Origin of the sequence: Streptomyces sp. NPDC097617, from assembly GCF_044761485.1 — a bacterium.
GTDB lineage: Bacteria > Actinomycetota > Actinomycetes > Streptomycetales > Streptomycetaceae > Streptomyces.
Map to the genome: position 1 here is coordinate 111,564 of NZ_JBIWCL010000021.1, position 54,750 is coordinate 166,313.

General features: G+C 70.5%; 58 protein-coding genes and 7 pseudogenes (2 of these 65 running past the window's edge). 32 read left to right on the forward strand and 33 right to left on the reverse strand.

Annotated features, from left to right (window positions below):
- Window positions 1-873, reverse strand: the 5' portion of a protein-coding gene (locus tag ACIQZO_RS28690) for a RimK family alpha-L-glutamate ligase (protein WP_403631492.1). It extends 12 nt beyond the left edge of the window; 873 of the gene's 885 nt are visible here — the first part of the coding sequence; the start codon lies at window positions 871-873; the stop codon falls past the left edge of the window.
- A gap of 268 nt (window positions 874-1,141) precedes the next feature.
- Between ACIQZO_RS28690 and ACIQZO_RS28695 the strand changes: the two genes are divergently transcribed.
- A complete protein-coding gene (locus ACIQZO_RS28695; RefSeq protein ID WP_403631548.1) occupies window positions 1,142-2,032 on the forward strand; it encodes an endonuclease/exonuclease/phosphatase family protein in 891 nt (296 codons plus the stop codon).
- Here the strand turns inward: ACIQZO_RS28695 and ACIQZO_RS28700 are convergent.
- The 7 genes and pseudogenes from ACIQZO_RS28700 to ACIQZO_RS28730 all read right to left on the reverse strand — a co-directional run bounded on the left by ACIQZO_RS28700 (window position 2,027) and on the right by ACIQZO_RS28730 (window position 9,075).
- Window positions 2,027-2,995 (reverse strand): NAD(P)-dependent alcohol dehydrogenase, encoded by a 969-nt coding sequence (locus ACIQZO_RS28700; protein WP_403631493.1) that lies wholly within the window; start codon window positions 2,993-2,995, stop codon window positions 2,027-2,029. The genes ACIQZO_RS28695 and ACIQZO_RS28700 overlap by 6 nt on opposite strands.
- Entirely contained in the window at window positions 2,992-3,195 is a 204-nt protein-coding gene (locus ACIQZO_RS28705; protein WP_403631549.1) for a helix-turn-helix transcriptional regulator, read from the reverse strand. The genes ACIQZO_RS28700 and ACIQZO_RS28705 overlap by 4 nt, the downstream gene beginning before the upstream one ends.
- Window positions 3,196-3,218: 23 nt before the next feature.
- On the reverse strand, window positions 3,219-3,647 hold the full coding sequence (locus ACIQZO_RS28710) for a hypothetical protein (protein ID WP_403631494.1): 429 nt from the start codon (window positions 3,645-3,647) through the stop codon (window positions 3,219-3,221).
- A 151-nt stretch (window positions 3,648-3,798) separates the two neighbouring features.
- Complete coding sequence (locus tag ACIQZO_RS28715; protein ID WP_403631495.1) at window positions 3,799-4,542, reverse strand: SOS response-associated peptidase; 744 nt, start codon at window positions 4,540-4,542, stop codon at window positions 3,799-3,801.
- Between the two features lie 37 nt (window positions 4,543-4,579).
- Window positions 4,580-6,178: pseudogene (locus tag ACIQZO_RS28720) on the reverse strand (helix-turn-helix domain-containing protein); the annotation flags it as partial.
- Window positions 6,179-6,325: 147 nt separating this feature from the next.
- Window positions 6,326-7,705, reverse strand: coding sequence for an MFS transporter (locus tag ACIQZO_RS28725; protein ID WP_403631496.1), 1,380 nt, complete (start codon window positions 7,703-7,705; stop codon window positions 6,326-6,328).
- Between the two features lie 5 nt (window positions 7,706-7,710).
- On the reverse strand, window positions 7,711-9,075 hold the full coding sequence (locus ACIQZO_RS28730; RefSeq protein ID WP_403631550.1) for an FAD-dependent oxidoreductase: 1,365 nt from the start codon (window positions 9,073-9,075) through the stop codon (window positions 7,711-7,713).
- A 596-nt stretch (window positions 9,076-9,671) separates the two neighbouring features.
- Here ACIQZO_RS28730 and ACIQZO_RS28735 point away from each other — a divergent pair.
- Together ACIQZO_RS28735 and ACIQZO_RS28740 are read left to right on the forward strand one after the other, a co-directional pair.
- On the forward strand, window positions 9,672-10,040 hold the full coding sequence (locus tag ACIQZO_RS28735) for an ArsR/SmtB family transcription factor (protein ID WP_403631497.1): 369 nt from the start codon (window positions 9,672-9,674) through the stop codon (window positions 10,038-10,040).
- Window positions 10,037-10,584, forward strand: a pseudogene (locus ACIQZO_RS28740) (GNAT family N-acetyltransferase). Before ACIQZO_RS28735 ends, ACIQZO_RS28740 begins: the two are co-directional and overlap by 4 nt.
- On the opposite strand, the gene ACIQZO_RS28745 reads toward ACIQZO_RS28740, so the two are convergent.
- From ACIQZO_RS28745 to ACIQZO_RS28755, 3 genes are read right to left on the reverse strand one after another with little or no spacing between them, the layout of a single operon-like run.
- A complete protein-coding gene (locus ACIQZO_RS28745; protein ID WP_403631498.1) occupies window positions 10,573-11,628 on the reverse strand; it encodes an ArsO family NAD(P)H-dependent flavin-containing monooxygenase in 1,056 nt (351 codons plus the stop codon). The pseudogene ACIQZO_RS28740 and the gene ACIQZO_RS28745 sit on opposite strands and share 12 nt — an antisense overlap.
- On the reverse strand, window positions 11,625-12,401 hold the full coding sequence (locus tag ACIQZO_RS28750) for an aquaporin (RefSeq protein ID WP_403631499.1): 777 nt from the start codon (window positions 12,399-12,401) through the stop codon (window positions 11,625-11,627). Before ACIQZO_RS28750 ends, ACIQZO_RS28745 begins: the two co-directional genes overlap by 4 nt.
- Before the next feature lie 48 nt (window positions 12,402-12,449).
- Entirely contained in the window at window positions 12,450-12,764 is a 315-nt protein-coding gene (locus tag ACIQZO_RS28755; RefSeq protein WP_403631500.1) for an ArsR/SmtB family transcription factor, read from the reverse strand.
- A gap of 91 nt (window positions 12,765-12,855) precedes the next feature.
- On the opposite strand from ACIQZO_RS28755, the gene ACIQZO_RS28760 reads away from it, so the two are divergent.
- A complete protein-coding gene (locus ACIQZO_RS28760; protein ID WP_109782626.1) occupies window positions 12,856-13,275 on the forward strand; it encodes an arsenate reductase ArsC in 420 nt (139 codons plus the stop codon).
- 24 nt (window positions 13,276-13,299) lie between these two features.
- Here ACIQZO_RS28760 and ACIQZO_RS28765 read toward each other — a convergent pair whose 3' ends face one another.
- The 4 genes and pseudogenes from ACIQZO_RS28765 to ACIQZO_RS28780 form a co-directional block, all read right to left on the reverse strand.
- Window positions 13,300-14,574 carry an APC family permease gene (locus tag ACIQZO_RS28765; protein WP_403631501.1) on the reverse strand — a complete coding sequence of 425 codons (1,275 nt, stop codon included), beginning with the start codon at window positions 14,572-14,574 and terminating at the stop codon, window positions 13,300-13,302.
- Between the two features lie 125 nt (window positions 14,575-14,699).
- A pseudogene (locus tag ACIQZO_RS28770) lies at window positions 14,700-15,457 on the reverse strand (TSUP family transporter).
- Window positions 15,458-15,599: 142 nt separating this feature from the next.
- Entirely contained in the window at window positions 15,600-16,370 is a 771-nt protein-coding gene (locus ACIQZO_RS28775; protein ID WP_403631502.1) for a cysteine desulfurase family protein, read from the reverse strand.
- Entirely contained in the window at window positions 16,367-17,044 is a 678-nt protein-coding gene (locus ACIQZO_RS28780; protein WP_403631503.1) for an ArsR/SmtB family transcription factor, read from the reverse strand. Before ACIQZO_RS28780 ends, ACIQZO_RS28775 begins: the two co-directional genes overlap by 4 nt.
- Before the next feature lie 86 nt (window positions 17,045-17,130).
- Here ACIQZO_RS28780 and ACIQZO_RS28785 point away from each other — a divergent pair, with 86 nt between their 5' ends.
- Both ACIQZO_RS28785 and ACIQZO_RS28790 read left to right on the forward strand, forming a co-directional pair.
- The gene (locus tag ACIQZO_RS28785) at window positions 17,131-18,501 is read left to right on the forward strand and encodes a rhodanese-like domain-containing protein (RefSeq protein WP_403631504.1); all 1,371 of its coding nucleotides are present in this window, start codon (window positions 17,131-17,133) and stop codon (window positions 18,499-18,501) included.
- Window positions 18,498-19,772, forward strand: a complete 1,275-nt coding sequence (locus ACIQZO_RS28790) for an MFS transporter (protein ID WP_403631505.1) — start codon at window positions 18,498-18,500, stop codon at window positions 19,770-19,772. The genes ACIQZO_RS28785 and ACIQZO_RS28790 overlap by 4 nt, the downstream gene beginning before the upstream one ends.
- Before the next feature lie 482 nt (window positions 19,773-20,254).
- On the opposite strand, the gene ACIQZO_RS28795 is transcribed toward ACIQZO_RS28790, so the two are convergent.
- The 3 genes from ACIQZO_RS28795 to ACIQZO_RS28805 form a co-directional block, all read right to left on the reverse strand.
- Window positions 20,255-20,659, reverse strand: coding sequence for a hypothetical protein (locus tag ACIQZO_RS28795; RefSeq protein ID WP_403631506.1), 405 nt, complete (start codon window positions 20,657-20,659; stop codon window positions 20,255-20,257).
- A gap of 74 nt (window positions 20,660-20,733) precedes the next feature.
- Window positions 20,734-21,132, reverse strand: a complete 399-nt coding sequence (locus ACIQZO_RS28800) for a roadblock/LC7 domain-containing protein (RefSeq protein WP_403631507.1) — start codon at window positions 21,130-21,132, stop codon at window positions 20,734-20,736.
- Between the two features lie 40 nt (window positions 21,133-21,172).
- The gene (locus ACIQZO_RS28805; RefSeq protein ID WP_403631508.1) at window positions 21,173-21,817 is read right to left on the reverse strand and encodes a hypothetical protein; all 645 of its coding nucleotides are present in this window, start codon (window positions 21,815-21,817) and stop codon (window positions 21,173-21,175) included.
- Between the two features lie 547 nt (window positions 21,818-22,364).
- Between ACIQZO_RS28805 and ACIQZO_RS28810 the strand changes: the two genes are divergently transcribed.
- From ACIQZO_RS28810 to ACIQZO_RS28845, 8 genes are all read left to right on the forward strand, one after another.
- Complete coding sequence (locus tag ACIQZO_RS28810; RefSeq protein ID WP_403631509.1) at window positions 22,365-22,796, forward strand: hypothetical protein; 432 nt, start codon at window positions 22,365-22,367, stop codon at window positions 22,794-22,796.
- A gap of 580 nt (window positions 22,797-23,376) precedes the next feature.
- Entirely contained in the window at window positions 23,377-23,718 is a 342-nt protein-coding gene (locus ACIQZO_RS28815; RefSeq protein ID WP_403631510.1) for an ArsR/SmtB family transcription factor, read from the forward strand.
- 68 nt (window positions 23,719-23,786) lie between these two features.
- Entirely contained in the window at window positions 23,787-25,430 is a 1,644-nt protein-coding gene (locus tag ACIQZO_RS28820; protein WP_403631551.1) for a SulP family inorganic anion transporter, read from the forward strand.
- Complete coding sequence (locus ACIQZO_RS28825; protein WP_403631511.1) at window positions 25,427-25,849, forward strand: pyridoxamine 5'-phosphate oxidase family protein; 423 nt, start codon at window positions 25,427-25,429, stop codon at window positions 25,847-25,849. Before ACIQZO_RS28820 ends, ACIQZO_RS28825 begins: the two co-directional genes overlap by 4 nt.
- A complete protein-coding gene (locus ACIQZO_RS28830) occupies window positions 25,846-26,277 on the forward strand; it encodes an ATP-binding protein (protein ID WP_403631512.1) in 432 nt (143 codons plus the stop codon). The genes ACIQZO_RS28825 and ACIQZO_RS28830 overlap by 4 nt, the downstream gene beginning before the upstream one ends.
- Before the next feature lie 18 nt (window positions 26,278-26,295).
- The gene (locus ACIQZO_RS28835) at window positions 26,296-26,721 is read left to right on the forward strand and encodes an anti-sigma factor antagonist (RefSeq protein WP_403631513.1); all 426 of its coding nucleotides are present in this window, start codon (window positions 26,296-26,298) and stop codon (window positions 26,719-26,721) included.
- Between the two features lie 5 nt (window positions 26,722-26,726).
- Window positions 26,727-26,939 carry an alkylphosphonate utilization protein gene (locus ACIQZO_RS28840; RefSeq protein ID WP_403631552.1) on the forward strand — a complete coding sequence of 71 codons (213 nt, stop codon included), beginning with the start codon at window positions 26,727-26,729 and terminating at the stop codon, window positions 26,937-26,939.
- A 178-nt stretch (window positions 26,940-27,117) separates the two neighbouring features.
- Window positions 27,118-27,459, forward strand: a complete 342-nt coding sequence (locus ACIQZO_RS28845) for an ArsR/SmtB family transcription factor (protein ID WP_403631514.1) — start codon at window positions 27,118-27,120, stop codon at window positions 27,457-27,459.
- Window positions 27,460-27,582: 123 nt separating this feature from the next.
- Here the strand turns inward: ACIQZO_RS28845 and ACIQZO_RS28850 are convergent, their stop codons facing one another.
- From ACIQZO_RS28850 to ACIQZO_RS28875, 6 genes are all read right to left on the reverse strand, one after another.
- Complete coding sequence (locus ACIQZO_RS28850; RefSeq protein ID WP_403631515.1) at window positions 27,583-27,744, reverse strand: DUF6126 family protein; 162 nt, start codon at window positions 27,742-27,744, stop codon at window positions 27,583-27,585.
- A 103-nt stretch (window positions 27,745-27,847) separates the two neighbouring features.
- Entirely contained in the window at window positions 27,848-28,033 is a 186-nt protein-coding gene (locus ACIQZO_RS28855; RefSeq protein ID WP_403631516.1) for a hypothetical protein, read from the reverse strand.
- Window positions 28,034-28,606: 573 nt separating this feature from the next.
- Window positions 28,607-29,266, reverse strand: coding sequence for a uracil-DNA glycosylase (locus tag ACIQZO_RS28860; RefSeq protein ID WP_403631517.1), 660 nt, complete (start codon window positions 29,264-29,266; stop codon window positions 28,607-28,609).
- A gap of 386 nt (window positions 29,267-29,652) precedes the next feature.
- Entirely contained in the window at window positions 29,653-30,909 is a 1,257-nt protein-coding gene (locus tag ACIQZO_RS28865; RefSeq protein ID WP_403631518.1) for an RICIN domain-containing protein, read from the reverse strand.
- Window positions 30,910-30,944: 35 nt separating this feature from the next.
- Entirely contained in the window at window positions 30,945-31,790 is an 846-nt protein-coding gene (locus tag ACIQZO_RS28870) for an alpha/beta fold hydrolase (RefSeq protein ID WP_403631519.1), read from the reverse strand.
- Window positions 31,787-32,587 carry an inositol monophosphatase family protein gene (locus tag ACIQZO_RS28875; protein ID WP_403631520.1) on the reverse strand — a complete coding sequence of 267 codons (801 nt, stop codon included), beginning with the start codon at window positions 32,585-32,587 and terminating at the stop codon, window positions 31,787-31,789. The genes ACIQZO_RS28870 and ACIQZO_RS28875 overlap by 4 nt, the downstream gene beginning before the upstream one ends.
- 140 nt (window positions 32,588-32,727) lie before the next feature.
- Here ACIQZO_RS28875 and ACIQZO_RS28880 point away from each other — a divergent pair, with 140 nt between their 5' ends.
- Complete coding sequence (locus tag ACIQZO_RS28880; RefSeq protein ID WP_403631521.1) at window positions 32,728-33,735, forward strand: Lrp/AsnC family transcriptional regulator; 1,008 nt, start codon at window positions 32,728-32,730, stop codon at window positions 33,733-33,735.
- 415 nt (window positions 33,736-34,150) lie between these two features.
- Window positions 34,151-34,342 (forward strand): hypothetical protein, encoded by a 192-nt coding sequence (locus tag ACIQZO_RS28885; RefSeq protein ID WP_403631522.1) that lies wholly within the window; start codon window positions 34,151-34,153, stop codon window positions 34,340-34,342.
- Window positions 34,343-34,722: 380 nt separating this feature from the next.
- Here the strand turns inward: ACIQZO_RS28885 and ACIQZO_RS28890 are convergent.
- A pseudogene (locus ACIQZO_RS28890) lies at window positions 34,723-35,198 on the reverse strand (cation:proton antiporter); the annotation flags it as partial.
- On the opposite strand from ACIQZO_RS28890, the gene ACIQZO_RS28895 reads away from it, so the two are divergent.
- On the forward strand, window positions 35,149-35,466 hold the full coding sequence (locus tag ACIQZO_RS28895; RefSeq protein ID WP_403631557.1) for a hypothetical protein: 318 nt from the start codon (window positions 35,149-35,151) through the stop codon (window positions 35,464-35,466). The pseudogene ACIQZO_RS28890 and the gene ACIQZO_RS28895 sit on opposite strands and share 50 nt — an antisense overlap.
- 132 nt (window positions 35,467-35,598) lie before the next feature.
- On the opposite strand, the gene ACIQZO_RS28900 is transcribed toward ACIQZO_RS28895, so the two are convergent.
- The 6 genes and pseudogenes from ACIQZO_RS28900 to ACIQZO_RS28925 form a co-directional block, all read right to left on the reverse strand.
- The gene (locus ACIQZO_RS28900) at window positions 35,599-35,862 is read right to left on the reverse strand and encodes a hypothetical protein (RefSeq protein ID WP_403631523.1); all 264 of its coding nucleotides are present in this window, start codon (window positions 35,860-35,862) and stop codon (window positions 35,599-35,601) included.
- A gap of 17 nt (window positions 35,863-35,879) precedes the next feature.
- A pseudogene (locus tag ACIQZO_RS28905) lies at window positions 35,880-36,191 on the reverse strand (Na+/H+ antiporter NhaA); the annotation flags it as partial.
- Between the two features lie 95 nt (window positions 36,192-36,286).
- Window positions 36,287-37,210, reverse strand: a pseudogene (locus ACIQZO_RS28910) (PEP/pyruvate-binding domain-containing protein); the annotation flags it as partial.
- Between the two features lie 205 nt (window positions 37,211-37,415).
- Complete coding sequence (locus tag ACIQZO_RS28915; protein ID WP_403631524.1) at window positions 37,416-37,700, reverse strand: SHOCT domain-containing protein; 285 nt, start codon at window positions 37,698-37,700, stop codon at window positions 37,416-37,418.
- Window positions 37,701-38,390: 690 nt separating this feature from the next.
- A complete protein-coding gene (locus ACIQZO_RS28920; protein ID WP_403631525.1) occupies window positions 38,391-39,233 on the reverse strand; it encodes a universal stress protein in 843 nt (280 codons plus the stop codon).
- Window positions 39,230-40,132, reverse strand: a complete 903-nt coding sequence (locus ACIQZO_RS28925; RefSeq protein ID WP_403631526.1) for a universal stress protein — start codon at window positions 40,130-40,132, stop codon at window positions 39,230-39,232. The genes ACIQZO_RS28920 and ACIQZO_RS28925 overlap by 4 nt, the downstream gene beginning before the upstream one ends.
- Window positions 40,133-40,317: 185 nt before the next feature.
- Between ACIQZO_RS28925 and ACIQZO_RS28930 the strand changes: the two genes are divergently transcribed.
- From ACIQZO_RS28930 to ACIQZO_RS28990, 13 genes and pseudogenes are all read left to right on the forward strand, one after another.
- The gene (locus ACIQZO_RS28930; RefSeq protein WP_403631527.1) at window positions 40,318-41,013 is read left to right on the forward strand and encodes a CBS domain-containing protein; all 696 of its coding nucleotides are present in this window, start codon (window positions 40,318-40,320) and stop codon (window positions 41,011-41,013) included.
- A gap of 224 nt (window positions 41,014-41,237) precedes the next feature.
- Window positions 41,238-42,863, forward strand: coding sequence for an acetate--CoA ligase (acsA, locus tag ACIQZO_RS28935; RefSeq protein ID WP_403631553.1), 1,626 nt, complete (start codon window positions 41,238-41,240; stop codon window positions 42,861-42,863).
- 169 nt (window positions 42,864-43,032) lie between these two features.
- Window positions 43,033-43,968, forward strand: coding sequence for a pyruvate dehydrogenase (acetyl-transferring) E1 component subunit alpha (gene pdhA / locus ACIQZO_RS28940; RefSeq protein ID WP_403631528.1), 936 nt, complete (start codon window positions 43,033-43,035; stop codon window positions 43,966-43,968).
- Window positions 43,965-44,969: an alpha-ketoacid dehydrogenase subunit beta gene (locus ACIQZO_RS28945; protein ID WP_403631529.1), complete on the forward strand. Its 1,005-nt coding sequence runs from the start codon at window positions 43,965-43,967 to the stop codon at window positions 44,967-44,969. Before pdhA ends, ACIQZO_RS28945 begins: the two co-directional genes overlap by 4 nt.
- A gap of 37 nt (window positions 44,970-45,006) precedes the next feature.
- Window positions 45,007-45,135, forward strand: a pseudogene (locus tag ACIQZO_RS28950) (biotin/lipoyl-containing protein); the annotation flags it as partial.
- Window positions 45,136-45,345: 210 nt separating this feature from the next.
- A complete protein-coding gene (locus ACIQZO_RS28955) occupies window positions 45,346-46,302 on the forward strand; it encodes a 2-oxo acid dehydrogenase subunit E2 (RefSeq protein ID WP_403631554.1) in 957 nt (318 codons plus the stop codon).
- Entirely contained in the window at window positions 46,299-46,550 is a 252-nt protein-coding gene (locus tag ACIQZO_RS28960; protein ID WP_403631530.1) for an acyl carrier protein, read from the forward strand. The genes ACIQZO_RS28955 and ACIQZO_RS28960 overlap by 4 nt, the downstream gene beginning before the upstream one ends.
- A 108-nt stretch (window positions 46,551-46,658) precedes the next feature.
- Window positions 46,659-47,528, forward strand: coding sequence for a universal stress protein (locus ACIQZO_RS28965; protein WP_403631531.1), 870 nt, complete (start codon window positions 46,659-46,661; stop codon window positions 47,526-47,528).
- 28 nt (window positions 47,529-47,556) lie between these two features.
- Window positions 47,557-48,243, forward strand: a complete 687-nt coding sequence (locus ACIQZO_RS28970) for a CBS domain-containing protein (RefSeq protein ID WP_403631532.1) — start codon at window positions 47,557-47,559, stop codon at window positions 48,241-48,243.
- A 241-nt stretch (window positions 48,244-48,484) separates the two neighbouring features.
- Entirely contained in the window at window positions 48,485-49,090 is a 606-nt protein-coding gene (locus ACIQZO_RS28975; RefSeq protein WP_403631533.1) for a CBS domain-containing protein, read from the forward strand.
- A 12-nt stretch (window positions 49,091-49,102) separates the two neighbouring features.
- Window positions 49,103-49,729, forward strand: coding sequence for a CBS domain-containing protein (locus ACIQZO_RS28980; protein ID WP_403631534.1), 627 nt, complete (start codon window positions 49,103-49,105; stop codon window positions 49,727-49,729).
- A 9-nt stretch (window positions 49,730-49,738) separates the two neighbouring features.
- Complete coding sequence (locus tag ACIQZO_RS28985) at window positions 49,739-50,395, forward strand: CBS domain-containing protein (protein WP_403631535.1); 657 nt, start codon at window positions 49,739-49,741, stop codon at window positions 50,393-50,395.
- Between the two features lie 77 nt (window positions 50,396-50,472).
- A complete protein-coding gene (locus ACIQZO_RS28990; RefSeq protein WP_403631536.1) occupies window positions 50,473-51,348 on the forward strand; it encodes a universal stress protein in 876 nt (291 codons plus the stop codon).
- Between the two features lie 24 nt (window positions 51,349-51,372).
- Here ACIQZO_RS28990 and ACIQZO_RS28995 read toward each other — a convergent pair whose 3' ends face one another.
- Window positions 51,373-51,792, reverse strand: a complete 420-nt coding sequence (locus ACIQZO_RS28995) for a CBS domain-containing protein (RefSeq protein ID WP_403631537.1) — start codon at window positions 51,790-51,792, stop codon at window positions 51,373-51,375.
- Window positions 51,793-52,125: 333 nt separating this feature from the next.
- Between ACIQZO_RS28995 and ACIQZO_RS29000 the strand changes: the two genes are divergently transcribed.
- Together ACIQZO_RS29000 and ACIQZO_RS29005 are read left to right on the forward strand one after the other, a co-directional pair.
- Window positions 52,126-53,001, forward strand: a complete 876-nt coding sequence (locus ACIQZO_RS29000; protein WP_403631538.1) for a universal stress protein — start codon at window positions 52,126-52,128, stop codon at window positions 52,999-53,001.
- A 27-nt stretch (window positions 53,002-53,028) separates the two neighbouring features.
- Window positions 53,029-54,018, forward strand: a complete 990-nt coding sequence (locus ACIQZO_RS29005) for an Acg family FMN-binding oxidoreductase (protein ID WP_403631539.1) — start codon at window positions 53,029-53,031, stop codon at window positions 54,016-54,018.
- 73 nt (window positions 54,019-54,091) lie between these two features.
- Here ACIQZO_RS29005 and ACIQZO_RS29010 read toward each other — a convergent pair whose 3' ends face one another.
- Window positions 54,092-54,750, reverse strand: the final stretch of a protein-coding gene (locus tag ACIQZO_RS29010; RefSeq protein WP_403631555.1) for an AAA family ATPase. The gene runs 817 nt beyond the window's last position; only the last 659 of its 1,476 coding nucleotides appear in the window; its start codon lies beyond the right edge, outside the window; its stop codon occupies window positions 54,092-54,094.

Sequence of the window (54,750 nt, forward strand, 5' to 3'; positions counted from 1 at the left end):
GGTCAGCGCGGCCGCGACCGCCTCGGCGAAGCGCTCCAGCCCCTGCGGGTTGATGCGGAGGAACAGGTTCGGCTCGATGAGTTCCAGTTCCATGAGCACCGGTTCACGGTCCTCGTCGAGTGCCAGATCCACCCGGGCGAACAGCAGGTCGCCCGGGGCGGGAACCGCGGCCAGCGCCGCCCGCGCCGTACGGAGCTCGGCCTCGGTGGGCTCGTAGGGCGCGGCGCAGGGGTGCGGCACTCTGAAGTTGTCGATCAGCCCCGCCTCCGTCAGCAGGGGCTGCTTGCGGATCGCGTGGCTGAACACCCCGCCGAAGAAGACCAGGGCGCGCTCCCCCTCCGCGACGAGCGGCAGGTACGGCTGGACCATCGTGGTGCGCCCCTGGTCCAGCAGCATCCGCGCGTGGCGCTCGGCGTCCGCCCCGCGGCCGGGCTCGTAGCGTGCGGTGTCCCGTGCGCCCGAGGAGACGGCGGGTTTGACCACCACTCCGTGCGGCCCGTCGAAGTCCTGCGCGTCGCAGCTCCCGCCCGGTTCGACGAACCGGGTCGGTACGACGGGGATTCCGCGCCCCGCGAGCTCCAGCAGGTAGCGCTTGTCGCTGTTCCAGCGCACCAGAGGAGCCGGGTTCCACAGCCGGGTGACCCGCTCCGTGGCCTCCGCCCAGGCCAGGAACTCCGCCAGCCGGTCCGCGTAGTCCCAGGTCGACCGGATGACCGCCAGGTCGTACCCGTCCCATTGGGGCCGGTCCGCGTCCCAGGCCACCGCCTGCGCCGACAGGCCCGCCGCGTTCAGCGCCGCGAGGATCAGCGGAAGGTCCGCGTCCACCTCGGCGCCTCCCTTGCTCGTCACGACCGCGACCCGTGCAGCACCCATGGGAGTCTCCCGTCCTCTCGCTCCGGACGGCCCGGTGCGGCCGCCACCCCGGACGATCACTCTTCCACACGGGCTCCGGCGGGAACCCTGCCGCCCGCTCGGGCGTCGTACGGGACGCGGGACGGCGAGCGGTCCGCGGCAGACGGGCGGGGCACCGGTGGTGGACGTGGCGGGGAGCGGTGCACGGCGCGGCGCCCGGTGGCAGTGGGGCACGGACGCGCGGGGCCGAACCGCCCGGACGCGGGGACGCGTTCTCGCGGCGCTCGCCGTGGTGACGGCCGCCCTGCTGGTGTTCCACTCTTCGGTTCCCAATGCCGTGGGCCGCCTGGGAAGTCTGCTGGAGGCCTTCCTTCCCTGGCTGGGCCTCGCGGTCCCGGTCCTGCTCGTGGCGGCGCTGGTGCGCCGCTCGGTGACCGCGCTGGTGGCCGTGCTGCTGCCCGCGGCGGCCTGGGCGGGCCTCTTCGGCGGGCTGCTGCTGCCCGCGGACCGCGGCCCCCACGACATCACGGCGGTCCAGCACAACGTGAGTGACGAGAACCCCGACCCCGCGGGCACCGCGCGCGCCCTGACGGCGTCCGCGCCGGATCTCATCGCCCTGGAGGAAGTGACCCCCTCCGCGCTGCCGGCCTACGAGGCGGCGCTGGCGCCCGCATACCCGTACCACGCGGTGGAGGGCACGGTCGGACTGTGGTCGCGGCATCCGCTCACCGGCGTCCGCCGCGTGGACATCAGGCCCGCGGGCATCGAGGAGGGCTGGAACCGCGGGCTGCGCTGCGGGGTGCGCACGCCCGGGGGCGAGATCGCGGTGTACGTGGCGCACCTGCCCTCGGTCCGCTTCCGGGCGAGCGGTTTCGGCTCGGGGCCGCGGGACGAGAGCGCGCGGCTGCTGGGCGCGGCCGTCGTCGCCGAGGAGGTGGAGCGGGTGGTCCTGCTGGGCGACCTCAACAGCACGGTGGACGACCGGGGTCTCGCACCGCTGACCTCCCGGTTGCGCGTGCCGCGGCGGGGGCTCGCGCTCAGTTGGCCCGCGGCCCTGCCGGTCGCCCGGATCGACCAGGTCCTGACCCGCTCGGCGACCGCGTCCGAGGTCCGGACGCTGCCCGCCACGGGCAGCGATCACCTGCCGGTCGCCGCCCGCATCAGGTTCGACGCCTCATAGCCGGATGGCGACCTTGCCGCGCACGTGGCCGTCCCTCAGGTAGCGGATGGCGTCGGGCACCTCGGCGAGCGGGTAGGTCCGGTCGACGGCGGGGGTCACCGAACCGACCTCGATGAGTTCGGTGAGGGCTTCCAGGTCGCGGCTGCGCACCAGGGTGCCGTGGGCGCGGAGCCGGTGGCCGACGAAGGGTGACAGCAGCATCGCGCCGAGCTGGCGCTCGTTGCCGCCGATCCAGTTGCCGCCGCCCTCGCCGCCGACGATGGCGAGGGTTCCGCGCGGGGTGAGGGCGCGGCGCAGCCGGGCGATGGGGCGGTTGCCCGCGATGTCGAGGATGACGTCGTAGCGGCGGCTGCCGTCGATCGGGTCCTCGTGCGTGTAGTCGAGGACCTCGTCGGCGCCGAGGGAGCGCACGAGGTCGGTCTTGGTGGTGCTGCACACTCCGGTGACGTGGGCCCCGTAGGCCTTGGCCACCTGCACGGCGAAGCTGCCCACGCCGCCGGAGGCGCCGAGGACGAGCACGCTCTGTCCGGCTTCGACCCGTCCGCTGTCGCGTACGGCGCCCAGGGCGGTGCAGCCGGAGACGGGCACGACTGCGGCCTGTTCGAAGCTGAGGCTGCCCGGCTTGGGTGCGAGGGCGCCCTCCTTGGCGCGGGCGTACTCGGCGAACGACCCGTAGCAGTTGCCGTACACCTCGTCCCCCGGCCGGAAGCGGGTGACGTCGGGACCGACGGCTTCCACCACCCCGGCGACGTCCATGCCGCGCACGCGCGTCCTGGGTGTGCGCAGGCCGGACACGGCTCGGACCGCGTAGGGCATGCCGGCCATGAGGTGCCAGACGCCCTGGTCGACGCCGGCGGCGTGCACCCGTACGAGGACCTCGCCGCGGCCCGGCGCCGGCCGGTCCACCTCTTCGAGCCGCAGGACCGCGGGCGGTCCGTATATGTCCTGGACGATGGCCTTCATGAGTCGTCTCCTTCGGTGGCGGTGTACTGGAACACGGTGTCGAGCGGTACCCGGAACACCCGGGCGATCTCGAACGCCTTCTCCAGGGAAGGCGAGTAGCGGCCCTGTTCGATGGCGATGACGGTCTGGCGGGTCACACCGATCCGGCGGGCGAGCTCGGCCTGGGTCAGCTCGCCGTTGGCGAAGCGCAGGGCCCGGATGCTGTTGGTGACCCGGGTGGGCCTCACCACGGGTGGAAGCCCAGCCGGTAGGAAACGATCTTCGCCGTGGAGGCGAGCAGCGCCGACAGGACGAACCCCAGGAAGATCGCGTTGGCGATCCAGAACTGGTCCGCCCCGGCCATCGCCAGGAGCATCCCGGTCACGGCTCCGATCACGACGAACGACTGTCCGATGTGGTCGCCGAACTGGTGGATCTCCCGGTCGCGCTGGTCCTTGACCTTGCCCTCCTCGGGCGAGATCAGCGACACGGCGATGTGGAGCGCGATCGAGGCGACGATCGCCGCACCGACCGTCCACAGCAGCGCGGCGGCGTACGGCTGCTCGGTCAGGGGCCCGCCCCCGGAGCGTCCGAGAACGACGGCCAGATACGCCCCGTACGACACGACCGTGACCACGATCATGATCCACGCACGTTTTTCCTCGACTGCCACTGCCACTCCCATGTAAAGAAAACCCGACATCGACAGTGTCAAGGAATCAGGACACCGTGTCAATATTTCTTTACTTCGCCATGCCGCGCTCATGCCGCGCTCAGGGTGCACGCAGGGCGCGACGGGCCGTGCCGGGAAGGACGGCGGGAGGTCAGCGCCCCGAAGCGGGGGGCGCGGCCAGGAGCTCGGGGCCGTTGTTGCGCACGTTGTTGACGGCGGTGGACACCGCGCGGACGTCCAGCCGGCCGCCCGCCGGAGCGGCGAGCAGCGCGCGCAGCCCGTCCGGGTCCTGGTGCGACGGATCGAGCCAGGCCTCGTAGTCGGCCGGGGCCAGGGCCAGCGGCATCCGGGGGTGGACGCGGCCGGCCGCGTCGGTGGCCTCGGTGGTGATGATGGTGCAGGTCGCCCACCAGGCCGCAGGATCGTCGTCGTCAGTGACGGCGGGGTCGCGCCAGAACTCGTACAGCCCGGCCATCGCCATCACCTCGCCGCCCTCGGGGCGGATGAAGTAGGGCTGCTTGTACGCCTTCACGGAGCCGGCGGCGGGGACGGGCTCCCACTCGTAGAACCCGTCGGCGGGCAGCAGGCAACGCCGCTTGGCGAAAGCGCGCCGGTAGGCGGGCTTCTCGTGCACCGTCTCCACCCGCGCATTGATCATCTTGGCGCCGCCGGACAGGCTCTTCGACCACGAGGGGACGAGTCCCCAGCGCAGGGGGCGCAGTTGCCGCTCCAGCACCCCGCTCTCCCGGTCGGCGCGCTCCAGCACCGCCCACACGGCATCGGTGGGGGCGACGTTCCAGCTCGGTTCCAGCACGTGCCCCGGATCCGGGGGCGTGGCCTCGAAGAGGCCGGACAGGTCAGCGGGACTGCGAGTGGAAGCGTAACGGCCGCACATGCCCTCCACCCTGCCAGCTGGACCGCGTTCCCGCAGGCTACGCCGCGAAGTCTGCGGGGTCGGGCTCGTCCTGGCCGTTCACGCGGTGGATCCGCAGCGCGAGTTGGAGCTCCAGTGCCCGCTCGGGACGCTGCCAGTCGCGGCCGAGCAGGCTGCCGATCCGGTCCAGGCGCTGCACGACGGTGTTCACGTGCACGTGGAGGGCCTCGGCGGCCCGGGACTGGCTGGTGCCCATGTCGAAGTAGGCCCGGAGCGTGCGGGTGAGGTCGGTGCCGCGTTTCGCGTCGTACGCGAGGACCGGGCCCAGGGTCTGCCGCACGTAGCCGCCCAGGTGTGTCCGGTCGGTCCGGTCGGTCCGGTCGCCGAGCAGCACGCCGAGGAAGCCCAGGTCGCGCAGGGCGGCTCCGGTGCCTTCGCGGCCCAGGGCGCGCAGTGCGGTCCGGCAGCGGCGGGCCTCGGCGTAGGCGCCGGCGAACTCCGCGGGGCCGGTGACCGGGTCGGCGGCGCCGACGGTGACGGGACCCGCGAGGGCCTGGCCCAGCCCCGCCGCGAGGCTCGCGGCGACCGGACCGGGACCCGTGTCGGGGCCGGGGCCGCTGCCGGGGTCTTTGACGGGGCCGGGGCCCGCACCGGGCGACCCGGCGGGGCACACGAGGACGACGTCCTCGTGGTGCAGTCCGGCCAGTCCCTTGCGCGCCTGGGCGAGGCGGGCGGCCGCGGCCAGCAGCCGGGGCCGGGGCACGGCACCGGTGTGCAGGACGAATACCGCGTGCGGGTGGCCCAGGTTCACATCGAGCCGCAGCGCCCTCGCCGACAGCCGCGCCGGGTCGGCGGCCCGGGTGAGGAGGTCGCCCAGCAGTTCACCCCGTACCCGGTCCTCCGTCTCGGCCACGGAGCGGCGCAGGAGCAGCAGCAGGGCGGTGACGAGGCTGGCGCGCTCGAAGAGGCGGCGGTCGGCGTCGCCGAGGTCGGCACGGCCGGTCAGGGCGATGCTGCCGAGCAGTTCGTGCCCGGCGAGGACCGCGCACACCCAGGTGCCGTGCGCGCAGACGGCCCGTCCGCCGGCCCGTGACGCAGCGACGGCCTCGGCGGGCGGTGGCCCGCAGTCGGTGCCCGCCCGGGCGAGTTCGGCCCCTTCGCCGTCGTGGATGAGGGTGCCGCCCTGCAGGACGGCACCGATGGCGGTGGCCACGTCGCCGACGTCGCCGCCCCGCAGCACCAGGTCGGTCAGCCGGTCGTGGGCGTCCTCGGCCCGGCGCATGGCCTCACTGTGCGCCTCGATGGTCCGCGAGGCCTCGTTGAGGTCGACGAGCGCGGTACGCGTCTCGTCCAGCAGGCGGGCGCCGTCGATGGCGATGGCGGCGTGGTCGGCCAGCGAGGACAGCAGGGCGACCTCGTCGGGAGTGAAGGTACGGGCGGTGCGGTCGGCCGCGTACAGGACGCCGATCACCCGGGTGCCCAGGCGCAGCGGTACGCCGAGGATGGCCCGCAGGCCCTCCTCCGTGACGGCGGTGTCGATCGTCGCGGTGTGCCGGAAGCGCGGGTCGTCGCGGCAGTCGCCGGTGGAGTAGGGGCGGGCGGCCTCCGCGACCAGCCCGCCGAGGCCCTCCCCCATGCCGAGGCGCACCTGCTGGAACAGGAAGCAGCCCGACGCGCCGGCGTCTCGTACGTTCACGCGGGCTGGGGCTACGGCACCCCGAGTGCCCCGGCCCCCGCCGTCGCCGATGCACCGACGGACCTGCTGCGACTCCTGGAGACCGGCCCGCTCCTCGAAGGAAGCCTGCTATGACGCCGCCTGGTCGCAGCGTCCTCGGCATCGCTCGGGCCGCGTCGGACGGCAAGTCCTTGTGGACGCTGGTTGACGAGGCAATTGCGGAGCGTGCGCAGCGTCCAGGCCTCCTACCGCCCCGCCATCCTGGTCCTGTCGCTGCTGTAGGTGGGGCGTTCCTTCGGTCTGTTTCGTGCGGGCCCCGAGGGCTGTGATGACGGCAGCAATCGACAGTACGGCGAGCAGCGCGAACAGTGCGGGGTATCCGCCGAGGGGCCCAGCCAGGACCGCGCCGGCAAAGGGGGCGAGGGCCGCTGCCGCATGGGAGGGCGCTCCCAGGAGTCCGGAGAGGCGGCCGTAGTGGGTGGTTCCCCAGCGGTCGGTGACGGCGGTGGCCTGGAGCAGAGTGAGGTTTCCCCGGACGACCCCGGCGAGGATGGATACGGCAACGAGTACGGCATAGGGGCCTGCCACGGTGGCGAGGGCTGCGGTGGTGAGGGCGCCGAGTGCGATGAGGCTGACGGTGCGGGCGGTGACGCCGAGGCGGCGGGCAAGGGTCGCGTACAGGGTGCGGCCGAGGGTCTGCCCCGCCCCTCCAAGACCCAAGGCCCACGCCGCCTGAGTGGTGGTGAAGCCGCGTTCGAGGAAGAGGGGAACGAGGCCGATGACGACGGCGTACATCGCAAAGGCGGACAGGGTGAGGGTGACGGCCAGCGTCCAGAACGCCCGGCTGCGCACGACGTGTTCGTGGCCACCGGTGATGTGCGGCGGGCTCGGAGGGGCTGCAGGCCATGGGGCTCGGAGGGCGAGGGCGTGGATCGGAACCGTTACGGCCGCGAGGATGCCGGCGAGGACTGCGTAGGTGCCGCGCCAGGACAGGTGGTCGGCGAGGAGGGCGGTGAGGGGTGCGAAGACGGTGGAGGCGAGTCCGCCGGCGAGGGTGACGATGGTGAGGGCGCGGATGTGGTCAGGGGCCCACCAGCGGGTGAGGGCGGCGAAGGCAGGCTGGTAGAAGGTCGCGGCCATCGCCGCGCCGGCCAAGAGCCATCCCGAGGTGAAGACGGCTAGGTTGGGGGCGGCGGCCACGATGAGGAGGCTGAGGGGGCCGAGGACGGATCCGGCTGTCATGACGGCGTGGGGTCCGCGGTGGTCCAGGACGCGGCCGACATGGATGCCGACGATGGCGGAGACGATGAGGGCGGCGGAGAACGCGGCGGTGGTCGCTCCCACAGGCCAGCCGGTGTTCTTCGTGATGGTGGGGTTGAGGACGGGGAAGGCGTAGTAGAGGACACCCCAGCTGGTGATCTGTGTGACACACAGGGCGGGCAGGACTACGCGTGGCCGCGACCGGACCCCCGTCCCGGTCGCGACCACGCTGGCCTTGGCGTTGGTCATGTGGGTCAGCAGCCGCCGGAGGAGGCGGGGGCGCCGATGGTGAGGGTGGTGGGGGCCGCGCAGCAGCCGCCGCCGGTCGGTTCGGTGGTGGCGGGCTGGTCGAAGAGGCCGGCGCCGCCGCAGACACCGGTCTCGGGCAGGGTCAGCTCGACGCGCTCGGCGGCTTCCTGGTCGCCGGCGAGGTGGGCGGCGATGGAGCGGACCTGCTCGTATCCGGTCATGGCGAGGAAGGTCGGGGCGCGGCCGTAGGACTTCATGCCGACCAGGTAGACGTCCTTCTCCGGGTGGGACAGCTCGTTGACGCCGTGGGGGTAGACGGTGCCGCAGGAGTGCTGGTTCGGGTCGATCAGGGGCGCCAGCTCAACCGGGGCCTGCAGGCGCTCGTCGAGGCCGAGGCGCAGCTCGTTCAGGAAGGTGAGGTCGGGGCGGAAACCGGTCAGGACGATGACCTCGTCGACCGCGTCGAGACGGCGGCCGTCCTCGCCGACGAGGACCAGGCGGCCGTCGGCGTCGCGCTCGACGGCCTCGGTGCGGAAACCGGTGACCGCTTCGGCGTACCCGTTGTCGACGGCGGCCTTGGCGGCCAGGCCGAGGGCGCCGCGGGCGGGGAGCTGGTCGGCTTCGCCGCCGCCGAAGGTGGAGCCGGAGATGCCGCGGCGCAGCACCCAGAGTGCCGTGGTACCGGCCCCTTCGTCGGTCTCGGCGAGGGCGGCGAGGTAGGCGAGGGCGGTGAAGGCGGAGGCACCCGAGCCGATCACAGCAGTACGCCTGCCCGCGTACCGGCCGCGGACGGCCGGGTCCTTGAGGTTGGGGACGCGGTAGGTGATCCGGTCGGCGGCGGCCTTCTCGCCGAGGGCGGGCAGTCCGCTGCCGCCTGCCGGGCCGGGGGCGGACCAGGTTCCGGAGGCGTCGATCACGGCACGGGCGAAGACGCGCTCATCGCGGCCGTCGGCGGTCTCGATGTGGATGAGGAAGGGCTGGGTGTCGCGGTCGGCGTCGACGATGCGGTCGCGGCCGGTGCGGGAGACGCCGGTGACGCGGGCGCCGTAGCGGACGCGGTCGCCGAGGGCGTCGGCGAGGGGCTGGAGGTAGCGCTCGGCCCAGTCCCCGCCGGTGGGGTAGGTGGCCGGGTCGGGCGTGATCCATCCGGTGGGGGCGAGGAGCTTTTCGGCGGCCGGGTCGACGACCTCGCCCCAGGTGGAGAAGAGGCGTACGTGGGCCCAGTCGCGGGTGGCGGTTCCGGCGTGCGGGCCGGCCTCCAGGACGAGGAAGTCCAGGCCTCGGTCTTCGAGGTGGGCGGCAGCCGCCAGTCCGGCGGGGCCGGCCCCGATCACGACGACGGGCAGGTCGGTGGTGGCAGGCGCGTTCACGATCGTCTCCCGGTTGTTTCGATGTCTGTCGATGGCTTGCGTGATCAGCATGGCACCTGCTTCGACAGTCGTCAACATAGACGTTCATCAAATTCTTGGGGCTGTCGGGGATCACGCGGCAATCACGGCCGTCCCGGGCGGGCAGTCCGGCCCTGCCGCCACACGCGCGCTGTTCAGGCGGGGTGTGGCGCTGGCACTCCTGGAGGCGTCGGACTGGCGGTGGGGTCGCGGCCGCGCCAACACGACGGCCCGACCCTGCCCTCGCCGACCCGGTTCAGCTCGCCGGGCCTGACGCTCGGCGGAAATCCGGACCGTTGCCCGCGCCAGGGTCCGCTCGTCGCCCACCTCGCCCGCTACGCCGCACGCCTGGATGCCGCTATCTGCGTCGGCCGGCGGGGCGTCCAGGTCACAGCCGACGCCGTAGGTTCCGAATCGAGGGGAGGACTACCGTCCCGACCTGCCCCACCTCGCCGAACCGGACCAAGGCCTCGACGCGGCCTGTCCTCGAACGACGAGCTGTTCGGCGCTTGACCGTCGCCCGGCACACAACCAAGGCACCCTTCCTGCACTAGTTCGACATGTGTCAACATAGACGTATGTCGAATGTGAAGGTGTTGCCGCTCGTGGAGCCCGAGGCCGTTGTGCCGTGCTGCCCGCCGCTGAACGAGCGTCCGATGTCGGCGGACGAAGCCGAGGCCGCGGCCAAGATGTTCAAGGCTCTGGGCGACCCCGTGCGCCTACGCCTGTTCTCCGCCGTCGCCTCCCACGAGGGCGGGGAGGCGTGCGTCTGCGACATCTCTGATGTCGGGGTCTCGCAGCCGACCGTCTCGCACCACCTGAAGAAGCTGAAGGAAGCCGGGCTGCTGTCCTCCGAGCGGCGCGGAACCTGGGTGTACTACCGGGTCGAGCCTTCCGTCATCGCCGCCATGGGCGCGCTGCTGGCCGGCGCAGCGAAGGCAGCATGACCGCAGTGAACATCCTTCCGCTACTGCCCGAGCATGCCGAGCAGATCCTGGCGATCTATCAGGCCGGCATCGACGAGGGCAACGCCACCTTCGAGACCACTGCCCCAGACTGGGCGGCGTTCGACACGGCGAAACTGGCCGAGCACCGCTTCGTCGCGCTCGACGAGGACAAGTCAGTGCTCGGCTGGGTGGCGGCGAGCGCGGTCTGCGACCGGGCGCGTACGCCGGGGTGGTCGAGCACTCCGTCTACGTCCACCCAGAGGCCCGCGGCCACGGTGTTGCCCGCAGCCTGCTGAACGCGCTGATCGCCTCCACGGAGGCGGCGGGGATCTGGACGATCCAGTCCGGGCTCTTCCCCGAGAACACCGCCAGCCTCACCCTCCACCAGCGCGCAGGCTTCCGGGTCATCGGCACCCGCGAGCGCATCGGACGCCACCACGGCGCATGGAGGGACGTCGTCCTGCTGGAGCGCCGTAGCCCCCGACGAACACCAACGCGCAAGGCTGCGCCCTCCAGCGTGGGCGCGCGGGCGTCAGGCCAGTAGGCCGCGGATGCTGCGGGCTGCTTCGCGGGCGGGTCGGCCGACACCGATGAGGGTGGCGGAGGCGGGGCCGGTCCAGTCGCCGTACCCGAGGAAGTGCAGCCTCGGGTCCGCAGCGGACTGCGTGCCGGTTGTGGCGATGTGCCCTCGTCCACCCCGCAGCCGCAGGCCGGCGAGGTGAGCGAGCGCCGGCCGGAAGCCGGTACACCAGATGACCGCCTCGGCGTCCTGCCGGCTGCCGTCGGCCCACTCGACACCGGACCTGGTGAGACGGGTGAACATCGACTTCGCCGCCAGGAGTCCCGCGTCACGGGCCGCTCGTACGGGTGGGACGGCGACGATGTCACCGAGGGAGGCCACACCACCGGTGTCGCCGCTTCCCTCGTCCAGGGCACGGCGGCGGGCGGTGGCGTGGTCGAAGAGGGCGCGGCCGTCGATGTCGTCGGCCAGGTATCGCGGGGGCCGCTGGGTCACCCACGTCACCTGGGCGTGGCCGGTGAGGCCGGCGGCGATCTGCGCGCCCGAGTTCCCTCCGCCGACCACGATCACGCGCTGCCCGGCGAACTCGTCAGGAGTTCGGTACTGGACCGTGTGGATCTGCCGGCCGGTGAAGGCGCGGCGGCCGGGGACGGCGGGCAGGAAGGGGCGGGTCCAGGTGCCGGTGGCGCTGATGACGGCGCGGGCCCGCCAGTCACCGGAATCCGTCTCGACCCGCAGGAAGGTGCTGTCGCGGTGGACGGCCGAGACCCACGCGCCGTGCTGGACGGGCAGCTCGTACCGCTTCTCGTAGTGCGCCAGGTACGACACCACGTGCGCAGCGTCGGGATGGACCTGGCCCCCCTGCACCGGCATCAGCCTGCCCGGCAGAGAGGAGTAGGCGGCAGGCGAGAACAGGCGCAGCGAGTCCCAGGTGTGCTGCCAGGCGCCGCCGGGCGCCGCCTGGGCGTCGAGGATGACGTGCTCGATGCCCAGGCGGCGCAGGTGGTATCCGGCGGCGAGCCCGGCCTGGCCGCCCCCGACGACCACCACGTCCGTGCGCTGCGTCATGCCGAGCGCCGCCTCTGCTCTGTCTTGCCACGCATGAAGATGACCGACACCAGGGCCAGGCCGGCCACGGCGCCGATGAGCTGCATGGCGATGAATCCCGGCACCGATGCCGGGGCGATGCCCGCGAAGGTGTCGGTGAAGGCGCGGCCGATCGTGACGGCCGGGTTGGCGAAGGAGGTGGAGGAGGTGAACCAGTACGCGGCGCCGATGTAGGAGGCGACCGCGACGGGCGCGAAGCGGAGCCGGTCGGTCTTGGCCAGGCCGAAGACCAGCAGGATCAGGCCGGCTGTGGCGACGACTTCGCCGAGCAGCAGGTTGCCGGCCGAGCGGTCGTGCGTGGACCACTTCACCAGCGGCTCACCGAACATCGCGTCCGCGAGGATCGCGCCCGCGATCGCCCCGGCGGTCTGGGACGGGACGTACACGGCGAGCTCGCGGGCGTTGACGCCGGCACCGCCGCGGCGGGCGGTCCACCACTCGGCCAGCGTCACGGCCGGGTTGAAGTGCGCGCCGGACACCGGCCCGAGGAGGGTGATCAGAACGCCGAGCCCGAAGACGGTGGCGGTGGAGTTGGCCAACAGCTGCAGGGCCACGTCGTCGGTGAGTTCGGTGGCCTGGATCCCGGAGCCGACCACGATCGCGACCAGGGCGGCGGTGCCGACCAGCTCGGCGGCGGCACGGGCGATCAGCGGGGTACGGGCCGAGGTCACGCCGGGTTCAGGCCGGCGCACGTCAGCAGGTATCGGGGTGCCGACGGGCTCGGTGGCGGTCACAGCTGGTTCTCCTCTGGCAGGTGAGGCAGGGCGGACGCGCCGCGAAGGCTAGGGGCAGGACCGCTTGCGGTTCGCCTCGGCAGTGGCGCGGGCGGCCTGGGCGAGGTCGGCGAACTGACCGGCGAGCGCTTCGATGACTTCCGGGCGCAGGCGGTAGTAGATGTACCTCCCGCAGGGCTCCGTCTCCACGACCCCGGCCTCGCGCAGCACCTTCATGTGGTTGGAGAGGTTCGTCTGCTTGGCACCCGTCTCCTCCATGAGGTGGGTGGTGCAGAGCGTCTCCTGGGCGAGGAGGGTCACGATCTTGAGCCTGAGCGGGTCGGCCAGAACCCGGATCAGATCAGTGTCGACTGACATCATCATGGGCTGATACTTTCACATCAGTCGAGGCTGATACCAGCCCGTACAAGCCCCTCCGTGTCCACGATGGTCGCGTCGCCCCAAGGAAGAACAGATGTCCTCCGCTCCTGCCGCCTCCGTCCTGTTCGTCTGCATCCACAACGCGGGCCGCTCCCAGATGGCCGCCGGGTTCCTGCGCCACCTCGCCGGCGACCGCGTCGAGGTCCGCTCCGCCGGCTCCGTGCCCGGCGAGCAGATCAACCCCTCCGCCGTCGCCGCCATGGCCGAGCTGGGCATCGACATCTCCGACCAGAAGCCCAAGGTCCTCACCCCCGAGGCCGCCCAAGCCTCCGACTACATCATCACCATGGGCTGCGGCGACGCCTGCCCGTACTTCCCCGGCAAGACCTACCTCGACTGGCAGCTCGAAGACCCGGCAGGCCAGGGCGTCGAGGCCGTCCGCCCCATCCGCGACGCGATCAAGGGCCTCATCGAGGGACTCATCGCCGAGATCGACGCCAAGTCGAACGCCTGAGAGTCACCTGACTGCGGGCGGCTGTCACGCCCGCCGGGCCAGTGCTCGCCGGAGCCCGAACGCGGCGGCACCGAGGCCGAGTACCGCGGCCCCGGTCAGGACGGAGGAGAGCGGCAGGGCGAAGGCGAGGACGAGGCAGCCCGCCAGGCCGACGACGGGAATCACCCGGGCCGGGCGACCCTCGGCCGGACTGAGGGTGAAGGCAGAGGCGTTGGCCACGGCGTAGTAGGCGAGCACGCCGAACGAGGAGAAGCCGATCGCCCCGCGGACGTCTCCGGTCGCGGCAACGGTGGCCACGACGGCGCCGACGAGGAGTTCGGCCCGGTGCGGGACCTTGTACTTCGGGTGGACAGCGGCCAGGGCGTGGGGCAGGTGGCGGTCACGGGCCATGGCCAGGGTGGTCCGGGAGACGCCGAGGATGAGGGCGAGCAGCGAGCCCAGGGCCGCGACCGCCGCACCGACCCGTACGACCGGGACCAGCCAGTCCGCTCCCGCCGCCCGGGCTGCCTCCGTCAGCGGCGCCTCGGCAGCCGCGAGGCCGTCAGGGCCGAGGACGAGCAGCACCGACACGGCGACGGCGGCGTACACGACGAGGGTGATGCCGAGCGCGAGCGGGACAGCCCGCGGGATGGTGCGGGCCGGATCGCGGACCTCCTCCCCCAGGGTGGCGATCCGGGCGTAGCCGGCGAACGCGAAGAACAGCAGCCCCGCCGCCTGCAGGATGCCTCCGAAGGAGGCGTCCGAGCCGACGTCCAGCCGCGCCGCGTCCACCTCACCAGAGGTCAGCGAGGTGACCACCACCGCGGCGAGGACCGCCAGAACCACAGCAACGATGACCCTGGTCAGCAGCGCCGACTTCTGCACGCCCGCGTAGTTCACCGCGGTCAGCGCCACCACCGCGGCCACCGCGACCACGTGGGCCTGACCGGGCCAGAGATAGGAGCCGACGGTCAGGGCCATGGCCGCGCACGAGGCCGTCTTGCCCACGACGAACGCCCAGCCGGCCAGGTAGCCCCAGAACTCGCCCAGTCGTTCGCGGCCGTAGACGTAGGTGCCGCCGGACGCCGGATAGAGGGCGGCCAGGCGGGCGGAGGAGGTGGCGTTGCAGTAGGCGACGACCGCCGCGACGGCCAGGCCGAGGAGCAGTCCGGAGCCTGCGGCCCGGGCGGCAGGGGCGAGGGAGGCAAAGATGCCTGCGCCGATCATCGAGCCGAGCCCGATCAGCACCGCGTCCGACACCCCCAGGCGCCGCTGAAGCTGCTCCGGGACCCCGGGCACGGGTGTGGGGGTGCTGCTCAACGTCGTCTCTCCTGGTGGCTGTGCCGCTCATGGCTCTTGTGGACCGCGCAGACGATAGGCGATCGAAGTGAACACGAGATGGCTCCGTCCGAGCGGCAGACACCGCCCCGCCCCCGGCGGTCCGCTCAGGCAAGGGCCTGGAGCGCGTAGAGCGCGCCGAGGGCTGCGGCGAGGGTGCCGAGCAGGAGGCGCAGCGCGGTCTCGGGCAGCCGTGGCTGGAGGCGCGCGCCGAGGTAGCCGCCAACCAGGCCTCCGACGCCGCACGCCAGGCCGAGCCACCAGTCGGGGGCGATGTCCCCGGTGCTGACCTGGGACAGCACGGCGTAAGTGGCGGCGCCGCCGATCGAGGTGGCGAAGGTCGCGGCGAGGGCCGCCGGCGCCACCCGCGTCAGGGGCAGCCCGCGGGCGGCCAGGATGGGCCGAGGAGGGAACCGCCGCCGATCCCGTAGATCCCGCCGACCACGCCCACCGCCACGGCCAGGGTGGTGAGGGCGCCCGGGGACGGCTCCGCGGGCGCGGTGGTACGACCTCGGGACGGGACGAGAGTGCGGAGGCACAGCCACAGTCCGAGGGGGAGCAGCAGGGCGGCGATCAGGAGTCGGAAGACGCCGGGGCCGGGAAGGGCGTAGACGCGGATCGCGGCGCCGAGGACGACGCCCGGAAGGGTGCCCGCGACGAGGCGGCGGGCCAGGCTGCCTCGCAGGGCTCCGTCGCGGCGGTACCGCCACAGGGCACCCGGCCCGGCCACCACGTTGAACAGCAGATTCGTCGGGGTGATCGCCGGAGACGGCACTCCGAACACGCTCAAGTGCACCGGCAGGAGGAACACGGCACCCGAAACCCCGACCGGAGCCGTCACGACCGCGATGAGCAGACCGGCCATCAGCCCGGCCGGCAACGTCCACTCCACCTACCCCGCTCCTTAGCCTGGCGCCGGGCCAGTATCGACCGGGGGCAGCGGGGGCGGACAGTCCTGCAACAAAGTGTTCACACATCAGCCGGACCTCACCCTGTGGCGGTGGGCATCACGGTGGCACGGGGGGGGTGAAGGGGCGCCGGCCGGGCGAAGTGCCCGAAGGCCGGTTCACCGTGTTGCGGCGACGAGCAGTGTGGCCGCCGTCTCGATCTCGGCCTGCGTGGTCCACCGGCCCAGCGACAGCCGCAGCCGACGATGGTGAGGAGGTCCACGCCCAGGGCCTGGACGTCGAGGGGACCTTGCCCGCCGCCTGGGCGGCGTCGCAGTGGAAGAGCGCGCCCCGTGCGTGGGCGAGGTCGGCGAGTTCGGCGACGGGCTGGAGGGCGCCGGTCTCGTTGTTGGCGGCCATGACCGATACGAGGACCGTGTCGTCGGTGAGCGCCTCCGCGAGGTCGGCCGGTTTCACCAGGCCCACGCGGTCCACGGGCAGGATCGTGATCCGCGCGCCGTGGAGGCGTTGGAGTGCGCGGCAGGTCTCCAGTACCGCCGGGTGCTCGGTGGCCTGGGTGATCACGTGCGGGTGGGGGCGGCCGGCGGCGAGGACCGCGCCGCGCAGGGCGAGCAGGTCGGCCTCCGAGCCGGAGCCGGTGTAGACGAGCTCCTCGGGTCGGCCGCCGATGAGGGCGGCGACCTGCGCGCGGGCGGCAGCGAGGGCGCTTCGGAGTTCGGATCCGTAGGGGTGGCTGCTGGACGGGTTGCCGAAGAAGTGGGTCAGGTGCGGCGCCATCGCTTCCGCGACCCGCGGGTCGACCGGAGTGGTGGCGTTGTAGTCCAGGTAGACCGGTCCTTCGGCGAGGCCGGGGTGGGGCGGGAGGGTCATTCCTCGGCTCCTGCGGTGACGGGGAGGTCGGCGAGACGCCATTCGAGCATGCCGTCGCTGAGCCGGACCGCCTTTCGGCCACGGTCGCCGAGGAGGCGTACGGCGTCGTGGGCCATGACGCAGTACTCGCCCCGGCAGTAGGTCACGACCTCGACTCCGTCGGGGAGTTCACCGATCCGGTCGGCGAGTTCGGCGACGGGGATGGAGATGGCACCCGGAATGTGGCCGGCCGCGTACTCCTCGACCGGCCGGACGTCCAGTACGACCACATCCCCCGCCTCGACGCGGGCGAGCAGCTGCTCGCGCGTGACCTCGGGGCCGGGCTCGTCGCCGAGGTAGGCGGTGCGGGCGGGCTCGACCTTCGCCTGATGGGCGTGGGCGACCTTGCGCAGCAGGGCGTAGAGCGCGGCGACGTCCTCCCCGGCCAGCCGGTAGTGGATGCGCACGCCGTCGCGGCGGGTGGCGACCAGCCCGGCCTGCTTGAGGGCCTGGAGGTGGGCGGAGGCGGTGGTGAGGTTCAGCCCGGCGGCCTTGGCCAGGGCATCGACAGTGCGCTCGCCCTGGGCGAGGAGATCAAGCAGCTCCAGTCTCTTTCCGCTGGCCAGGGCCTTACCGGTGGCGGCGAAGGCCTCGTAGAGCGCGGCCTTCGCGGGGCTGGTGACGGCATCCGACATTGCTTCCTCCAAAGATCTATGGATTATTGTAATTGAGCGGGGCCGAGTCTGCCGCCGCATGCTCGTCATAGGTGAAAGGGCACGCCATGAGCTTCACAGATGATCACCTGATACCCCTGGTCGACCAGGGACTGGGCAACAGCGCCTACCTCGTCGACCTCGGGGACGGACGGGCCCTCGCCGTGGATGCGAGCCGCGACCTCCAGGCCCTCAGGGCGGCCGCCGCCCGGCGCGGACTGCGCGTGGCGTTCGCCGCCGACACCCACCTGCACGCCGACTTCCTCTCGGGCGCCGTACAGCTCGCCCACGACGACGGTGCCCGGGTACTGGCCTCCGCCACCGGGCACCGCGCCTTCCCCCACACCCCCCTCGGCGACGGGGACGAGACGGACCTGGGCGGCCTGACACTCCGGGCCCTGGCCACCCCGGGCCACACCGACGAGCACCTGTCCTTCCTGCTCCTCGACGGCCACCGGGAACTCGGCGTCTTCACCGGCGGCTCGATGATCGTGAACTCGGCCGCCCGCACCGACCTGCTCGGCGCCCACCGGACGGAAGAACTCGCCCGCGCCCAGTACCGATCACTCCGGAGCCTGGCCGAGCTCCCGGACGCGACCGCCGTCTGGCCCACCCACGGGGCCGGCTCCTTCTGCTCCGCCGTACAGAGCGACGAGCGCACCTCCACCATCGGCGCCCAGAAGCGGACCAACCCGCTGCTCGCCGCCCCCGACGAGGACACCTTCGTCCGGCAGCTCGTCGCCGGCCTGGGCACCTACCCGGACTACTTCGACCGCCTCGCGGAGGCCAACCGGCGCGGACCCGCGGTCCTGACCGCCGCCCCGCTGCTGCCCGCCCTCGACGCCGGGCAGGTCAAGGCCCTCCTGGCCGACGGCGGTCAGGTGGTCGACGTACGCCCGGCAGCCGACTACGCGGCCGGCCACATCCCCGGGTCGCTCTCGATCCCGCTGCGCGGGCAGTTCGCCACCTGGCTGGGCTGGCTCCTGCCCGACACCGCCCCCGTCGCGTTCGTCGTAGGCGACGAGCAGGACCTCGCCGAGATCGTGTGGCAGGCGTACAAGATCGGCTACGAGCGGCTCGCCGGCCGCCTCACCGGAGGCATGACGGCCTGGTTGGCAGACGGCAACGCACAGTCCACCACCGCCTTCGTCAAGGCCGACCAGGCCGCTGGCCGCCCTTACCTCGACGTCCGGCAGGACGCGGAGTTCGCAGCAGGGCACGTCCCCGGATCCGTCCACATCGAGCTGGGCGGCCTGGCAGCTGCAGCCCTGGACGCACCCAAGGGAGCGGTGGTGGCCTGCGGCCACGGCGAGCGGGCGATGACCGCCGCGAGCCTCCTCGAACGTGCCGGCCACAAAGGCGTCGCCGTCCTCGACGGCGGGCCCGCCGACTACGCGGCGGCCACCGGCCGGCAGCTCGCCCAGGGTGGGAACGCGTGAACGCTCCGTCCGCCGCACCCATCGATGCGGCCGGGCGCCCCGTACGCCTGGGCCTGCGGGAGAACCGGCTCCAGTTCACCCTGCTCGTCGTCGTCAACGTCTGCGTCGGCGGCCTCGTCGGCCTGGAGCGCACCACCGTCCCTCTGATCGGCACCGAGACCTTCGGCCTCACCAGCGGCCTGGCCGTCTTCTCCTTCATCATCGCCTTCGGCACCACCAAGGCGCTGACCAACCTCGCCGCCGGCGCCCTGACCGCCCGCTTCCGCCGCAAGCAACTCCTGATCACCGGCTGGCTGATCGGTATACCCGTCCCCTTCGCCCTCGCCTGGGCACCGTCCTGGGGCTGGATCGTCGCCGCCAACGTCCTCCTCGGCCTCAACCAGGGCCTGACCTGGTCGATGACCGTCAACATGAAGATCGACCTCGTCGGCCCCGCCCGCCGAGGCCTGGCCACCGGCCTCAACGAGGCGGCCGGCTATACCGCCGTCGGGGTCACCGCCCTCCTCACCGGCTACCTCGCCACCACTTACGGCCTGCGCCCGGTCCCCGAACTCATCGGCGTCGTCTTCGTAGCCGCCGGCCTCGCCCTCTCCCTCGTCGTCCGCGACACCGCCGCCCACGTCGCCCTCGAACTCGCCCACCACTCCAAGCCCCTGCCCACCGGCGAGGCCACCGGCCTGAAGGCCACGTTCGCCCGGACGTCCTGGCACAACCGATCGCTGCGCGGCGCCAGCCAGGCCGGCCTGGTCAACAACCTCAACGACGGCCTCACCTGGGGCGTCTTCCCCCTCCTGTTCACCGACCACGGACTCGGACTCGCCGCCGTCGGCCTGATCAAGGGCCTCTACCCGATCCTGTGGGGCCTCGGCCAGATCCCCACCGGCCACCTCGCCGACCGCATCGGCCGCAAACCCCTCATCGTCACCGGCATGCTGGTCCAATCCGTCGGCTTCGTCCTCGCCCTCGCCCTCCTGGACCGGCCCCTGCTCGCCGGAGTCCTCTCCGCCATCTTCCTCGGCCTGGGCACCGCGATGGTCTACCCGGCCCTGATCGCCTCCGTCTCCGACCACGCCCACCCCGCCTGGCGAGCCAACGCGCTCGGCACCTACCGCTTCTGGCGCGACATCGGCTACGCAGCCGGAGCCCTCGTCGCCGGCATCCTCGCGGACGCCTTCGGCCTCGACGCCACCGTGATCGCGGCCGCCGTACTCACCGCCTGCTCCGGACTCTTCGCGGCCCGCTGGATCACCGAACGCCCCGCCGACTGCTGACTGGGGTGCCGGAGGGGGCGCTACGGCACCGAAACGCTCTCTTCTCCGTCCTCGGAGCCCGGGTACTGCGGGTCGATCGGATAGTCCGCCATCAGCGGCCCACAGGCCCGAGCCATCTCAAGGAACTCGTCGTCGACTCCCGGATGAGGCAGGGCGTAGACATGAAGTACGCCCACCCGCTCGGCCACGGACATCCCTGAGAGCGCGGCATGAACTTCTCCACCGACTGCCCCTCACCTCTATGTGAGGGCATTCGGCCACCCCTCCGCCCATCCAGGCCGTGTCAGACCTCTGACTGGCTTTGTTCACAAGTACCGGCTCTCGTGAACAAAGCCTGACGCAACCCAACCTGGCAGTCGAGGAACAACTCGACGGCCATCCCCGGCCGCCCGGAGCCGGCCAAGGGTGATCAGTGGCGGGATTCCGTACCCGACTCCCCGCTACGAGGGGAGGACACGGGGGAACGTCGCCCGTGGCACGACCTACAGGTGACCGTGTTCCCTCAGGACCCGGCGGGCCTGCGCGAACAGCATGCCCACATTCACGGTCTTGCGGCACACGACCACGCCGACCACTTCGTCGGCGCTGTCGATCCGCAGGAAGAGGTGGGTCAGGTTGTCGCTGTTGACCAGGATCTCCTGAAAGTAGTGGCGGTCGCTCACGATCCCGCGGCGCTCCTTGAAGATTCCTTCGATCATCACCACGTTGCGCCCCTGGAAGAGGTCCAGCGTCGCCGCCGCCAGCATGTCGAGGACTTCCGGCGGGTGGGAGTCGACGGTCTCCACGGACAGCAGCATGCCGGTCGACATGTCGATGACCCCTGCGGCCACACAGTCGGGAACCTCCGAACGCATCCTCTTGACCAGGCTCGCGACCTGCTCGGACATGCTCTGGTTCCCATGGGGCCCTGCGCCGCTCATCGTGCTCCTTCGTTGTCTGTGTTGTTGTTCCAGCGCACCGGTCAGCTGCCCGCGGGTCGCGTGTTCGCCGAGGTGAGCAGCGCGCTCAGGCGCTGCAGGGAGGCCTGTGTCTCGGCGTGGAGGCGCCCGATGTCCAGGCCCGTGTCGCCGAGCACCCCGATCAGGGCCATGTCGCCGACGGCCTGGGCGACGAGGTAGCCGTCGGTGAACCGCGACACGGTGTGGTGGAGCAGCCCCTTGCTCGTCATGGACCCGGCGCGGCGGGCGATGCTGAGGGTCGCCGCGGTGAGCGCGGCCAGGCACTCCGGATCCGCGACGTCGTCGGTCTCGGCCGTGATCAGCAGACCGTCGACGGAGGCCACCACAACGTCGGTGACGCCGACGACCCGGTCCCGAAGCCCCCGCATCTCGGTGGCAAGTTGCGCATTCCTGGTTGTCACGAATCTCCTGTTGCACTCAAGGTGTTACCTGTCAGTGGGCTCAACGGTTTCCGCCGAGAGCCCTGTACTTGGCGAGGAGCGCCGGCGGGGGCTGCCAGTGGTCGGCCACAGGCCTCAGTGGCAGCACCTCCGTGACCTCGGTGATGCGGCTCGCACCAGGAAGGCGTTGCGGCAGCTGCGTCTGCGTGAGCTGGCTGCCGACGGGATTGGGAGGCGAAGACGGTACTGCAGGACTCTGGGCATCGGCCGAGACCACCGTCTCCATCAGGCCTTCGCCCATCAGCCGCGAGACCTCGACGGTGACGGCGTACAGGCTCCGGCCGAGCAGGAAGGCGATGTCCCGGACACTGCGACGGCCGTTGGCCCGCAGCAGGATCTCCCTGCGCTCACCGGTAGCCGCGTTGGCGAGCCATGCCGAGCCGGCATAGGTCCGGGCAAGCCGGCTGCGGAACGGAGAGAGGGACTGCGCAAGAGCACCCAGGACCCGAATCCGCCTTCCCGCTTCCTCCACCAGCCATTCCGGTTCGATGCCATCCGGGGCAGCCAGGCGGCAGGTGCGGGCCTCCCGGTCGAAGGTGAAGTCGTTGATGCGGCCCATCCCCACGGCCAGGGCTCCGTCCAGCGCGGCCATCACACACATCAGCTGCAGTTCCGCGCTGCCGACCAGTTCCTGGGCGATCAGCACGGCCCCGACGCGGCCGTCCGCGGCACACGACCGGGTGACCGACGCCCAGTCGAGCTCGCTCACCCGGCCCGAGCGCAGGAGTAGCGTCTCGACTCCCGGGGCGCCGGGTGAAGCCACTTCGACGAGGACGCCACACCGAAGGTGGAAGGATCCTCCAGGTTCCCCCGACACCATCAGCGCCCCGGTGAGCCTGCCCTGCGACACCTCGGTGAGTGCCCTGGCCAGGTCAAGCCCCGTCGCTCTTGATGGTTTCCGGCGCGGTGCCGGTACATCAATGTCTGACATGTCCCTGCAATCAGCCGCTCTCTCCATGGACGCCGCAACTGGGAACCACAAGGCCAGTCCGGTAATCGCACCATATCCAGACAGGCAGATCATTCGATCAAAAGTCCCATTAATGATCGCTTTATGTCATTATCCGAGCACTTATGCCTTGTTCGTGGTGCTCAGCCTTCATCTCGGCGAGAAATACTCGCTCACACAACGCGGCGGAAGACGGGCCGCTGATGCCCGAGCAGCGGGATCGCGGATACAGACGGCGCCGAGGGTGATTCGCCAGGACGAGATCGACCGTCACCTGGCCACGGCCGTGCGGGTTCACTGGGGCGTCACCGGTGCCGCCGACGACCTGGGCGCTGAGGTTGACGGAGGTGATCTCGGCTCAGCGGCCGACCTGTTGAGGACCGAGCATGCCGCACAGCGCGGCGAGCTCGAGGAGGTCGGCCTCGGTGACCTCGGCCCGCGCCGCCCCGCCATGACGCACAACGGCCAGCAGCCCTCGGTCGCACAGCGCATCTACTCGGAGAGTCGTTCCGCCGACGCCGATCTACTCGCCGACATCCAGCCTCCGCAGGAGTGCTCGCGACGGTCGCCGTCGGTCAACGGGGACCAGCGGTACATGCGCCCGCCTCGCGCTCACAACCGGCGGACGCCTCCCCTGCGCCGGACGCCCCGGGGGCGCGGGGCCAGGAACCAGTGAAATCGATTCCGCCGACGCCGCTCACTGTCCGCGTGGCCGGTTCCGGAAGGTGGGGATCAGTCCTGCCGACTGGTGGAGGCGAGGACGATCACCTGCGGCCGCACCGCAGTTCACTACAGAACATGACGGTCGAACGGCCTTGACGTCGCGCCGCCAAGGCCGGCGTCCGGCACCTCCACCGCATACAGAAGGCCGTCTTGCGTGGCGGCGCGGGCGCCCCGACCGGGCGCAGAGCCCGGCCGGGGAGTCGGCGCTGCATGTCGGGCAGCTCCTGCCCGACATCGCCCACGTGTACTGCTCCTCATGTCCCGGCCGGTGCAGAGCCGCGGACGGCCTAAAACCCGGCCTCCGAAGCGGATGACTCGGGCTTCTTGGCCTCGTCGGCAACGACGGGGCCCGCCTCTGCGGCGATCACCGCCGCGCCGACAGGCGCATCCGGCGACCTCGGCGCCGGACTCTCGCCATCAGTTGCAGAATTCTGCAATTACATACATTCTGAGTTTGTCGTGTTCGCAGGTGGCCGTGGGTACAGCCGGTGGCGCTTTCCCCAACAGCCGGGTGATCAGGAGGGTGGTCGGAGATGCCGGTTCCGCTGTACGAGGCGAAGGCCGAGTTCTTCCGGATGCTCGGACACCCGGTGCGCATACGCGTCCTGGAGCTGCTCCAGGAGGGTCCGATGCCGGTACGCGGCCTCCTCGCGGCGATCGAGGTGGAGGCGCCCACGCTGTCCCAGCAACTGGCGGTCCTGCGCCGGTCGGGCATCGTGACCGCGACCCGTGAAGGCTCCACCGTGGTCTACGAGCCGGCCGGCGGGAACGTCGCACAGCTCATGGCTTCCGCTCGCCGGATCCTGACCGACGTGCTGGCCGGGAAGTCGCAATTGCTGGAGGAGCTGGGCGAGAACGGGGGGCGGACCTCGTGACCGTGGTGGCCGGTTCCGTACTGCGACGGGTGAGGGCTGTGCTGCCGACCCGGGCCGATGTCGCCGTGATGGCCACCGCGCCCCGGCGGGATCTGCTGGCCGGGGTGACGGTCGCGATCGTCGCGCTTCCCCTCGCGCTGGGCTTCGGTGTCTCCTCCGGCCTCGGCGCCGAGGCGGGGCTGGCGACCGCGGTGGTCGCAGGCGCGCTGGCGGCGCTGTTCGGCGGCTCGAACCTCCAGGTCTCAGGCCCGACGGGCGCCATGACCGTGGTACTGGTGCCGATCGTGGCCGAGCACGGGTCGGCCGGTGTGCTGACCGTCGGACTGATGGCCGGCATCCTGCTGATCGCCCTCGCACTGGCGCGGGCCGGGCAGTACATGCGCTACGTGCCCGCGCCGGTCGTGGAGGGCTTCACCCTGGGTATCGCTTGCGTGATCGGCCTGCAGCAGGTCCCGGCCGCGCTCGGCGTGGACAAGCCCGAGGGCGAAAAGGTCCTCGCCGTGGCCTGGCGGGCCCTGGTCGAGTTCGTCCAGCACCCGAACTGGCTCGCGACGGGTCTGTCCGTCGGGGTTGCCGCGGTGATGCTGGCGGGGGCGCGGTGGCGGCCGCAGGTGCCGTTCTCGATCGTCGCGGTCGTCTTCGCGACACTGGTCGTCGAGGTGTTCCACTTGGGCGGGGCGGCCCCGATCGGGAACCTGCCTTCCGGGCTGCCCGTCCCGTCGCTGGGGTTCCTGGACCTGTCCGCCGTCGGGTCGCTGCTGGCTCCGGCGGTGGCCGTGGCCGCACTCGCGGCCCTCGAGTCACTGCTGTCCGCGACGGTCGCCGACGGCATGACGGTGGGCCAGCGGCACGATCCCGACAAAGAGCTGTTCGGCCAGGGGATGGCGAACCTTGCGGCCCCGCTGTTCGGCGGCGTGCCGGCGACGGCGGCGATAGCCCGGACCGCGGTCAACGTCCGCGCCGGCGCCACCTCCCGGCTGGCCGCCCTCAGCCACGCCCTCGTCCTCGCCGCAGTCGTCTTCGCTGCGGCCCCCCTCGTCGCCCGCATCCCGCTGGCCGCGCTCGCCGGGGTACTGCTGGCCACCTCCATCCGGATGGTCGAGGTCGGCTCGCTGCGCGCCATGATCAAGGCCACCCGCGCCGACGCGGCCGTCCTCGTCCTGACGGCGGTCGCGACCCTTGCCCTGGACCTCGTGTACGCGGTGATCCTCGGGCTCGCCGTGGCCTGCGCACTGGCGCTGCGCGCCGTCGCCAGGCAGGCCCGCATGGAACAGGTCGACGTACGGGCGGACCTGCCGGGAGAGCACAGCGCCGAGGAGCACGCGCTGCTGGCTGAGCACATCGCGGCCTACCGGATCGACGGCCCGCTGTTCTTCGCCGGCGCCCATCGCTTCCTCCTCGAATTGTCCGAAGTCGCCGACGTCCGTGCGGTGATCCTGCGCATGTCCCGCGTGACGACCGTGGATGCGACGGGCGCCCTGGTCCTGAAGGACGCGGTGGACAGGCTGCACCGGCGCGGCATCGCCGTGTTCGCCTCCGGGATCCGGCCCGGACAGCGCCAGGCCCTCGATGCCGTCGGCGCCCTGGAGCTGCTGGAGCGTAGCGGGGAGTACGCCACCACTCCCGAGGCGATCGCCGCCGCTCACAAGCACCTCGAACGGGCCGGACTCCTGCCCCATCGCCCGCACCGGCTCCGGAAGGCCTCACGATGACCGTACCCACCGATCGGATGATGCTGGAGGTCTCCGGCACCGAAGCGCTCTGGCTCCTGGAAGGCGCCGGGCACGGACGGTTGGTCTACGTCCAGCGCAACCAGGCCATGCTCCGGCCCGCCTCGCATGTCCTGGAGCACGGGCAGCTGATCGTCCGAGCCCCCGTCCAGGTGCTCGTGGTGCTGTCCCGGACGGTCCTGACCTACCACTGTGAGGACATCCAACACCCGGCGGGAATCGGCTGGACCGCCACCGCCCACGGACCAGCCGACCCCATCACCCACCCGGACGAGGCCGCCCACTACCGGCGCACTCTGCCGGGCTGGGCACATGGCCCCCACGACACCCTGTTGCGCCTGACCCCACATTCGGTCACGGGATTCCGGCTGGCTCGCCCCAGGACGGAAGGTTCGCGATGACGACCGGCGTGCAGGCCGAGACCCTGCCCTGTCGGCACGTGCTGACCCTGCCCGCAATGGGATCGGCCGTGCGGATGGCGCGGGAGACCACTGAGCTGATCCTCGTCGAGGCCGGGATCGGACTGCGGCACCCGAGTCGGGGGCCGGCCCTTCTGATCCTGTCCGAGCTCGTCACCAACGTCATCCGCCATGCCGCCGCGTGCTCGCCCACCCTGACCATCACCTACACGGCCGGTCCCGGCGCGTTCGCGTTCGCCGTGCACGACCGCCACCCCTACCAGCCCGCTCCCTGCCAAGCCCTGGCCGCCGCCCCGCACAGCGGTCTGGCCATGGTGGCAACGATGACGGTGGAACTCGGCGGTACCGCACCCGTCCGCCCCGACGCGGACGGGTGCGGGGAGAGCATCTGCATCACCCTCCCCGTATAGACGAGAAAGAACGAGGCCATGACGATCGAGTGGCAGTACACCGCCCACGACCACCTGGGCGTGCTGTCCCTGTCCGGGTACCTGGGCGGTGATGCGGCCGACCGGTTCACCGGCGCCGTCGGCTGGGCCGTGGCCCGCGGGACGGGGCCGGTCATCCTCGACCTCGCCGGACTGCTGGGCTGGTCCGCCGGCGGACAGCTCGCCGTCGCCCAGGCCGCCCGCACCCTCGCCGCCCACGGCAGGAACCTGGAGATGGCGGCGATCCCCGCGGACGGCTCCCTCGTACCCGACGCCTCATGCCCCGACATCCCCGTACACGCCGAACTCGCCGCCGCTCTGGCTGCCCACCAGCAGGCCGGCGGCCAGAACCACCGGTGGCGCACCGGAGAACGGCCCGCACCTGCTGCGGGCTCCGAGCCCGAACACGAAGGAAGAACCCTGTGAGCGACATGGTCGTGAAGGACTCCAACGGGAACCCCCTAACCGAGGGTGACTCCGTCACCGTCATCAAAGACCTGAAGGTCAAGGGGACCTCCGAGACCCTCAAGCGCGGCACCCTCGTCAAGAACATCCGCCTCACCAGCAGGCCGGGGGAGATCGAGTGCAACACCAGGAAGGTCAGGGGTCTGGTCCTGAAGACCGAATTCCTGAGAAAGGCCTGACCGCCCCAAGGACACACAGCCACCGGGGAGCGCGACTGTTCGAAAGTTGCAGGAATCTGCAATTGTGGAGGTCATACGAGTGCGGGGACACCAGGATGCCCCTCACGGCAAGCGTTGGGCGGATGAGGTGCCAGGTACACGGGCAGGCAAACAGGCGGAGCCGGGCGGGAACGCCCAGGTGAGTGCCCCGCTCTACCAGCTGAAGGCGGAGTTCTTCAAAACCCTCGGCCATCCGGTGCGCATTCGCGTCCTGGAGCTGCTCAGCCAGCGTGAGCACGCGGTCGCCGAGCTGCTGCCCGAGGTCGGCGTCGAAGCCGCGGCCCTGTCCCAGCAGCTCGCCGTACTGCGCAAGGCCAACCTGGTACTCACCCGCCGCGAGGGCGTCAACGTCCACTACCGGCTCGCCAGCGACGAGGTCGCCGAACTCCTGCGAGTTGCCCGCACCATCCTCTCCGGCGTCCTGCGCGGGCAGGCGGCCCTCCTCGCTGATCTCGACGCCACTGCTCCCCGACAGCTCTGAGCAGGGCCCACCAAGCCGGCGGCCGTCCTCCGAAGCGCGGGTTCAGCGCTTCTGACACCGGAAGACGGTCGCCCCGACCACCGGGGCCGTCGTTCGCGGTCCGGCACAGCACAGGCGTTCAGGTCACTTCTGAGCGTGCTGGCCCAGGTAAAACAGCAGGTACACGAACCCGGCGAACACGTGCGTGCCGAAGATGTAGAAGAAGGCACGCAGTGCGACGCCCTTCTCCTTCCACCTTTCCGCGTTCACGGGGCTCCGGCCCTCGCTGTCGGCCTGGTCGGTCATCGGGATCCCTCTCTCCTGTTTCGGCGTGGTTGACGGGACGACAAGGGCGAACGCGGACCCCCGCAAGCCGCGCGGTGGGACAACGGTGTTCACGCAGCCGGCCTCACGGGCCGGCTGACTCGTCGGCGTCGGGCACCGCAAGGCCGTGCTCGCGGGCCACCCGCAGCGCGTCTTCCAGCTCTTCCGCGGCTTGAGCCTCCTCGAAGGCGTCGCCGGCCTCGTGAGAGGCCGCCACACGAGATCGCGCCGCCCGGATCCGCTCCAGCGCCGCCTCCGGAAAACCGGCCACACCAAACCCCCACCCACATCGAGATCTAGTAAATTGCAGAACTCTGCAAGTCTAGCCCTTGCCGCGTCTCCGGCCATGATCCGCGCGTCGGGCCTCATGGGAGCAGAGCCCGGAACGTCGGATCCGCAGCAGGCATCGTAGTTCGAACGGGCGCACCTGGTATGCCGTGGTAACGACGGAAGCGCGCCGACGCGACGCCCATATCCGGGCGATCTGTCTGATGCCCGCTGCGAATTGATCAAGCCAGCACTCTCGGCCAGGCGCGACCCGAAGAATGCCGCCAAACATTCCATCTCGGGATGAAACGTCGGACGAAAACGACCTTTCCCGAGCTCGTGCATGGTGGGCGGTGGCCCGTCGCGAGAGGCCACCGCCCACCACGCACGCTCTCGTCAGACCGAAGGCCCGACCTGGTGACGCAGGCCGAGCCTTCGCGAAATCCGGATCACGGCTCTCTGCTTGACGGCGGGGGACCAGCCCGCTTTCCCGCACTATCGCGCACAGGAACGCGCAACGGCCAGATGATCCGGGGCCCTGCCAGCGCGGCCTGGGCCGCGTCGGCACTGCGGAGCTCTACGGCTGCCGGCCCGACCCGCGGAGCACGTCACCGACGCTCTGGTAGGAGTCCATTCTGTGCTGTGCCCGACGAGCACGTTCCTCCGGGTCCCGTACGAAGAGTGCCTGCCGTCCAGGGTGGTAGGTGCTGACCACTTGCAGAGTCCGGTCACCGATAACCGCGGGGTGAGTCTTGAGCAGGCGGCGCCACACGTCCTGGGCTTCGTTGCCCTGGAGAAGCACGACCTCGGTCTTCGGCATCAACTCCAGCAGTTGGTTCAGAGCCTCGACACCAGCCTGGAGCTCAGCCGCCTTCGGCGAGCGGTTGATGTACCAGGGGTAGGCGTTCCAGGGAGTGACGTCACACGGCGCGATCCCCGCCCCCTCGAAGATCAGGGCCTGAAGCTCCGCCGTCGGATCGTCGTTCTCGACGCACAGGAATCCGGAGCCGACGCCCTCCTGCGTCTTGGGACCCGGGTCCCGCAGAATGGACAGGACGCGAGCCTCCACTCCCCCGTGCCAGGGTGCGACGTGCGGCATCCAGCCACGTCCGTCCTGCTCGCGCAAGGCGTCGACCATCTCATTGATCGGACGAACATGGGGGGCATAACGTCCCCGCTCCTGCTCCATCCGGAACGCCTCTTCGCACATCCGTCGTGCCATGGTTTCCTCCAGCACCGGCCGACACCATCGCCGGGAACCCTATCGGGCACGTCTGACACTGCAGACCGCTCGATCGGACCCGTCCCGGCGACGAGTAGCGAAGCACGCGACGGAGGTTACGGACAGCCCTGCTGTCGGTGTAGCGCCCCGAGCGTCACACAGAGCTACACACCAGCCGGCCGTATCCGTACGAGAGCAGGGCCGGGAGTCGGCCTGTTCCGGAACCTGAGTCCGGGCACCATGAAAGGGCTAGCCGAAGCGAATCGAGGCGTCCGCACTGTTTCACCACGGCATCCATGTGCCTCGTCCTGAGAAGCCCGAGCGCGTTGTGCCGGATCACCTGGACGGTCGACGCCTACGAAAGTCTTGGGGGATCCGAATTTCTTACCGTCCTTGCCTCGTCAGGCGTCTCCGCCCTGCGTGGGGCCGCCGGTGACAGTGGTCTCGTCGAGGTACCACTGCTGTGCCGTGTCGGAGGCGGAACAGGTCCGCAGGCGCAGGGGCTCGCCGTTGGTGGTCGCGGTGAGGCAGCGGCCGTCGTGGGAGAGGATCTGGCGGACCCCGCCGGCCAGCGGACGCAGCGTCCATTCCTTGTTGTCCCCGCCCTGGTTCCAGGCCCACAGTTGAGCGAAATCGGCGTCGCCGTCGAGGGTGCGCTTGGGGTTGTTGTTGGCGTTGAGGACCTGTGCGGTGCTCGCGGCGACGGCGAGGGACCACTTGCCGTCCTTCCTCTTGTTCAGGGTCCATTTCTGCCAGACCGATGAGGTCCTGGTACGCGCGTCGATGCGGGTGCCGTTGCCGGTGTGGCCCCGGTACGGTTCGGCAACCAGGCCGGTCTTCTTGTTCCGCAGGACGGTGTAGGTGCCGGGCCGTAGCTGCGGCGGACTCTTGGGCACCCCGTTGCCGACTCGTTCGGCCGGGAGTGCGGGTGCCTGGGCGTTGCCGGGGTCGCTGGGAATGGCGGGCGTACCAGGGGTGAGGGGGTCGCCCGGGTCGGACGGTTGCGCGGAGTTGCCCGGCCGGTCGGGGGCCGGAGAGAAGGTGACGAGGGCGTCCTGGTGGGAGCAGGTATTGAACACCGAGGGGCCGCACTGCCAGGTGCGGGTCCGGGTGCTGCGCTGCCAGTAGCCGCCGAAGGCCCAGTTGAGGTAGCCGCCGTCCAGCTCGTTGAGGAAGGTTCCGCCGCCTTTGAAGATCCAGACGTGGTAGTTGTACTTCGCCTTGGAGAAGTCCGCCGGCAGCTCGTATCGGATGTCGAACTCCGCGGCCACATCGGTGAGAGCGGCGTGATAGGCGGTGCGGCGGCTGGTGTGGATTCCGTACTCGTCCCATTCATCGGTGTTGAAGATGACGAAGTTCTGGCGGCCGTCGAGTGCCAGGGAGAGCTGGCGTGTGAGTTCTTCGACGAAGACGTTCCGCAGCTGCCGGTTGTACGCGGAGTTCTCGGCGACGGCGTTGACGCAGCCGATGAGGGTGGCGGCTGTCTGCGAGTCGAAGGGGTTGCCCGCCAGGCCGGCGGCGTCCTTGCACAGCCGCTGGGCGGGGCTGTTGGGGTCGTACTCGGCCGCGCCGACGGGTGGGGCTGACAGCAGGGCGAGTGGCAGCACGGTGATCGCCGTGAGTAGCGCGAGGCGTTTGTGGCGCGCGTGTATCGGCATGTCGTCTCTCCTTGTTCAGGGCGCGGTGCGAGGGATCACGCTGCGAGGAACGGGATCAGCAGGCGGAGGAGCGCCTCGGGGCGGTTCAACGGGATGATGTGGCCGCAGTCATCGACGATGTGATCGACGAGGTCGTCGGCCAGCGGCCGCAGCTGGTTCGCGAGGGCGCCTCCCACGGGGCGGGCGCCGATGGCCATGGTGGGCATCGTGAGCCGCCCGTCGTCGGCTGCGCGGCGGATCTGGCGGGCACTGGTGGGCAGCGCGCGGTAGTACGAGAAGGCGCACCGCAGGGCCTCGGTACCTGTGTAGGCGCTGACGAACGCGTCCCGGATATCGGGGCGGACTCCCTGTCCGAGAGTGCCGGAGTCGAGGAACCAGTCGACGTACCGTTCTTCGTGGCCGGTCAGTAAGGTTTCGGCGAGGCCGGGAACCTGATGGAAGCCGAACCACCACGGCGGTCCGCCGACGAGGAACTCCTCGGCACCCGGCAGGGTTCCCACCAGGGATTCCATGAGGACCAGCCGACCGACGAGCGCGGGGCGGCGCATGGCCAGCAGAAAGGCGGGCGGGACCCCGGCGTCGATGGCGACCACGGCCGCGGACCTCTCACCGAGCGCGTCCAGGAGGGCTTCCGCGTCGGCCGCGAGGGTGGCGGCGTCGTAGCCGTCCGCCGCCCGGGTGCTGGCTCCGAAGCCCCGCAGGTCCGGGGCGATGACCCGGTACCGGTCGGCGAGTGCGGGCAGGACGTCGGTCCACAGCCGCCACGTGTGCGGGAACCCGTGCAGCAGCAGGACGGCCGGCCCCTCGCCGACCGTTGCCACGTTCAATTCGACGCCGTTCACCGGGATGCGGTGCAGCCGCACCGCAGGCCCGCCGTTCACGCGGCGCTGTCTGCGGGGACGGTCGAGAGCACGCGCAGTACGTCGGCGTGCAGCGCCGCCGGAGCGGCGACGAAGCTGGCCGAAGCAGGTGTCCAGGCGTTGCCGTCGGCGTCGGTGACCAGTGCTCCGCCCTCGCGGGCTATCAGAGCACCCGGCAGGAGGTTGTTCGCGTCCTCGCCGTACTCCCAGAAGACGTCCACGTGCCCGGATCCCACCTGGGCGACCTGAAGGGCCGTCGGGCCGAGGTTGCGGACGGCGAGCGTGTGCCGCAGCATCGCCGTCAGCGAGGCGCCCGCCCGCTCCGGCTCCCTGTTGTACGGGGGCTGGCTCGTGCAGGCCAGCGCCGCCGCGAGGCTCTTGCCCGAGGCCTTGAGCGGCCGGCCGTTGAGATGAGCGCCACCGCCCTCCACAGCGGTGTAGAGGAAGCCCAGGTGCGGTGCGTCCAGCACGGCCAGAACGGGACGGCCCTCGGCGACCAGAGTGACCGTCACACCCCAGTACGGCAGACCCTGGAGGAAGTGCACCGCCCCGTCGACGGCGTCGCACACCCACTGCTCCCCCGCGGCCGCCACCGCCGTGCCGATCTCGTCCGGCGCCCAGCGCGCCTGCGGCCGCAGGAGTCCGAGCCGCTCGCGCAGCAGCTCCGATGCCGGCGCGTCGACCATCCGGAACACTGCGATCACTCCGTCGACGTCCGGTCCGCCCACCGCCGAGGCCGTGTGCCGGGCCGCCACGAACGCCCCCACCTCGCGGACCACCTTCACCACGTGCGGCAGCAAGTCCTGATATCCGCTCATGCCCGTAACTCCTTTACCAGTGCACGCCGTCCGGCGCTCAGTCGAACCGGACGCGCATCCGGCGGCCGGTGACACCACAATGGCGCGACCAGCAGCTCAAGCAGCTCTGCCCGGAACCGATATGGCGGATACTGGACTCCATGCTTACCAGAACTGCGGATTCCGGCGTCACCCTCGACGCACTGGACCGGAGCGTCGTCGGGGCCCTGCAGATCGACGGCCGCGCTGAGATCTCCCGCATGGCCGCGGTCCTGGGCGTCTCGCCCCGCACTGTCACCCGCCGCCTCCACCGCCTCCTGCACGCGGGGGCGCTGCGTGTGGTGCGTACGACGGCGACGGCGCAGGCCGTCGGCGCGACCGTGCTCCGGGTACGGGTACTGCGGGGGAAGATCGACACGATCGCGGAATCGTTCGCCAAGCGCCCCGACGTGCTGACGGCGGACATCGTCCTGGGCGGCGAGGAGATCAACGTCGTTCTCACCGGTGGCCCACAGAGCCGCGACAGGCTGCTCCACCACCAGCTTCCCGCCACCGGGGCCATCACCTCCACCACCGCCCACAGCGTCCTCCACGTCTTCGCCGACGCAGCGCACTGGCGGGCCGACGTCCTGACGGCCGACCAGGTGGCGGCCCTCGCCCCGGGCCCTTCCCGTGACGAGGCGTGCCCGACGGACGCACTCGACGACCGTCTCCTCGAACTCCTCCGCGACGACGCCCGCCTGCCGCAGGCCACCCTGGCCCAGCTCACCGGCACCCCGGAAAGCACGGTCCGCCGCCGACTGCACCGCCTGACCGACGCCGGAATGCTGCGGACCCACGCGGTCGTCGACCCCCGCCTGCTCGGCATGGACATCGACGCCGCCCTCTGGCTGCACGTACCCCCCGCACGGTTGCGGGAGGCGGGCCGGACCCTGGCCGCCCACCGCTACACCCACGCCGTCGCGGCCACCACCGGGCCCGCCAACCTGATCGCCGCCGTGTACTGCCCTGACCTGACGGCCCTGTACACCTTCACCACCGATGTGCTCGGTCCCCTCGGCATCACCTCGGCCGAAACGGCGATCATCGCCCGAACCGTCAAACCTGTAGGCGCCCAGCACAGGCCGAGGCCACAAGAACCCGCCTGTGCAACCCCAGCCCGTGCCTGAACAGGCCCACGACCATCCCGACGCCCGTCATCGCAGCGGCTGATCGGCCGCTCGGCGCCGGATCCGCCCCCGATCAACGCGGACAGTCCACGGATCGGGGGCGCTCCTGATCTTGGTCGGGGTAGCTCCGGGGCTGCGCAGGCAATGTGAGTTCGTCAGGGCAAACAGGCCGCGTCCAAGACGCGCTGGTGGTGTCGTGAACACATGCAGCTCACGCCACTTATCCCCTGTGCGCGGTAGACTCCCAAGCCCGTGGCGCGGGTACGTTTCCCGTCGTGCTGGTATGCAGGCCCAGGTCAGCGACCTGGGGGTCAACCAGGCAGGCATACGTCACGCGGCAAGCCCCGGGCCACGCCGCCTACATAGAGCCCACCCCCGGGGCGAGAACCGCCGGCCACTGGATACCGTGATCACGGTGACCAAGCCCCAGAAGAACCCAACACAAGACATCGACGACCGCGGACTGTCGGCGCGGGCATTCGCCGCGCTGCTGCTGAGCGCTTTCGCCGTCGTAACCGTATGCGCACTGATCGGCGGTTGGCCTGGACTGGTGGGCATCGCCGTCACCGCTATCCTCCTCACCGGCTTCGCCGCCTACCGCCTGTAAAGCACAGGGGGCCCGCCCCCGCCGATCAGGCCGAACGTCGGCACGGCCTGGGACACCTGGCCGGGGTCGGTGACCGGCGAGTTCGCCGGTGCGCTTGCCGTGAAGGTGCGCCGCGCTCAGGTCCATGACGACCAGAGCGATGCCCCGGCCGTGGATCGGGCGGGGGCCCCGACAGCAGAGCCCCCATGGACGAAATGCCAGAGGGGACCGAACGCAGCCCGGCCTCGACATCATCAGAGCCGCAGCGCTGACCTGCCCAGATCCGCCACGAACCTGTCGGCCACGAGAAGTGGTGAACAGGACCGGGGTGTCGTTCCCGGCCAGGACCCGGCGCAACCGACCTTCAGCGAAGAGGTCCGTCTGCTTCCCTACGGAATTTACCCGCCGAGTGGCAGGTCGCCGAAGAGCTGGGGTGTGAGCAGGGCGCCGAAGACGAGCAGGGCGGCGAACTTCGCCAGCTCGGCCAGCGCTTCGCCGAGTGGCTCGAAGACCGTCTTCGCCTCGGGGGACACGGCGGCCAGGACGGCACCGGCGGAGAAGGCGGCCAGGTAGGGGTTGGCGTGGGTGAGGTGGCACAGCCCGTACAGGATGATGCCGGTCGCCAGGGGCAGCAGTGGCTGGAGCTTGGGCTGCGCCCCCAGCAGTCGCAGCCGCACCAGAGCGGCGACGGCCAGTGGGAGGACGATCCCGAAGAGTAGCCCCAGCCCGAGCTCCAGACCGATCATCGGGATGGACGCCTGCGTCTGGCCGGAGGTCGGTCCGGCGACGGCAGGATCAGGACCACCGGAAGGGCGAGACCGTCGTTGATGCCGCTCTCCACATTCAGCAGCTGGCGCAACTTCGCCGGAACCTGCTTGCCTGCGCGCCGAACGGGCCTGCCGCCGCGTGAACTCGCGAGCGGAGAGTTGATCGCGATGCCGGGAGGCAGGCTCCTTGGATGGGCGCGGCGCAACCTCACGGAACCCCGTATCGCGGTCGCCCTCGTGATCGTCGGTGCACCTGCAACGCTGGCCGGCGCCTGGCTGAACGTCCTGCCGGTCCCCGGATTTCCGGTGCTGGCCATCGGCCTCGCCGCGCTCATCACGGGCCTGACCATGCTCGGCTCATGGGCCTGCCGCGGCTGAGCAGACAGGGAGAGGCCCTCGGCTGCCCCGTCCGTCACCTGCGGGCCTTCGGCACCCCGCCCGCGCTCCGGGTGCCGGCGTTCAGCCTCGGGCGGCAGCCGACAGCGTCTGACGTCCACGGCTGTGAGGGGGTCACTCCGGAGGTGGGCGTCCGCCGATGGTGAACGCGACCAAGGCCCCAGCCAGCAACGCCCAGGGCAGGGACGGCGCCCCAGCCGACCGCCAGCCGACCAGGGCGAGCACGAACGCCACCACCGCCCCCGCCGCCAAGGCACGCGGATCCCGTAGGAATCGCCACTGCCGACGCCCGGCCCCGGGTTCTCGCAGCTCGATGACCGCTGTCCTGATCACGAGGGCGGCGATGACGATCGCCAACCCCAGCAGTGTTGCGCCCACCTGCCCTCTCCTTCGCGTCAGTCGTTGGCGCCGGCCGCAGGGGTGCGCTGGTAGATGTCGGGAATGCCGTCGGCGTCGGCGTCGAGGGTCTCCTCTTCGTACAGACACCGGTAGATCCTGTTCCGGCGCCGGAGCAGGGCGGCGGCGACCACGGCCGCGGTGAGGGAGGCGATCAGGACGGCGGCCTTGACGTGCTCACCGACTTCCGTTCCCGGGAAGGCCAGTTCTCCGATCAGAAGGACGACGGTAAAGCCGATCCCGGCCAGAACCGATAGGCCGAGGACATCGGCCCAGGCGAGGTCGGGGTTGAGTTCGGCCTTGGTGAAGCGGAGGTGATCGTGACCCCGCCGATGGACTCGCCGGCACGCGCCTCGGCCCAGCTCGCGGGGTTCGCGATGACGATCGTCGGGGCGGTCATGGTGCGCTCCATGTACCCGCGCAAGCGCTCGAACGAGGCCGGGTCCAGCGTGGCCAGCTCCTGGAGCGACAAGGTGGTGCGCATGCCCGAGACGACCTCGTCGCCCTGGGCGTTCGGCAGGTACTCGCCGTACAGCCCGGGACGCCCAGTGGTCGGATCGCGGCTGAACGCGACGCCGCTGCCGGAGTCTGCTCCAAAATTCCCGAAGACCATGCTCTGGACGGTGACCGCCGTTCCGCAGTCGTCCGGGATGTGTTCGTGATGCTGGCAGAGTCCGCTCTGCTCGCCGTTCCAAGACTGGAATGCGGCGAGGATCGCCTGCCGCAGTTGCTCGGCCGGATCCTGCGGAAACGCCCTCCCGGTGCGTTCGAGAATGAGGTCCTTGAACGTTTCGACAGCCCGGATGAGGTCGCAGGTGTCCAGATGGGAGTCGTTCACGACGCGGTGCTGCACCTTGATTCGCTGGAGCACGTCTTCGAACAGTGAACTTTCGACGCCCATGACCGTGCTGCCGAACATCTGCACAAGACGGCGGTAGGAATCCCAGCCGAACCTATCCCGCTCGGGCGCCTTGGCCAGTCCGAGCACGGACAGGTCGTTCAGGCCGATGTCCAGGATGGTGTCCATCAAGCCCGGCGTGGAGCACCTCGCCCCCGCCCTGACCGACAGCAGCAGAGGATTGTCCACCTGACCCAGCCGCTTGTCGGCAGCCCGCTCCAGCGCCGCCAGGTGCTTGCCAACCTCGCGGTCCATGCCCTCCGGCGGCTCGCCGGTGGCCAGGAAGACGCGGCAGGCCTCGGCGGTGATGGTGAAGCCGGGTGGAACGGGCAGGCCCATGCGCGCCATCTCCGCAAGGCTCGCGCCCTTGTCTCCGAGGAGATCGGCCATGCCCGGGCCGCCCTCGGTGAAGTCGTGCACGTAGGAGCCCATGACCTCCACCAGCCTGTTCGACGACGCCCTGTCATCTCGGGGCACAGACGCAGCCGTGCGGCACAACCGCCGGAACCACTTGCTGCGCAGGCTTCTCTCTGTTCTCAGACTGACTGTCCGGATATGCCTCCGGGAAGGGCCGTTCGGCCCCGGGCCAGAGCAAAGACGACGCCCCGGCGCTCGCGTTCCAGGCGGAGTGATGAGCTCAACTCTCTCCTTGCCCCCGCCGGCCTTGACCTGGCTCGTGCGCACTCAGTGCGGTCAGACGCTGTTCGTACTCTTCTTCGTCGATCTCGCCTCGGGCGAACCGTTCTGCGAGCACCTGCTTGGCGGAAGGCGCAGTCGGGAGCTGCGCCGGGCCTGAGGGGAATCGGTCGGCACTGCGGAGGAGCAGCACGACTCCCGCGACGGCCAAGGCCACGAGGAGAACCATGCTGAACGACATGACCACCCAGCCCCATCCGCCCATTCCGTGGTCGTACCAGAACATGGTCCACGCTCCTGTTGCGATGATCTGGGACCTGTCCTGCAGGGCATGTCCCGCCTGCCCTCACTGTCCGTCGGCCCGTGCCGTCCGGGCATGGGCCGGTCGGGGTCGCGACCAGGGCCGATGGGCCCATCCCCATGGCCGCCTCTCAGCACGCCTCCCGGCTTCGGATCGCCGCCGAAAGCGTCGCCTCGTCACCACAGAAGCGGGGTGACGGCATGGTGCCCTGGGTGGCCCGGCAGGGGCCGATCCTTTCGATGCCGGCCTGATGAGGAGGGCGTCAGCATGGTTGCTCTGCATGGCGCTGTCCATCCAGGAGATCCACGCCCAGGTCACCGCGGTCGACGGGTACCGCGGCCAGGCGGAGTCTTCGTCTACACCGTCCGCCACACCGGGGACGCCCACTACCAAGCCGGTGCCGGGCACGGAGACGACATCTGGGAACACAGCGGCTTCGCCGTCCACTTCTTCCCCCCGCGACCTGGTCGACGCCCTCGCCGGAAGCTGGATTCTGCACGAGTTGCCGCCTTCGAGGAGGGCGGCCTCCCCCGGCGGCTGTGGCGCGTCACGCAGTCCGTCCCTCCGTAAGCACCCGCTGAAGGTCAGTGCTGTCCGATCTCAGGTTCCGGTTCGACTTCTGTCGCACCGCCACGACACTCGGCGCACCGGGCGGCGGGCGTCGTCACACAGTCCTCACCCCGCGGGAACCGTGATCACCGGGCAGTGCGCCCGGTGCAGCAGCCCGTGGACGACCGATCCGAGTCGCATGCCCGTGTAACCGCCCTTGCCTCGACGGCCCACGACCACGGCGAGGGCGTGCTCGGCGGCACCGGCGAGCTCCTCCACCGGGTGTCCGGTCAGCACCTCGTGCGTCAACACGACGTCTGGGTACTCCTGCGACCAGCCCGCCGTCGTCTCGGACAGCATGCGTCGTTGCCCCTGGAGCGCGGCCTCCTCGTCGTGGAGCAGGAAGAGCGGTGGCTGCCACACCGAGACGGCTCGCAGCTTGGCCCTCCTGAGGTCGGCCTCCCCGAATGCCACCGCGAGTGCCGCCTTCGAGGACTCGCTTCCGTCGATGCCGACCACCAGGTAGGGCGGCTGTTGAGTGACGTGCTCGGCGTCGCCCACGACGACGACCGGACACTGCGCCTGGGCACTGACGGGGACGACCAGGGAGCCGGCGCTGAGGAACTCCGAGGTCCGGCTCAGGTGACGGGAGCCGAGCACGATCATGCGGGCCTGCCCCGACAGTCGACCGATCGCCGGAGCGGGGAACCCCTCGACGAGATCCACGACCGCATCGACCTCCGGGTGTCGCTCCCTGCTCCAGGCCGCAGCCTCGCCAAGGGCCTCCGAGGCCGCCTGGTGCAGGGCGATACTGCGCGGCGTGTCGTGCTGGGGAGGTACGGCTACGACGAGTCGCAGACTTAGGCGGCGTCGCCCGGCCTCGTCCACGGCCCAGGCCAGGGGCAGACGCCAGTCCCTGGCCGGGTCGATGCCGACGACGACCTCCTCGTGTTCGCCCGCGTCGCTCATGATTCGCTCCCATCCTTGTCCGTGTGGCGCGGAATGAGCTGTACGGGGCAGTGGGCATGGTGGACCATGCTGTGCGTGACCCGCCCAAGGGTGGGCCCGAGATAGCTGGGTGACCGTCGGCCGCCCATCACCAACAGGTCCGCCTGGTGTGAGGCCTCAACCAGTACAGAAGCCACCGACGTGCTCCTGTCCGCGTCCACCTGCACGGTCAGGTCCGGGAACTCCTCGCGGATCCGGTCCGCCACCGCGTTCAGGTGATGGACCTGCTGGTTGGCGATTTCCTCCACGTCGTCGAGCAGGGTCACGACCTCGCCGACGGACTGCAGGATGTTCCACACGTGCAGCAGCCGCAGCGAGCCCTCGCGGACCTGTGCCTCGCGTGCGGCGTACCGAGCGCAGTCGAGGTCGTGTTCGTCGCGGACGGCGGCGAGCACCGCACCCGTGTCGGCGCCGTTCTCGGTGCCTCTGACGATGATGACGGGGGTCTTCGCTCCCGCTGCGACCTTGAGGCCGACCGATCCGAGCATGAGGGAGCTGAAACCGCCCAACCCTCGACTGCCGACCACGATGGTGCCATGGAGGCCCGCGGCCTGGTGGAGGCTCGGGACGGGTGCGCTGCGGCTGAACTCGGGGTTGACCTGCAGGCCGGGAAACTGCTCCGCGACCGCGGCCGCCGTGGCATCCAACAGTTCGCGGCCTGCCTGGCGGACACGCTCGATGCTCTTCGCCGAGATGTAGAGGACCCGGCCGTCGGTGTCGGACCCGTGCACGATGTGCAACGGACGCTCGCGGCGTGCGGCCTCCGCCGCTGCCCACAATGCTGCCTGGCGGGCCGGTTCCGAGCCGTCGACGCCGACGATGACGGCGCCGAGTTCCGAGCTGCTCGTGGTGCCTTCCATGGTTCCTCCTCGGAGAGCCGGACCTGGTCCGCGCGATAACGCGTCGCGGGTGCGGCCCAGGTCCTATCGGGCCCGGCTCCGGACCATTCGGCCCTCCTCCTCTCGTGGCATTCGGCGGATCGTGGTTATCGGCGTCCTCCGGCCCTCCCGTCCGGGTGGATCGCTGTGAGGGCAGGAGGTGCCTCATGAAGCACATCAAGGTCGGCGACCTGATGACCGACGAGGTCGTCTCGGTCCTGACGTCCACCCCCTTCAAGGATGTCGCCAAGCTGCTCGCTCAGCACGACATCAGCGGACTGCCGGTCCTCGACGACGAGGACCGGGTGCTCGGCGTCGTTTCCGAGAGCGACCTGATCGGCCGCGCGGCCGCCATTCACCCACCGATGGGCGAAGAGCCCGATGCCGGCCGAGGCGGGGCCGCGTTCCCGTCCGAGGTGACCTTCACCGCTGGTGAGGCCATGTCCGCACCGGCGGTCACGGTTCACGGGGACGAGACCGCGGCAGGAGCCGCCCGGCTGATGGCCCGCAGGAGCGTCGAGCGGCTGCCGGTCGTGGACGACGAGGACCGACTCGTCGGGATCGTCACACGCCGCGACCTGCTCTGGCTCTTCCTGCGACCGGACTCGGAGATACGACACCGCGTGATCGCGGACGTACTCGTGGACACCATGGGGCTGGGTGCGGAGGCGGTCACCGTGCACGTGGTCGACGGCATCGTGACGCTGGAGGGTCGGCTGGAGAGACAGAGCCAGATTCCGGTACTGATACGCCTCACCAGACAGCTGGACGGTGTGGTCGCGGTCGCCCCCCGCCTGACGGCCCGCATCGACGACTCCCCGCTCACCCCACCGCACCACAGCGCCCTCGGGATGTCCCTGTAACCACGACGTCCGGTGCGGACCGTCCGGGGGACGTCAGGAAGGCCGCACGCCGCGTCTACGGCCGTCACCCAACTTCGCGCGTTCTCCTTGAAGATTCCAAGGCGAGGAGAGGGACCCTGCCATGGATCACTCGATCATCCACAAATGGTCCGGACCCGAGGCCGTCTTCGTGCTCCAGGACTACGAGCGGGCCCGAGCGGATTTACGAGGCCGTCGACCGGCACCTGGCCGCAGGCCGCGGCGGGCGGGAAGCGCTCCACTGCATCGCGGCCGACGACACCGTCACCCACCTCACGTACGCCGAGCTGGGCGGCCTCACGAGCCGCTTCGCCAACGCACTCACCACCCTGGGCGTGGAACGGCAGGAGAGGGTTTTCACGCTCCTGGGCCGCTGCCCCGAGCTCTACACGACCGTATTGGGCACACTGCGCAGCGCACGCGTGCTGTGTCCGCTCTTCTCGGCCTTCGGACCCGAGCCCGTACGGCAGCGGCTGGAGCTGGGCGATGCCCGGGTCCTTGTCACCACCGAGGCCCTGTACCGGCGCAAGGTCGAGGAGAACAGGCAGCGCCTGCCCCGTCTGGACCATGTCCTGCTCGTGGGCCCGGTCCACGGTCCACCGCCGGGCACCGTCTCCTTCGCCGAGCTCATGGAGCAGGCTCCGGAGGAGTACGCCGTACCGCCCACGGACCCGGAGGACATGGCGCTGTTGCACTTCACCAGCGGCACGACCGGAACCCCCAAGGGCGCGGTCCATGTGCACGAAGCGGTCGTGGCCCACCACGCGACGGCGGCCTTCGCACTCGACCTCCGCCGGGAGGACGTCTACTGGTGTACGGCGGACCCCGGGTGGGTGACCGGTACCTCCTACGGAATCATCGCTCCGCTCACCCACGGCGCGACCGTCGTGGTGGACGAGGGGGACTTCGACGTCCACCGCTGGTACCGCATCCTCGACGACCAGCGGGTCACCGTCTGGTACACGGCACCGACCGCGATCCGCATGCTGATGCGCGCCACCCCCAGAGACGGCACCCGACAGCTCCCCGGACCGTACGACCTTTCGGCCCTTCGATTCATCGCGAGCGTGGGCGAGCCGCTCAACCCGGAGGCCGTCCTGTGGGGGCAGGAGGTGCTCGGTCTGCCGATCCACGACAACTGGTGGCAGACGGAGACCGGAGCGATCATGATCGCCAACTTCGCGGCCAGCGACATCCGGCCCGGCTCCATGGGAAGGCCCCTGCCCGGTGTGGACGCCGCGTTGCTCGAACGCCGCGAGGACGGACGGGCCGAGGTCACCGCAGGACACGTGCACGTCATCACCGAGGCGGGCGTCGAGGGTGAGCTGGCGCTGCGCCCGGGCTGGCCCTCCATGTTCCGGGGCTATCTGAACGAGGAGGCCCGTTACCGGGCTTGCTTCGCAGACGGCTGGTATCTCACCGGCGACCTCGCGAAACGCGACGAGGACGGGTGGTTCTGGTTCGTCGGCCGCGCCGACGACGTCATCAAGTCGGCAGGACACCTCATCGGCCCGTTCGAGGTGGAGAGCACGCTGATGGAGCATCCCGCCGTCGCGGAGGCCGGCGTCATCGGCCGCCCGGACCCGGTCGTGGGAGCTGTCGTCAAGGCCTTTGTCTCCCTCCGTCCGGGGCTCGCCCCCGACGCGTCCCTCAAGCGGGAACTTCTGGCGTTCGCACGCAGGCGGCTGGGCCCCGCGGTGGCCCCAAGAGAGATCGAGTTCGAGCAGAACCTTCCCAAGACGCGCAGCGGCAAGGTGATGCGCCGCCTGCTGCGGGCCCGGGAACTGGGATTGCCCGAAGGGGATCTGTCCACGCTGGAGAACCCCGGATGACCCGCTCGTGAGAGAAGGCGGAACCATGAGCAGCACCACCCCGCAGCACGAAAGAAAAGCCCGGAGCACAGCACGCAAGAGGGGGCGCAAGAAGGGGCCGGCCACTGGCGCCCGCGGCACTCCCGACGGGCATCCCGCACCTGGACATCGCCTGGCCATGCTCCGTCGGATGCTCGCCATCAGGCGGTTCGAGGAAAGGTGCGTGGAGCTCTACAGCGGCGCGAAGATCCGTGGTTTCGTCCACCTCTGCATCGGTGAGGAAGCCGTCGCCGTGGGCGTCAACCAGGCCCTGCGCGAGGAGGACGCGGTGGTGTCCACCTACCGCGAACACGGGCACGCCCTGGCCCGCGGGGTCCCCGCCGACGCCGTGATGGCCGAGATGTATGGCAAGGCCACCGGCTGCAGCCGCGGACGCGGCGGCTCCATGCACCTCTTCGACGCCGCCCGCCGCTTCTACGGGGGCAACGCGATCGTGGCCGGCGGCCTGCCCCTGGCGGCCGGGCTCGCACTCGCCGACAGGATGCGCGGCAGCACCCGCGTCACCTGCTGCTTCTTCGGGGACGGAGCTTTCGCCGAAGGCGAGTTCCACGAGACGGCCAACCTCGCGGCCCTGTGGCAGCTGCCCCTGTTGCTGGTCTGCGAGAACAACCTGTACGCCATGGGTACGAGCCTGGCCCGGGAGCACGCCCAGACCAACCTCGCCATGCGTGCCGCTTCGTACGGGATGCCTGCCTGGACCGTCGACGGCATGGACGTTCTCGCCGTCGAAGCCGCCGCACTCCGGGCGACGGAGTCCGTGCGCGCGGGCAACGGACCGCACTTCCTCGAGGCACAGACGTACCGGTTCCGTGCCCATTCCATGTACGACCCGGACAGGTACCGGGCCAAGTCCGAGATCGAGGAATGGAAGGGACGCGACCCCCTCAAAGGGCTGGCCGAACTGATGCGTTCCGAAGGGCAGCTCGACGACCGGGTGATGGAAGAACTCGACAAGGAGGTACTCGCCGAAATCGACGAGGCCGTACGGGGGGCCGAGGACGCCCCGCTGGAACCGGTCGCGGACCTGCTCCGCTTCGTCACGAGCGAATCCGGGAGCACGGCATGAGTACGCGGAAGACACCGACCGGAACGCTGCGGCCGACCACGTATCGAGAGGCGCTCCGTGAGGGGCTGCGCGAGGCCCTGCTCCAGGACGAGCGGGTCTTCCTCATGGGCGAGGACGTGGGCCGGTACGGCGGATGCTTCGGCGTCAGCCTGGGACTGCTCGAAGAGTTCGGACCCGACCGGATCCGCGATACGCCGCTGTCCGAATCCGGATTCGTCGGCGCGGGCATCGGCGCCGCGCTCGGCGGGATGCGGCCCGTGGTCGAGATCATGACCGTCAACTTCAGTCTCCTGGCGCTGGACCAGATCCTCAACAACGCGGCCACGTTGCTTCACATGTCCGGAGGACAGATGAGCGTCCCCGTGGTGATCCGCATGACGACCGGAGCAGGCCGGCAGCTCGGCGCCCAGCACTCTCACAGCCTCGAAGGCTGGTACGCCCACATCCCCGGCATCCGGGTGCTGGCCCCCGCCACGGTCGACGACGCGCGCCACATGCTCGCAGCCGCGCTCGCCGACCCGGATCCGGTGCTGATCTTCGAGCACGGCAGCCTCTACAACGCGGAGGGCTCCTTGGACGAGACCGTCGATGCCGTCGATCTCGACACGGCGGCCGTACGCCGGGCAGGCACGGACGTCTCGGTGATCACGTACGGCGGCTCCCTGCCGAAGGCCCTGGCAGCCGCGGAAACCCTTGCCGGGGAGGGCATCAGCGCGGAGGTCGTGGACCTACGTGCCCTGCGCCCCCTCGACGACGCCACCGTCATGGCATCCATCGGCCGAACCCACCGGACCGTGATCGTCGACGAGGCATGGCGCAGCGGCAGCCTGGCCGCGGAGATCTCGTCCCGCATCACCGAGCAGGCGTTCTACGAGCTCGACGCCCCCGTTCAGCGCGTATGCAGCGCGGAAGTCCCCATTCCCTATGCCAGGCAGCTCGAAGAAGCGGCGCTGCCCCAGCCTGCGACCATCGTGGACGCCGTTCGCCGGACGGTGAGCTGACATGGCCGAATTCACCATGCCCTCCCTCGGCGCGGACATGGACGAGGGCACCCTCGTGGAATGGCTGGTAGGGCCCGGCGACACCGTCACAAAGGGTGATGTCGTCGCTGTCGTGGAGACGGCCAAGTCGACGATCGAGGTCGAGTGCTTCGACTCGGGAACGATAGGTGCACTTCTCGTCGAACCGGGGACCACCGTGCCGGTCGGCACACGGATGGCCGTCATCGACTCGGGGGACGAGCCACCTGCCCCTGCCCCTGCCCCTGCCCCTGCCCCTGCGAAGCAGCCAACGGTCCCGGCCTCCGAACCGCAAGCCGCTCCCGGACGCACCACCACCCCGGGCGGGGACGCCGTGTCCACTCCCCTGGTGAGGCACTTGGCCGAGCAGAAGGGCATCGACCTGTCGTCCGTGCACGGCTCCGGCAAAGGCGGTCGGATCACGCGCTCCGACGTGGAACACGCACCGGCCGAAGGGCCCGAGCGGGTGAAGGCCTCGCCGCTCGCCCGTCGGCTGGCCCGGTCATCGGGCGTCGACCTGAGTGTCCTGACGGGATCCGGGCGGGGCGGCACGATCCGGGCCGATGACGTACGGGCCGCCATGGCGAGCCCTCCGTCCCGTACGGTCGAAAGCCGCGAACCGGCGCGCCCGTCTTCGGCGACGGCCGAGCCCGCGTATCCGGCGCGCGCGGCGATTGCGACTCTGATGAGCCGCGCCAACAGGGACATCCCCCACTACTACTTGTCGACGACGATCGACCTGGCCGTCGCGATGGCGTGGATGCGCGACCGAAATGCGAGCAGGCCCGTGGCGGAACGGCTCGTGCCGGCGGCTCTGCTGCTCAAATCGGTTGCCCTGGCAACACGCCAAGTACCGGAATTGAACGGCTATTGGAAGGACGAGGCGTTCGTCCCCTCGCCTACCGTGCGACTCGGTGTCGCGGTGTCCCTGCGTGGTGGCGGCCTGGTCGCACCGGCGTTGGCGGACGCCGACACCATGCCGCTGCCGGAGCTGATGGCGACGCTGAAGGAACTGGTCTCGCGGGCGCGCGGCGGCCGACTGCGGGCTTCGGAGACCGCCGACCCGACGCTGACGGTGACCAACCTCGGCGATCAAGGAGTGGAGGCGGTCTTCGGAGTGATCTACCCACCGCAGGTCGCGCTCGTCGGTCTGGGGCGTGTCATCGAGCAGCCGGTGGCTTTGGACGGGATGCTCACGGTGCACCCGACCGTGACGGCCACGCTCGCCGCCGACCACCGCGCGAGCGACGGTGCGACCGGGGCGCGATTGCTGACGGCCATGGACCGCCTGCTCCAACGACCGGAGGAACTGTGAACCGCGACGAGGCCCTCGTACTGATCAAGGACGTTCTGACTGACGTGGTTCCCGGCGCCGACGCGGCAACGCTCTCGCCGGACGAGAACTTCCGCGAGAACCTGGAGATGGACTCGCTGGACTTCCTCAACTTCATCGAGGCACTGAGCGAGCGCACCGGGCTCGCACTGCCCGAGTCCGACTATCCGGCATTGAACGCCCTGGACGGCTGCGCGGACTACATCGCCTCGCGCACCGCCGTGAAGTAGGGGGCTGGTCGGCCCCAGATGGGGCCGCTCGGCCCCTCCTCGGTCATCGCGCCGCAGGCCACGCTGGAAGAGGATCGCGGCCCCGCGCCGCCCAAGGAGGTTCTGGCCATGAAGCACCATGTGACCGTCGGCGTGGACGGCTCGCCAGAGAGCCGGGCCGCGGCCCGTTGGGGCGCCCGGGAGGCGGCCTTGCGCGAGGTGCCGCTGAGGCTCGTCCACGCCGTCGACTGGCTGATCAGCCCTGCGGTACCGATGCCGGGCCGCGAAGCGGCCGACCGCTGGGCCGACGAGGCGCTCACCGAGGCATCGGAGGACGTGCGACGCCGGCATCCCGGCCTGGAGGTCTCGACGAGATGCCTCTCCGGCAGGCCGGCGGCAGCCCTGGCCGCGGAGGCGGTGGACGCCGGGCTGCTCGTACTCGGCTCCCGCGGGGTGGGAGGCCTGCTCGGCTTCTTCGTCGGCTCGGTGAGCATGTCGACACTCGTGGCCACCGAGACGCCGGTGACGCTCGTACGCGTGTCGGACTCACCGGACGAGCCGGCGCCCACCCGGTACGGGGAGATCGTCGTGGGTGTCGACATCCACGAGGCAGCGGACAGCGTTCTCGCCTTCGCCTTCGAAGAAGCCGCCCGTCGTGGCTGCGCCCTGCGTGCGGTCCACGGCTGGAGGATGCCGTCCATGTACGAGTACGCCCCCTTCTTCGACCCGGAGAACGAGCGGGAGCTCGGCCGGAGTGTCACCGTGATGCTCGACGACATGCTGATGCCGTGGCGGCACAAGTTCCCGTCCGTGAGCGTCACCCACGAGGCGTTCATGGGGTCCGCCGGCGACCAGCTCGTCCAAGCAGCAGCGAGCGCGGACCTCGTCGTGGTGGGCCGCCGTCTGCGCCGTTCCCCTCTGGGGGCGCATCTGGGCTCCGTGGCCCATGCGGTCCTGCACCACGCCGCCGCCCCCGTCGCGGTCATCGCTCACGGCTGACGGCCCTACTCACAAGGGAGATCGGACCATGTCTCACCGCACTGTCGCAGACGTCATGACCAGGAACGTGGCCACGACCGGCCCCGAAGCGTCACTCAAAGCGGTCGCCCTGAACCTCGACCACAACGGGGTCTCGGCCCTGCCCGTCGTGGACACCCGTCACCACCCGATCGGCGTCGTCTCCGAAGCCGACCTCCTCCGCAGGCAAGCAGGCCTGCCCGACACCGAAGGGCGTGATCCCCTGCACACTACGGCGCCCATGGACCGTGCCTCCATGGACGCCCGGACCGCCGGCGATCTGATGTCCACCCCCGTCCTGGCCGCCCGGCCGGAGTGGGGCATCGTCGAGACGGCCCGCTTCCTGCACGAGCGGGGTGTCAAGCGTCTGCCGGTGGTCGACGAGACCGGAACCCTGGTGGGCATCGTCAGCCGCACCGACCTGTTGCGCCCCATGCTCCGTCGCGACGACGCCATCCGTGATGAGATCGTCGACGACGTGCTGGGCCGGACGCTCAGGATGACGCCCGGCGGCGTTGCGGTGACCGTACGCGATGGGATCGTCTCCTTGAGCGGCCAGGTCGAGGACCGGTCCACCATTCCGGTCGTGGAACGACTGTGCCAGTCGGTCGACGGGGTCGTCAGCGTGGACCAAGCACTCGGCTACGCGATCGACGACCTGTCGACGGCTCCCGATCCGGACCCCGCCGCCCATTGACCCTCACAGCAAAGGGCGGAAAGAGCCCGCCCGCTTCTCGCGGATCCCGATCGTGCGGTGCACGGCCATCAACCGCTTCTCCGCATCCTCTCAGGGACTCTTTCCGTCAATGTCATGAAAGCACGCCCGACATGATCGACAACAGGGCTGATCAGCCCGAAGTGCCCCCCTGACGGCCCTACCGCCAACGGGCACAGGTGTCCACGCTCGGACGTATGAGAACTCCGCTTATGGAGGCGTCATGAAGCAGCTTCGCACCGTCGAGGACGTGATGACTCACGCCGTCATCTCCGTCGACCGCAGAACACCGTTCAAGGACATCGTGGAGACCATGCGGCAGTGGCGGATCAGCGCCCTGCCCGTCCTGTCGGAGGAAGGACGGGTCGCCGGCGTGGTGTCCGAAGCGGATCTGCTGCTCAAGGCCCAGGGCGCGGACGAGTCCCGCGCAGTCACCGCCGGGCAGCTGATGACGGTACCGGCGGTCACCGTGACCAAGGACGCCACCATCCCCGGCGCCGCCCGCCTGATGGCCCGCGGCCACCTCAAGCGGCTCCCCGTCGTCGACGGCGCCGGCCGTCTCGTCGGCGTGGTCAGCCGGGGCGATCTCCTCAAGATCTACCTACGCCCCGACGCCGATGTCGCCGAGGAGCTGCGCCAACTGATCATGGCGGAGCTCATCCCCGCCGGATCGGCCATGGTTCAGGTCCACGTGGCCGACGGCATCGTGCACCTGAACGGCTCCATCCCCGACCCGGCCCTGAAGGACGTGCTGGTGCGTGTCGCGCGCACCGTACCAGGGGTCGTGGACGTCACGGCAGTACGCCTCGGCACCGAAGTCCGCGCGTGAAGGAGGCCGACGATGAGGCACCGCAGTGTCGCCGACCTGATGACTCCGACAGCTGTCGGCGTCCAGCGGGGCACCCCGTTCAAGGAAATCGCAAGGCTCCTGAAGGAGTTCGACATCTCCGCCGTACCCGTGGTGGACGAGGCAGAGCGTCCCGTGGGCGTCGTCTCCGAAGCCGACCTTCTCCGCAAGCGCAGTTCCGGCAGCGGCGCGAACACCGCCGCCGATCTCATGACCAGCCCCGCCATCACCGCCCAGACCGAATGGAGCGTCGTCCGAGCAGCGCGGGTCATGCGGGGGCGCCAGGTCAAGAGACTGCCCGTGGTGGACGCCGCCGGCCGACTGATCGGCATCCTGAGCCGCAGTGACCTGCTTCAGCTCTTCCTGCGCAGGGACCACGCCATCCAGGAGGAAATCCTCGAAGACGTCCTGACCCGCACCCTCGGGCTCAGCCCGTCATCGTTGACCGTCGAAGTCACCGACGGGCTGGTGACCCTCAGCGGGACCGTCGGCCGACGCAGTCTGGTCCCCATCGTGCTGCGCCTGTGTCAGAGCGTCGACGGCGTCGTGGACGTGGTCAACCGGCTCGACTACCAGCAGGACGACGTGTCGGTCGGCGCTGAGCCGGCCACTGAGCGGTAGGAGAAGAGCATGAAGCATCGGGAAGTCCGCGAGCTGATGACCCACGAGGTCGTCACCGTCCCCAACAACGCCCCCTTCAAGGAGATCGCCCGCACCCTCACGGAACACAAGGTGTCGGCCGTCCCGGTCGTCGACCCTTCCGGCCACCCGCTCGGCGTGATCTCGGAGCGGGACCTGCTGCCGAAGTCCGCAGGCCAAAGCGACTACTTCCGGTCACTTCCCGAACGGGAGGTCTGGCAGGAGGACAAGGCCGCGGGTACACGGGCCGAGGAGCTGATGTCCTCGCCCCCCGTGTGCGCCAGACCGGACTGGACCGTCGCCGAAGCCGCCAGGTTGATGGAGGCCCAAGGAGTCAAGCGGCTGCTGGTCGTGGACGACTCGGACGTACTGATCGGAATCGTCAGCCGGCGGGACCTGCTGCGGATCTTCCTCCGGGACGACGAGGACATCCGTCACGAGGTCATGAGTGACGTGCTCGAACTCGGCCTGCGTCAGAGCCCCTCGGCCATCACCGTGACCGTCACCGAAGGCCGGGTCGAACTGCACGGAACCGTCGACTTCAGGAGCCTCATCCCGATCATCGAACGCCTCTGCCGGACCGTGGACGGCGTGGTCTCCGTAACCCAGCATCTCGGATACGCCATCGACGACACGAACTCGGCCTGAAGAAGCCGCCGCTCCGCCTCGCCACGGGCGGATACGAACTCCCCGACCCATGTGGGCCCCTGCCGAGAGGAGCCATCATGAACGATCGAATCGTCGTCGGCCTCGACGGATCCGCGGAAAGCCTCGCGGCGGCCCACTGGGCGGCGCGAGAGGCCGTCCTGCGCGGCATGCCGCTCCATCTCATCCACTCCGAGGAATGGTCATCTCCCCGCGACCGCCCCATGCCGACGAGCGATGTACGCCGCCACTGGGCCCAGGCGCTGCTGAACGAGACCGCCGACGAACTGCGCGCGAGCCACCCCGGATTGGACGTCGTTATCCGGTCACTCGACGGCAGACCGGCTGCCGAGCTCGCCGGTGTCGCGGCCGGCGCGAGCATGATCGTCCTGGGCTCCCGGGGACTGGGCACCGTCACGGGCTTCGTCCTCGGCTCCGTCGGCATGGCCGTCATCCAGGCGACGGTACGGCCGGTGGTCATGGTGCGGGCCATCGAGGACGCCGTGCCGCACCCCGACGGCCGGCACGCAGCCCGTGAGCTGCTGGTGGGCCTCGACATCAGCAGGCCGTGCGATGCGCTGCTCGCCTTCGCCTTCGAGGAAGCGGCGCGGCGGGCCTGCGCCCTCCACGTCCTGCACACCTGGTCGCTACCTCCGTTGGTGGGGTACGGCGCGGCGTACGATCCAAGAGTCCACGCCCAGCTCGAGATGAGCGCGCAGGCCTCTCTGGGCGACGCCCTGGGGCCCTGGCGGGACAAGTACCCGGACGTGGGCGTCATCTCGCGCGCGAGCGTCGGGCACGCCGCCACAAGCCTCGTCGAAAGGTCTTCCGAAGCAGGTCTCATCGTCGTCGGCCGCCGCATCCGAAGGTCCTCGATCGGCGCGCACATCGGACCGGTCACCCACGCGGTCCTCCACCACGCCAAGGCGCCCGTCGCCATCATCGCGCACGAATAGCGGCGCAAGACGACGCGCTGCGGCTTACCGCTCCGCGCAGATCGTCTCGACGAAGTGGCCCACCTGCTCCTCGGACAGGTGCCTGGCGAGATCGGCCTCGCTGATCATTCCGACGAGGCGGTGGTCGGCGATCACCGGGACACGCCGGATCCGGTGCTCCTGCATCGTCTGCAGCACCTGGCTCGTGTCAGCGCCCGCGTCGACCGTGACTGGTTTGCCCTGCGCGAGCTGCCCGGCTGTCATGTGGTGCGGGTCCTTGCCCTTGGCCAGGCACTTCAGCACGATGTCACGGTCGGTGATGATGCCGTGCAGACGGTCGTCGGGCCCGCAGATCGGCAGCGCACCGACGTCCAGTTCGCTCATCCGCCGGGCCGCGTCCATGAGCGTCTCGGTCTCCTGTACGCAGGTGGCACCGCTGTGCATGATGTCCCGTGCGGTAGTCATGGCTGCCTCCTCACCCGTGCATCCCTTCCGTCTCCAGTCTGGGCTTGGGCCCAGCGCCGCGCTCGTCGACGCGAGATCACGGGGCGTGGCTTCCCTGCACCATGGGGCACAGCCCGAGACCTTCCGGACTCTTGCCGGGCGCCGGGCCGGCCGACAGACCACCTCACGTGACCGACCTGGTTGATCAAGGCCCCAGACCTCTCGTCCACCACATCGGAGACGGGGCCGGTCGGTCCCACGGGGGGCCGACCGGCCCCTCAACAGGAGACCGTAGGGCATTCAGGCTGAAGTGAGCGGGAGAAGCGCCATCCCATGCAGAAGGAGATGGAGACCATGGCGAACCGAGTGACCGTCGGCCTCGACGGGTCCCCGGAAAGTACGGCGGCTGCCTGCTGGGCAGCACATGAGGCCGAGCTTCGCGGTGCCTCGCTGGACTTGGTCCACGCTGAGGAATGGCTGGAGGATCCTCCCCTTCCCGTCACGACCACAGAGGAACGTCGGCAGTGGGCCGAAGCCGTCCTCCGCGACACCGCCGATGAGACGCGTCGCGCACATCCGTCGTTGAAGGTCGACACCCGCCGAGTGGGCGGGCTGCCCTCCCTGGCGCTCACGCGCGCCGCCGAAGATTCCGACATGCTCGTACTCGGCTCCCGCGCGCTCGGCAGCATCGCGGGATTCCTCGTCGGGTCCACCGGCGCTTCCACCATCATCGAGGCCGTTCGCCCCGTCGTGCTGGTCCGGTCGGTGGACCGCGCGGGCAAACCACCGGACGGCAACCTCGACCGCGGCCCCATCGTGGTCGGCGTGGACATCCACCAACCCTGTGACAAGCTGCTCGCCTTCGCCTTCGAGGAGGCGTCCCACCGCCACTGCCCACTCGTGATCATCCACGGCTGGTCGCCACCGCCCATCCTCAGCTACGCACCGGCTCTCGACCCCGGGGTCCAGCAGGAAATGGCCCACGGCATCACCACCACACTGGACGAGATGATCAACCCCTGGCGCGAGAAGTACCCTTCGCTGCAGATCGACTCCCGGGCCACCATCGGCCAGCCTGCGATTCAGATCCTCGACGCGGCCGCCATCGCCGCCCTCGTCGTCGTCGGCCGCCGGATCCGCCACTCCGCATTCGGCACCCACATCGGCCCCATCACACACGCCGTGATGCACCACGCGGTCTCGCCGGTCGCCGTCATCGCCCACGAGTGAGGCCCACCGCACAGGCAGGAAAGTCCCATGACCACACCACTTCCGGACCCGGCAGAGATGGTTCCGCTCATCGAGGATGCTGTCACGGCTCCGTCCATGCACAACGCCCAGCCTTGGAAGTTCCTGTACCGACCAGCCTCCGGGCTGATCGAGCTGTACGGCGATCCGGGCCGCGCCATGCCCCGTGCCGACCCGGACCACCGCGCCCTCCACCTGGGCTGCGCCGCCGCGTTGTTCAACCTACGGGTGTCCGCAGCCTCGGCAGGCTGGGGCGCAGACATACGGTTGCTGCCCGACCCGGACGATCCGTGGTTGCTGGCCGCTGCCAACTTCCACGAACCCGGGCCCATGGACAGGGACCTCGGAACCCTCCACCCAGCCGTACGGCGGCGCCACACCAGCCGATTTCCTTTCGCGGAGGACGAGATTCCTCCAGCGCTGTTGGACGGTCTGCGAGCCGCCGCGCTTCTCGAAGGGTGTCGCCTGGCCGTGCCGGACGCTTGGCACACCAACACTGTGTTGGGCCTGGTACACGACTCCGAGCATCGCGAGGAAATGGATCCCGCGATGACGGCGGAGACGATGGCGTGGACACATGCCGACACGCCGGAAGGACAGACCCGTCCCGACGGAATTCCCGTGGACGCCTTCGGTCCGAAGCAGGCGGGTCGCGGTGGGGTCGTGCGCGACTTCGGTCGCCCCCGGCCCGTTCCGGGACGCGGGTGGGCCACTTTCGAACAGAAGCCGCAGATCGTGCTGCTGGGTACTTCGGGTGACAGGCCCGAGGACTGGCTACGAGCAGGACAGGCCCTGCAGCGGGTGCTTCTGCAAGCCACCGCCGACGGGCTGGTCACATCCATGACCTCGCAGCCGCTCGAATTTCCGGCGCTCCGCTGGACGGTGCGCGATCCGGGCTCGGCGATGACCCACGTCCAGATGGTGATCCGGCTCGGCTACGGACCGCAGGGTCCCGCTACACCTCGGCGCCCCGTGGCCGAGGTGCTGGACATCCGATGAAACCGGAGATCAAGCTGTCGCCAGGACATCCGTTGCGGCGAGCGCGCCGCCGCACCCGTCGTCGCCGCTCTGCTCAGTCCGGCTCCATGTAGGGGCGGCGGAAGACCGGGGCCTGGCCGGAGCCGTACGGGCGTACGGCCGCCATCGCCTGGATGACTGCTGCCTCCAAAGGGCCGCCGGTGTCGATGGGGACGGCCTCGTTCCACGGCGGCTCCGCGGCTGCCATGGCCCTGGCCACATCCGGGGTGGCGTCGGATGCCCCGGGGGCGCGGGTGCTCAGGCGCGCTGCCGACACGTCACCCGGAACCTGGCAGTGCAGGGCCACCAGGTCGGCGCTGGTGCGTTCAGCCATGCGCAGGGCGGTTTCGCGCTGCCCCGCATCGGACCAGGTGGCGTCGAGGACGACGGACTCGCCACGTGACAGCAGCGCGGACGCCCGGTCGAGCAGGGCCGCGTACGTCCTCGCCGTCCACTCGGGCGTGTACAGCCCTTCGCCGTAGTCGGCGGCCGCGGATTCCTCCGCCGGAATGCCTGCCAGCTCCTTGCGCAGGCGGTCGCTGCTGAGCAGCGTGACGCCCAGACGATCCGCCAGCGCGCCGGACAGCGTGGACTTCCCGCTGCCCGGAAGGCCACCGACGAGGGTCAGGCCGACGGCGGAGGTGCGCAGGTGGCGCAGAGTCGTGGTGACCAGGCGCCGTGCTGCTGCCTCCGCACCGCGAGCGCCTTGAGCTG

Coding starts and splice junctions, on each gene's coding strand:
- ACIQZO_RS28700 (WP_403631493.1), bottom strand. CDS start 2,995: ATGAAGGCCATCGTCCAGGACATATACGGACCGCCCGCGGTCCTGCGG.
- ACIQZO_RS28715 (WP_403631495.1), bottom strand. CDS start 4,542: ATGTGCGGCCGTTACGCTTCCACTCGCAGTCCCGCTGACCTGTCCGGC.
- ACIQZO_RS28725 (WP_403631496.1), bottom strand. CDS start 7,705: ATGACCAACGCCAAGGCCAGCGTGGTCGCGACCGGGACGGGGGTCCGG.
- ACIQZO_RS28735 (WP_403631497.1), top strand. CDS start 9,672: ATGTCGAATGTGAAGGTGTTGCCGCTCGTGGAGCCCGAGGCCGTTGTG.
- ACIQZO_RS28745 (WP_403631498.1), bottom strand. CDS start 11,628: ATGACGCAGCGCACGGACGTGGTGGTCGTCGGGGGCGGCCAGGCCGGG.
- ACIQZO_RS28755 (WP_403631500.1), bottom strand. CDS start 12,764: ATGATGATGTCAGTCGACACTGATCTGATCCGGGTTCTGGCCGACCCG.
- ACIQZO_RS28760 (WP_109782626.1), top strand. CDS start 12,856: ATGTCCTCCGCTCCTGCCGCCTCCGTCCTGTTCGTCTGCATCCACAAC.
- ACIQZO_RS28775 (WP_403631502.1), bottom strand. CDS start 16,370: ATGACCCTCCCGCCCCACCCCGGCCTCGCCGAAGGACCGGTCTACCTG.
- ACIQZO_RS28780 (WP_403631503.1), bottom strand. CDS start 17,044: ATGTCGGATGCCGTCACCAGCCCCGCGAAGGCCGCGCTCTACGAGGCC.
- ACIQZO_RS28785 (WP_403631504.1), top strand. CDS start 17,131: ATGAGCTTCACAGATGATCACCTGATACCCCTGGTCGACCAGGGACTG.
- ACIQZO_RS28795 (WP_403631506.1), bottom strand. CDS start 20,659: ATGTCCGAGCAGGTCGCGAGCCTGGTCAAGAGGATGCGTTCGGAGGTT.
- ACIQZO_RS28815 (WP_403631510.1), top strand. CDS start 23,377: ATGCCGGTTCCGCTGTACGAGGCGAAGGCCGAGTTCTTCCGGATGCTC.
- ACIQZO_RS28820 (WP_403631551.1), top strand. CDS start 23,787: ATGGCCACCGCGCCCCGGCGGGATCTGCTGGCCGGGGTGACGGTCGCG.
- ACIQZO_RS28825 (WP_403631511.1), top strand. CDS start 25,427: ATGACCGTACCCACCGATCGGATGATGCTGGAGGTCTCCGGCACCGAA.
- ACIQZO_RS28830 (WP_403631512.1), top strand. CDS start 25,846: ATGACGACCGGCGTGCAGGCCGAGACCCTGCCCTGTCGGCACGTGCTG.
- ACIQZO_RS28835 (WP_403631513.1), top strand. CDS start 26,296: ATGACGATCGAGTGGCAGTACACCGCCCACGACCACCTGGGCGTGCTG.
- ACIQZO_RS28840 (WP_403631552.1), top strand. CDS start 26,727: ATGGTCGTGAAGGACTCCAACGGGAACCCCCTAACCGAGGGTGACTCC.
- ACIQZO_RS28850 (WP_403631515.1), bottom strand. CDS start 27,744: ATGACCGACCAGGCCGACAGCGAGGGCCGGAGCCCCGTGAACGCGGAA.
- ACIQZO_RS28865 (WP_403631518.1), bottom strand. CDS start 30,909: ATGCCGATACACGCGCGCCACAAACGCCTCGCGCTACTCACGGCGATC.
- ACIQZO_RS28875 (WP_403631520.1), bottom strand. CDS start 32,587: ATGAGCGGATATCAGGACTTGCTGCCGCACGTGGTGAAGGTGGTCCGC.
- ACIQZO_RS28880 (WP_403631521.1), top strand. CDS start 32,728: ATGCTTACCAGAACTGCGGATTCCGGCGTCACCCTCGACGCACTGGAC.
- ACIQZO_RS28895 (WP_403631557.1), top strand. CDS start 35,149: ATGCCGCTCTCCACATTCAGCAGCTGGCGCAACTTCGCCGGAACCTGC.
- ACIQZO_RS28915 (WP_403631524.1), bottom strand. CDS start 37,700: ATGTTCTGGTACGACCACGGAATGGGCGGATGGGGCTGGGTGGTCATG.
- ACIQZO_RS28920 (WP_403631525.1), bottom strand. CDS start 39,233: ATGAGCGACGCGGGCGAACACGAGGAGGTCGTCGTCGGCATCGACCCG.
- ACIQZO_RS28925 (WP_403631526.1), bottom strand. CDS start 40,132: ATGGAAGGCACCACGAGCAGCTCGGAACTCGGCGCCGTCATCGTCGGC.
- ACIQZO_RS28930 (WP_403631527.1), top strand. CDS start 40,318: ATGAAGCACATCAAGGTCGGCGACCTGATGACCGACGAGGTCGTCTCG.
- pdhA (WP_403631528.1), top strand. CDS start 43,033: ATGCTCGCCATCAGGCGGTTCGAGGAAAGGTGCGTGGAGCTCTACAGC.
- ACIQZO_RS28945 (WP_403631529.1), top strand. CDS start 43,965: ATGAGTACGCGGAAGACACCGACCGGAACGCTGCGGCCGACCACGTAT.
- ACIQZO_RS28965 (WP_403631531.1), top strand. CDS start 46,659: ATGAAGCACCATGTGACCGTCGGCGTGGACGGCTCGCCAGAGAGCCGG.
- ACIQZO_RS28970 (WP_403631532.1), top strand. CDS start 47,557: ATGTCTCACCGCACTGTCGCAGACGTCATGACCAGGAACGTGGCCACG.
- ACIQZO_RS28975 (WP_403631533.1), top strand. CDS start 48,485: ATGAAGCAGCTTCGCACCGTCGAGGACGTGATGACTCACGCCGTCATC.
- ACIQZO_RS28980 (WP_403631534.1), top strand. CDS start 49,103: ATGAGGCACCGCAGTGTCGCCGACCTGATGACTCCGACAGCTGTCGGC.
- ACIQZO_RS28985 (WP_403631535.1), top strand. CDS start 49,739: ATGAAGCATCGGGAAGTCCGCGAGCTGATGACCCACGAGGTCGTCACC.
- ACIQZO_RS28990 (WP_403631536.1), top strand. CDS start 50,473: ATGAACGATCGAATCGTCGTCGGCCTCGACGGATCCGCGGAAAGCCTC.
- ACIQZO_RS28995 (WP_403631537.1), bottom strand. CDS start 51,792: ATGACTACCGCACGGGACATCATGCACAGCGGTGCCACCTGCGTACAG.
- ACIQZO_RS29000 (WP_403631538.1), top strand. CDS start 52,126: ATGGCGAACCGAGTGACCGTCGGCCTCGACGGGTCCCCGGAAAGTACG.
- ACIQZO_RS29005 (WP_403631539.1), top strand. CDS start 53,029: ATGACCACACCACTTCCGGACCCGGCAGAGATGGTTCCGCTCATCGAG.